Source organism: Streptomyces sp. NPDC043738 (assembly GCF_056436545.1).
Map to the genome: position 1 here is coordinate 1 of NZ_JBWKCJ010000036.1, position 57,671 is coordinate 57,671.

Annotated in this window: 44 protein-coding genes (1 of these 44 running past the window's edge); 25 read left to right on the forward strand and 19 right to left on the reverse strand. The window is 71.8% G+C overall.

Annotated elements, in window-relative coordinates:
* Window positions 1–150: 150 nt before the first annotated feature.
* Window positions 151–762: a TetR/AcrR family transcriptional regulator gene (locus AC0680_RS32875; protein WP_478636159.1), complete on the reverse strand. Its 612-nt coding sequence runs from the start codon at window positions 760–762 to the stop codon at window positions 151–153.
* A 430-nt stretch (window positions 763–1,192) separates the two neighbouring features.
* Between AC0680_RS32875 and AC0680_RS32880 the strand changes: the two genes are divergently transcribed.
* The 9 genes from AC0680_RS32880 (at window position 1,193) to AC0680_RS32920 (ending at window position 12,954) form a co-directional block, all read left to right on the forward strand.
* Window positions 1,193–2,386 (forward strand): pyridoxal phosphate-dependent aminotransferase, encoded by a 1,194-nt coding sequence (locus AC0680_RS32880; protein WP_478636162.1) that lies wholly within the window; start codon window positions 1,193–1,195, stop codon window positions 2,384–2,386.
* Window positions 2,376–2,894 (forward strand): DUF6190 family protein, encoded by a 519-nt coding sequence (locus tag AC0680_RS32885; protein ID WP_478636165.1) that lies wholly within the window; start codon window positions 2,376–2,378, stop codon window positions 2,892–2,894. The genes AC0680_RS32880 and AC0680_RS32885 overlap by 11 nt, the downstream gene beginning before the upstream one ends.
* A 40-nt stretch (window positions 2,895–2,934) precedes the next feature.
* Window positions 2,935–3,750 carry a dihydrodipicolinate synthase family protein gene (locus tag AC0680_RS32890; RefSeq protein ID WP_478636168.1) on the forward strand — a complete coding sequence of 272 codons (816 nt, stop codon included), beginning with the start codon at window positions 2,935–2,937 and terminating at the stop codon, window positions 3,748–3,750.
* An 83-nt stretch (window positions 3,751–3,833) separates the two neighbouring features.
* A complete protein-coding gene (locus tag AC0680_RS32895; protein WP_478636171.1) occupies window positions 3,834–4,604 on the forward strand; it encodes an iron-containing redox enzyme family protein in 771 nt (256 codons plus the stop codon).
* On the forward strand, window positions 4,601–5,914 hold the full coding sequence (locus tag AC0680_RS32900) for a methyltransferase domain-containing protein (RefSeq protein ID WP_478636174.1): 1,314 nt from the start codon (window positions 4,601–4,603) through the stop codon (window positions 5,912–5,914). Before AC0680_RS32895 ends, AC0680_RS32900 begins: the two co-directional genes overlap by 4 nt.
* 46 nt (window positions 5,915–5,960) lie before the next feature.
* Entirely contained in the window at window positions 5,961–9,836 is a 3,876-nt protein-coding gene (locus tag AC0680_RS32905) for a multicopper oxidase domain-containing protein (RefSeq protein ID WP_478636176.1), read from the forward strand.
* Window positions 9,833–10,579, forward strand: coding sequence for a DsbA family oxidoreductase (locus tag AC0680_RS32910; protein WP_478636179.1), 747 nt, complete (start codon window positions 9,833–9,835; stop codon window positions 10,577–10,579). The genes AC0680_RS32905 and AC0680_RS32910 overlap by 4 nt, the downstream gene beginning before the upstream one ends.
* 327 nt (window positions 10,580–10,906) lie before the next feature.
* The gene (gene argJ, locus AC0680_RS32915; RefSeq protein ID WP_478636182.1) at window positions 10,907–12,103 is read left to right on the forward strand and encodes a bifunctional glutamate N-acetyltransferase/amino-acid acetyltransferase ArgJ; all 1,197 of its coding nucleotides are present in this window, start codon (window positions 10,907–10,909) and stop codon (window positions 12,101–12,103) included.
* Entirely contained in the window at window positions 12,100–12,954 is an 855-nt protein-coding gene (locus AC0680_RS32920; protein ID WP_478636184.1) for an arginase family protein, read from the forward strand. Before argJ ends, AC0680_RS32920 begins: the two co-directional genes overlap by 4 nt.
* Here AC0680_RS32920 and AC0680_RS32925 read toward each other — a convergent pair.
* The 5 genes from AC0680_RS32925 to AC0680_RS32945 form a co-directional block, all read right to left on the reverse strand.
* Window positions 12,951–14,309, reverse strand: coding sequence for a (2,3-dihydroxybenzoyl)adenylate synthase (locus tag AC0680_RS32925; protein WP_478636187.1), 1,359 nt, complete (start codon window positions 14,307–14,309; stop codon window positions 12,951–12,953). The genes AC0680_RS32920 and AC0680_RS32925 overlap by 4 nt on opposite strands.
* A gap of 212 nt (window positions 14,310–14,521) precedes the next feature.
* The gene (locus AC0680_RS32930; RefSeq protein WP_478636190.1) at window positions 14,522–15,070 is read right to left on the reverse strand and encodes a cutinase family protein; all 549 of its coding nucleotides are present in this window, start codon (window positions 15,068–15,070) and stop codon (window positions 14,522–14,524) included.
* Window positions 15,049–17,352, reverse strand: coding sequence for a serine/threonine-protein kinase (locus tag AC0680_RS32935; RefSeq protein WP_478636193.1), 2,304 nt, complete (start codon window positions 17,350–17,352; stop codon window positions 15,049–15,051). The genes AC0680_RS32930 and AC0680_RS32935 overlap by 22 nt, the downstream gene beginning before the upstream one ends.
* Before the next feature lie 510 nt (window positions 17,353–17,862).
* A complete protein-coding gene (locus tag AC0680_RS32940) occupies window positions 17,863–18,348 on the reverse strand; it encodes a hypothetical protein (RefSeq protein ID WP_478636195.1) in 486 nt (161 codons plus the stop codon).
* A 223-nt stretch (window positions 18,349–18,571) separates the two neighbouring features.
* Window positions 18,572–20,086 carry a flavin-containing monooxygenase gene (locus tag AC0680_RS32945; protein ID WP_478636197.1) on the reverse strand — a complete coding sequence of 505 codons (1,515 nt, stop codon included), beginning with the start codon at window positions 20,084–20,086 and terminating at the stop codon, window positions 18,572–18,574.
* A gap of 604 nt (window positions 20,087–20,690) precedes the next feature.
* On the opposite strand from AC0680_RS32945, the gene AC0680_RS32950 reads away from it, so the two are divergent.
* Window positions 20,691–28,406: an SDR family NAD(P)-dependent oxidoreductase gene (locus tag AC0680_RS32950; protein WP_478636200.1), complete on the forward strand. Its 7,716-nt coding sequence runs from the start codon at window positions 20,691–20,693 to the stop codon at window positions 28,404–28,406.
* Between the two features lie 19 nt (window positions 28,407–28,425).
* Here the strand turns inward: AC0680_RS32950 and AC0680_RS32955 are convergent, their stop codons facing one another.
* Window positions 28,426–29,217 carry an SDR family NAD(P)-dependent oxidoreductase gene (locus AC0680_RS32955; protein WP_478636203.1) on the reverse strand — a complete coding sequence of 264 codons (792 nt, stop codon included), beginning with the start codon at window positions 29,215–29,217 and terminating at the stop codon, window positions 28,426–28,428.
* 160 nt (window positions 29,218–29,377) lie between these two features.
* On the opposite strand from AC0680_RS32955, the gene AC0680_RS32960 reads away from it, so the two are divergent.
* On the forward strand, window positions 29,378–29,944 hold the full coding sequence (locus tag AC0680_RS32960) for a TetR/AcrR family transcriptional regulator (RefSeq protein WP_478636206.1): 567 nt from the start codon (window positions 29,378–29,380) through the stop codon (window positions 29,942–29,944).
* 57 nt (window positions 29,945–30,001) lie between these two features.
* Here AC0680_RS32960 and AC0680_RS32965 read toward each other — a convergent pair whose 3' ends face one another.
* Together AC0680_RS32965 and AC0680_RS32970 are read right to left on the reverse strand one after the other, a co-directional pair.
* The gene (locus AC0680_RS32965; RefSeq protein WP_478636208.1) at window positions 30,002–30,862 is read right to left on the reverse strand and encodes a haloalkane dehalogenase; all 861 of its coding nucleotides are present in this window, start codon (window positions 30,860–30,862) and stop codon (window positions 30,002–30,004) included.
* 125 nt (window positions 30,863–30,987) lie between these two features.
* Window positions 30,988–31,809, reverse strand: a complete 822-nt coding sequence (locus AC0680_RS32970; RefSeq protein ID WP_478636211.1) for an SDR family NAD(P)-dependent oxidoreductase — start codon at window positions 31,807–31,809, stop codon at window positions 30,988–30,990.
* Between the two features lie 96 nt (window positions 31,810–31,905).
* On the opposite strand from AC0680_RS32970, the gene AC0680_RS32975 reads away from it, so the two are divergent.
* Complete coding sequence (locus AC0680_RS32975; RefSeq protein WP_478636214.1) at window positions 31,906–32,325, forward strand: MarR family winged helix-turn-helix transcriptional regulator; 420 nt, start codon at window positions 31,906–31,908, stop codon at window positions 32,323–32,325.
* A 115-nt stretch (window positions 32,326–32,440) separates the two neighbouring features.
* Here AC0680_RS32975 and AC0680_RS32980 read toward each other — a convergent pair whose 3' ends face one another.
* Window positions 32,441–33,172 (reverse strand): glycosyltransferase family 2 protein, encoded by a 732-nt coding sequence (locus AC0680_RS32980; RefSeq protein ID WP_478636217.1) that lies wholly within the window; start codon window positions 33,170–33,172, stop codon window positions 32,441–32,443.
* A gap of 340 nt (window positions 33,173–33,512) precedes the next feature.
* Here AC0680_RS32980 and AC0680_RS32985 point away from each other — a divergent pair, with 340 nt between their 5' ends.
* The 5 genes from AC0680_RS32985 to AC0680_RS33005 all read left to right on the forward strand — a co-directional run bounded on the left by AC0680_RS32985 (window position 33,513) and on the right by AC0680_RS33005 (window position 40,809).
* Window positions 33,513–34,226 carry a hypothetical protein gene (locus AC0680_RS32985; RefSeq protein ID WP_478636220.1) on the forward strand — a complete coding sequence of 238 codons (714 nt, stop codon included), beginning with the start codon at window positions 33,513–33,515 and terminating at the stop codon, window positions 34,224–34,226.
* Entirely contained in the window at window positions 34,223–35,512 is a 1,290-nt protein-coding gene (locus AC0680_RS32990) for a sensor histidine kinase (protein ID WP_478636223.1), read from the forward strand. The genes AC0680_RS32985 and AC0680_RS32990 overlap by 4 nt, the downstream gene beginning before the upstream one ends.
* Window positions 35,513–36,244: 732 nt before the next feature.
* Window positions 36,245–37,465 carry an acyltransferase family protein gene (locus AC0680_RS32995; protein ID WP_478636226.1) on the forward strand — a complete coding sequence of 407 codons (1,221 nt, stop codon included), beginning with the start codon at window positions 36,245–36,247 and terminating at the stop codon, window positions 37,463–37,465.
* 516 nt (window positions 37,466–37,981) lie between these two features.
* Window positions 37,982–40,129 (forward strand): prolyl oligopeptidase family serine peptidase, encoded by a 2,148-nt coding sequence (locus AC0680_RS33000; RefSeq protein ID WP_478636315.1) that lies wholly within the window; start codon window positions 37,982–37,984, stop codon window positions 40,127–40,129.
* A 155-nt stretch (window positions 40,130–40,284) separates the two neighbouring features.
* Complete coding sequence (locus tag AC0680_RS33005; protein WP_478636318.1) at window positions 40,285–40,809, forward strand: Rieske (2Fe-2S) protein; 525 nt, start codon at window positions 40,285–40,287, stop codon at window positions 40,807–40,809.
* 57 nt (window positions 40,810–40,866) lie between these two features.
* Here the strand turns inward: AC0680_RS33005 and AC0680_RS33010 are convergent, their stop codons facing one another.
* From AC0680_RS33010 to AC0680_RS33020, 3 genes are all read right to left on the reverse strand, one after another.
* Window positions 40,867–41,607: a class I SAM-dependent DNA methyltransferase gene (locus AC0680_RS33010; RefSeq protein WP_478636229.1), complete on the reverse strand. Its 741-nt coding sequence runs from the start codon at window positions 41,605–41,607 to the stop codon at window positions 40,867–40,869.
* A 182-nt stretch (window positions 41,608–41,789) separates the two neighbouring features.
* On the reverse strand, window positions 41,790–42,290 hold the full coding sequence (locus AC0680_RS33015) for an RICIN domain-containing protein (protein ID WP_478636232.1): 501 nt from the start codon (window positions 42,288–42,290) through the stop codon (window positions 41,790–41,792).
* A gap of 886 nt (window positions 42,291–43,176) precedes the next feature.
* Window positions 43,177–43,824 carry a cysteine hydrolase family protein gene (locus AC0680_RS33020; protein ID WP_478636235.1) on the reverse strand — a complete coding sequence of 216 codons (648 nt, stop codon included), beginning with the start codon at window positions 43,822–43,824 and terminating at the stop codon, window positions 43,177–43,179.
* Between the two features lie 208 nt (window positions 43,825–44,032).
* Here AC0680_RS33020 and AC0680_RS33025 point away from each other — a divergent pair, with 208 nt between their 5' ends.
* From AC0680_RS33025 to AC0680_RS33035, 3 genes are all read left to right on the forward strand, one after another.
* Window positions 44,033–44,497 carry a pyridoxamine 5'-phosphate oxidase family protein gene (locus AC0680_RS33025; protein ID WP_478636238.1) on the forward strand — a complete coding sequence of 155 codons (465 nt, stop codon included), beginning with the start codon at window positions 44,033–44,035 and terminating at the stop codon, window positions 44,495–44,497.
* Between the two features lie 169 nt (window positions 44,498–44,666).
* A complete protein-coding gene (locus AC0680_RS33030; RefSeq protein WP_478636241.1) occupies window positions 44,667–46,127 on the forward strand; it encodes an acyl-CoA synthetase in 1,461 nt (486 codons plus the stop codon).
* Window positions 46,128–46,275: 148 nt separating this feature from the next.
* On the forward strand, window positions 46,276–47,556 hold the full coding sequence (locus AC0680_RS33035; RefSeq protein ID WP_478636244.1) for a carboxyl transferase domain-containing protein: 1,281 nt from the start codon (window positions 46,276–46,278) through the stop codon (window positions 47,554–47,556).
* 36 nt (window positions 47,557–47,592) lie between these two features.
* On the opposite strand, the gene AC0680_RS33040 is transcribed toward AC0680_RS33035, so the two are convergent.
* Window positions 47,593–48,501, reverse strand: coding sequence for a LysR family transcriptional regulator (locus AC0680_RS33040; protein WP_478636247.1), 909 nt, complete (start codon window positions 48,499–48,501; stop codon window positions 47,593–47,595).
* 74 nt (window positions 48,502–48,575) lie between these two features.
* Between AC0680_RS33040 and AC0680_RS33045 the strand changes: the two genes are divergently transcribed.
* The gene (locus AC0680_RS33045) at window positions 48,576–49,688 is read left to right on the forward strand and encodes a DMT family transporter (protein WP_478636250.1); all 1,113 of its coding nucleotides are present in this window, start codon (window positions 48,576–48,578) and stop codon (window positions 49,686–49,688) included.
* Window positions 49,689–49,868: 180 nt separating this feature from the next.
* On the opposite strand, the gene AC0680_RS33050 is transcribed toward AC0680_RS33045, so the two are convergent.
* Complete coding sequence (locus AC0680_RS33050; RefSeq protein WP_478636252.1) at window positions 49,869–51,200, reverse strand: aminotransferase class I/II-fold pyridoxal phosphate-dependent enzyme; 1,332 nt, start codon at window positions 51,198–51,200, stop codon at window positions 49,869–49,871.
* Between the two features lie 35 nt (window positions 51,201–51,235).
* On the opposite strand from AC0680_RS33050, the gene AC0680_RS33055 reads away from it, so the two are divergent.
* Complete coding sequence (locus AC0680_RS33055; protein ID WP_478636255.1) at window positions 51,236–51,901, forward strand: pyridoxamine 5'-phosphate oxidase family protein; 666 nt, start codon at window positions 51,236–51,238, stop codon at window positions 51,899–51,901.
* A 9-nt stretch (window positions 51,902–51,910) separates the two neighbouring features.
* Window positions 51,911–52,573: an FMN-binding negative transcriptional regulator gene (locus AC0680_RS33060; RefSeq protein WP_478636258.1), complete on the forward strand. Its 663-nt coding sequence runs from the start codon at window positions 51,911–51,913 to the stop codon at window positions 52,571–52,573.
* Window positions 52,574–52,645: 72 nt separating this feature from the next.
* Here AC0680_RS33060 and AC0680_RS33065 read toward each other — a convergent pair whose 3' ends face one another.
* The 3 genes from AC0680_RS33065 to AC0680_RS33075 form a co-directional block, all read right to left on the reverse strand.
* Window positions 52,646–53,623: a DMT family transporter gene (locus AC0680_RS33065; protein ID WP_478636261.1), complete on the reverse strand. Its 978-nt coding sequence runs from the start codon at window positions 53,621–53,623 to the stop codon at window positions 52,646–52,648.
* A 178-nt stretch (window positions 53,624–53,801) separates the two neighbouring features.
* Window positions 53,802–54,962: an EamA family transporter gene (locus AC0680_RS33070; protein ID WP_478636264.1), complete on the reverse strand. Its 1,161-nt coding sequence runs from the start codon at window positions 54,960–54,962 to the stop codon at window positions 53,802–53,804.
* Window positions 54,963–55,011: 49 nt separating this feature from the next.
* On the reverse strand, window positions 55,012–55,542 hold the full coding sequence (locus tag AC0680_RS33075; RefSeq protein WP_478636266.1) for a peptidase: 531 nt from the start codon (window positions 55,540–55,542) through the stop codon (window positions 55,012–55,014).
* Window positions 55,543–55,876: 334 nt separating this feature from the next.
* Here AC0680_RS33075 and AC0680_RS33080 point away from each other — a divergent pair, with 334 nt between their 5' ends.
* Window positions 55,877–56,305 carry a type II toxin-antitoxin system Rv0910 family toxin gene (locus tag AC0680_RS33080; protein WP_478636269.1) on the forward strand — a complete coding sequence of 143 codons (429 nt, stop codon included), beginning with the start codon at window positions 55,877–55,879 and terminating at the stop codon, window positions 56,303–56,305.
* Window positions 56,306–56,374: 69 nt separating this feature from the next.
* On the opposite strand, the gene AC0680_RS33085 is transcribed toward AC0680_RS33080, so the two are convergent.
* The gene (locus tag AC0680_RS33085) at window positions 56,375–57,001 is read right to left on the reverse strand and encodes a PadR family transcriptional regulator (RefSeq protein ID WP_478636272.1); all 627 of its coding nucleotides are present in this window, start codon (window positions 56,999–57,001) and stop codon (window positions 56,375–56,377) included.
* 186 nt (window positions 57,002–57,187) lie between these two features.
* Between AC0680_RS33085 and AC0680_RS33090 the strand changes: the two genes are divergently transcribed.
* On the forward strand, window positions 57,188–57,671 hold the 5' portion of the coding sequence (locus AC0680_RS33090) for a PhzF family phenazine biosynthesis protein (RefSeq protein ID WP_478636275.1). The gene runs 338 nt beyond the window's last position; 484 of the gene's 822 nt are visible here — the first part of the coding sequence; its start codon is at window positions 57,188–57,190; its stop codon lies beyond the right edge, outside the window.

Below are 57,671 nucleotides of genomic sequence, written 5' to 3' on the forward strand. Positions count from 1 at the left end.
AAGGGGAAGGGAAAACCGGTGGGAGTTGGGTGGCGAGGGAGGTAGAGTGGGCGGGGGGGTGGGGGGGGGTCGGGGGGGGCGGACCGGCTCGAGGGGGAGGGGGGCGGGTCCAGGCATGGCGCCATGCCTGGACCCGTTCATGTCACGACGTCATACGCCCAGCACCTGGCGCACCAGGCCGCCGACCGCCGCCCGGGTCCGTCCGCCCGCGAGCCCCCGCTCCCGCAAGGAGTGTTGTAGGTCGGCATCGAGGGGCGCCAGCAGCAGATGGGCGACGCAGTCCGCGTCCAGCTCGGGCCGGGCCTCGGTCAGCAGGATCGACAGATGGTGCTGCCAGAAGCGGTACGAGCCGACCCGGTAGCGGGCGCCCGGCGCCGCGGTCTCGGAGAGCCGGACGAGTTCGAGGTTCACTTCCAGCAGGTCGAGGTAGGCGTCGAAGAAGGCCTCGATACGGGTGGCGGGTGCGGCGCCCGGGCCGAGCGGGGGCGGGCCGAAGAGGATGCGCTCCTGGAGGTCCCGGTCCTCGCCGTCCAGCAGGGCGGCGGCCAGCCCGGCCTTGTTGCCGAATCTGCGGAAGAGCGTGCCCTTGCCGACCTGGGCCCGCGCCGCGATGGCGTCCAGGGAGACCCCGTCCACCCCGTGCTCGGCGAAGAGCTGGGCGGCGGCGGTGAGGATGCGGTTGCGGTTGCGGGCGGCGTCCGCGCGTTCTTGAGGCGGACGGGTGGACAAATCGGCCAGTTCGCCGGTCGACCGTTTGTGCACGTGGGGCCTCCGTTCGCCACGGTCACCGGCGGAAACCCGCCGGTCGTACGCAAAGGATGCGGAAAGTCTACCCACTCCCCCACGGCCGGAAATCGATTGTCGTCCGGTGTCCGGTATGACTAGAGTCGCCAATCGGACTGCAGTCCGCTTACGGGGGGAATCGTGACTGGATTGACCGACCGCGCCCGCATCGCGCATCCGGCGGCCCTATGCCGCATCTGTCTGTTGCCCGGGCCCCTTCACGGTCGAAGCGTCGGCTGACGACGTACGCCGGCAGATCCGGGCCCGCACCACGCCATGCCACCAGCCGGCGCACGCCGGCCGACGGCGCGGGCCGCACCGATGAACCTCCCACGTCCGACGGGGCGCTGACGCACCTGCATGCGTCGCGCCGCCGCGCCCAAGAGCACCGTGTGTGACTGGAGGAAGCATGAACCCGCACGGCACCATGCGCACCACCACCGAGCCCCAGCAGGAACTGCTCGACCTGACACAGCACGAGATCCAGGCGCTGCGCGCCAAGTTCAACCTCGGCGACGCCCACACCCACCAGCGGCAGTCCGCGAGCCAGCACCGGATCGTCGGCCGGCTGCCCGAGCTGTGGTACGAGGCCGAGGAGGGCCTGCAGGCCACCTTCGAGCAGAAGTTCACCGAGGCGTTCTTCCGGTTGCACCGGCAACCCACCGCCCTGGCCAAGAACAAGACCCTGCTCTCCTACGCCGCGTCGATCTCGACCATGGTCGTGGGGATGTACCTCAAGCGGCGGCGGATGGCCGTCACGCTCGTCGAGCCCTGCTTCGACAACCTCTACGACGTCCTCGCCAACATGGACGTACCGCTCTACCCCCTCGACGAGGCGGCGCTGCACGACCCGGACCGGATCTACTCCGAGCTCAAGCGCCGGGTCCGAACCGACGCGCTCTTCCTCGTCGACCCCAACAACCCGACCGGCTTCAGCCTGCTCCAGCACGGCCGCAAGGGCTTCGAGGAGGTCGTCCGCTTCTGCAAGGACCACAACAAGCTGCTGGTCATCGACTTCTGCTTCGCGTCCTTCACCCTCTTCGACCCCGAGCTGGCGCGGTTCGACATCTACGAGCTGCTGGAGTCCTCCGGGGTGTCGTACCTGGCCATCGAGGACACCGGCAAGACCTGGCCCGTCCAGGACGCCAAGGCCGCGATGGTCACCGCCAGCGACGACATCCGCGAGGACATCTACAACCTCCACACCAGCGTCCTGCTCAACGTCTCGCCGTTCGTACTGAACATGCTCACCCAGTACGTCGAGGACTCCGCCGCCGACCAGCTCGCCTCGGTCCGCGAGGTGCTGACCGCCAACCGCGACGCGGTGCGCAAGACGCTGGACGGCTCGATCCTCGAATACCAGGAACCGGTCGCCAAGGTCAGCGTCGCCTGGGCCCGGATCGACCACCCGGAGCTGACCGCCACCGAACTGCAGCGGCTGCTGAGCGCCGAGCAGGTGTACGTCCTGCCGGGCCGGTACTTCTTCTGGAGCCAGCCGGGCAAGGGCGAGTCCCATGTGCGCCTGGCGCTGGCCCGGGAGCCCGAACTGTTCGCCGACGCCATGGTGCGGATGCGTGAGGTGCTGGACCGCTATGGCCGCTGACGCCACGTCGGACACGTACGCCGACGCCGCGCTGTTCCTCGGGATGAACAGCGCGGACGACCGGCTCCGGCGCGCCTGCAAGGCGTTCTTCACCACCCGGCTGAACGGTCGGGTGGTGATGAGCCAGGAACAGGTCGGCCGCTGCGACGACGTCATCTGGCGGTTCGGCCGCGAACTCCAGGACGCCTACTACCCGTTCATGGACAACCTGCACACCGTCATGGACATCGCCCGCCCGCCGTACGACGAGGCCGACGTACGCCGCGGACTCGACGGGGAGCCCCCCAGCACGCTGCCCGTGCACGAGCGGCTGCTGCTGGGCATGGTCCTCAACCGGCACGGACGGCTGCACTCGGCCAGCGCCCGGCTGCTGGACCACGGCGCACGCGGCGGGCTGCCCGTCGAGGGTCCGGCCTCGGTCACCGGCCCCGAGCCGTCCTTCCCCGAGCCGCTGGAGAAGCTGTACCAGCAGTCCCTGGCCCTGCGCATACCGGTGGAAGGCCCGTGACGGCCATCCGGAAACCCGTACGGAAGGAGGCGAGCGCGGCGTGTTCCCAGGAGTGACCGTCGCACTGGTGACGCCGCTCACGGCCGCCGGAGAGGTATCCGAGCCCGCCGTCGCGCGCCTGGTCGCCGCGGTACGCCCGCATGTCAGCGCCCTGCTGCCGACCCTCAGCACCGGCGAGGGCGGCAGTTTGACGGAGCATCAGTGGGAAGGGATGGTGTCCGCCACCCACCGGCATGCCGACGGGCTGCCGGTGGTGGCGGGCGTCCTGCGGCCCACCACGGCCGAGGTCGCCGCCCGGGCGCGGACCGCCGAGCAGCTGGGCGCCCGCGCCGTGGCGGTGACCACCCCGTACGGGTCCGGGGTCACCCAGGAGGTGATGTACCGGCACTACGAGCAGCTGGCACGGGCGACCCGGCTGCCCCTGGTCGTCTACCACGAGTCCGCGGTCTCCGGAAACGCCCTCGAACTCGGCACTCTGCTGAGGATCTGCGCGCTGCCCGCCGTGGCCGGCGTGAAGGACTCGGCAGGCAGCGCCCGGTTCACCCGGCAACTGGTCGCCGCCCGTCCCGGCGTGCCCGTCCTCCAGGGCCTGGAGCATCTGCTGCTGGAGTCCGGGCCGGTCGACGGGTACGTCCTGGCGCTGGCCAATGTCGAACCCGCCCTGTGTGCGGCCCTGCTCGCCGATCCGACGGCGGACCGGGCCGCCGAACTCACCGCGGCCTGCGCGCGGTTCGGTCTCGAGCGCGACGACTGGTACCGCGCGCTCAAGACCGAGCTGTGCCGGCGCGGCGTACTGGAGACCGACCGTACGGCCGATGCCGACCCGGCCGTCGATACCGGAGAGATCCCGTCATGAGCATCACGACACCGACACCAACACGGACACCGCGGAAGACAGGCAGCGCACACCGGCGCCTGTTCGTCCTCAACCGCTCGCGCGTGACCTCCGAGGTCCTCGCGGAGATCGAGGATCTGGAGGCGGGCTGGATCGAGCCCCGGATCGCCGAGCTCACCGCCCGTTCGGAGCCGCTCTCCTCCCGCGCCCAGTGGGTCGCGCACCTGGACGCACTGCTCGCCGAGGAGCGCGCCGGCAGCCCCGCCGGAAAGTATCTCGCCGAGGAGGCCACTCGAGAGGAATTCGCTTACGTCGTGAGGGAGTTCGCCCTCGACGGTCTGACCGAGGCGCAGAACTTCTTCCCCGCGATACCCCGCCTGCCCATCAAGGCGCAGATGGCCGTGATGCGGGTGCTCATCGACGAGTTCGGCTGCGGCAACCTCCAGCAGGCGCACTCACAGCTCTACCGCAACCTCCTCGCCGAGCTGGGACTCCCGCAGGAGCTGGAGTGCTTCCTCGACACCACCGGCGACGAGACCTTCCAGTTCCTCAACGTCTTCTACTGGCTCACCCAACGCGCCCCGGATGTCGAGTACTTCCTCGGCGGACTGGCCTACCTGGAGGCCAGCATCCCCGACGCCTTCCAGGTCCAGGCCCGCGCCTGCGCCCGCCTCGGCATCGCCAACGGCGTCTACTACACCGAGCACTTGCACATCGACACCTTCCACATGAAGGAGATGCAGCAGGCCATCAAGGAGTACGGGGCCGTGCACGGCCTCGACCCCACCAAGGTGTGGATCGGCGCCCAGCTGCTCTCCGGCCTGATCGGGGACGCCTTCGACGCCGCCGTACAGCGGGCGAGGGAGGCGGTATGACGGACGCGGTCCTCGAAGAGCTGCCGGGCGACCGGGTCCGCGTACGGGTCGCCGGGCGGGAGTTCGTCATCGACGGGTCCTGCCCGCACCGCAAGGGCCGGCTCGTGCACGGCTTCGTCAATCCGCGCACGCTGCGGATCACCTGCCCGCTGCACCGCACCGGCTTCGACCTGACCACCGGCTGCCCGGTGGCCGGGCCCGCCACCGATGCGCTCACCGTCCACCGGACCGGTGTCCTCGGGCAGGACTATCGGCCCGAGCAGATCTGGCTCCCGGCGTCCGAGCAACTGCTGGAGTGGGACGACGGATTCCACGACCTGATGCTGGGCGACCACGTACGGATGGCGGCGTTCCGGGCCGCCGTCTTCGAGGCCGTACGCCCCGGGGACACGGTCCTCGACCTCGGCACCGGCACCGGCATCCTGGCCCGCTGGGCCCTGGAGGCCGGCGCCGCCCGGGTCTACGGCATCGACCTCAACGAGCAGATCCTCGACACGGCCGCCGACCGGCTCACCGCCGCCGGATTCGGCGACCGCTTCCACCCCCTCGCCGGCCTCTCCTTCGGCCTGGAGCTGCCCGAGCGGGTGGACCTGGTCATCTCCGAGATCATGGGCAACCTCGCCGACAACGAGAACTTCGCCGCGATCCTCGCCGATGCCCGGCGCCGCTTCCTCAAGCCCGGCGGCACCATGCTGCCGCGCCGGGTGGAGAGCTACCTCGTCCCGGTGGCCGCCGAGCGGGCCCATGCCCAGGTGGCCAGAGGGGTGCCCGAGGACGCGGGAAGCGCCGCCGACTTCGCCGCGCTGTTGCGCCGACGCGGGGCCCGGAGCCCGTTCGACCTCTACTACGACGCGGTCCTCCCGGTGGGCGCATACCTCGCAGCGCCCCGGCTGGCCAGGGAGTACGACCTTCAGGAAGACGGAGCGGCGGACACCGACTACCGGCTGCCGCTGGTCTACACCGTCCGCCGGGACGGCCTGTTCACCGGATTCAAGGGCTACTTCGTGGCGACCCTGTCGGACTCCGTCGCACTGGACATCTCCGGTGACGACACCGGCGGCCCGGACCGGGCCCGTACGACCTCCGACAGCTGGAAGCACTGCTATCTGCCGGTCGCCGAGGCGGTACCCGTACGGCGCGGCGACCGGATCGCGCTGACCTTCAGCCGGGAGGCCGGACCCGACGACTCCTTCGGGCAGCGCTACCGCTGGGAAGGGCGGGTGCTCTCCGGCGACACCGCCCTCGCCCGCTTCTCGCACAGCACCCGCCCGCACGGAACACCGCCGACGGGAGAACACCCACAACCCTGAGCACAACGGGACACAGAGCACGATCAGCACAACGGGGGAGCAGATCATGAGCACCGCATTCACACCAGGCGAGCAGACCCGCGACGGCCGTCCCATCAGGACGTACGACGTGGTCGCGCTCCAAGTTCCGATCGCCTACAACGAGTACGGCGATCACGACCGCGACGGCGCGCTGTACACTCTGGCCCGCGACGCCCACGAGCTGCGTGAGGTGGCGGCCACCTGGCCCGAGCCCTTCCCCAGCTACCTGGAGGAGCCCGAGCTGGTACCGCGCCCGCATCCGCTCGCCCGGCCGCTGGTGCTGCGCGTACGCAAGGGCGAGCGGCTGCGGGTACGGCTGAGCAACGAGCTGTCCCGCCCGGCCGGCATCACCATGCAGGGTGTGCGCTACGACGCCCGCACCATGGACGGGGCGGCGATCGGCGCCAACCCTGACAGCAGGGTGCCGCCGGGCGAGGCACGGGTCTACGAGTGGGTGTGCGAGCACGAAGGCGTCTTCCACTTCGGCGACATGTCCGACGCCCGGGGCGAGGGGACCCAGAGCCACGGGATGGTCGGCGCGCTGGTCGTCGAGGCCCCGGGAGCCACCTGGACCGACCCGGAGTCCGGCAGCCCGCTGGCGACCGGGCTCTATGCGGATGTACACCTGCCCGGGCGGAGCTTCCGCGAGTTCGTGGTCTTCATGATGGAGTATCCGAGCAATGCCAACCCCGCCACCCCGCCGCCCATGCCGGGGCACGGGCACGGCGGCGGACACGATGGTGGACACGACGGCGGACACGACGGCGGGCACGACGATGGACAGCCCGGCGGGCACGACGGCGGGCACGATCACGGTGGTGTGGGCGATACGGCCACCCCGGCGGCCGACCTGACGCGGACGCTGCGCATCCCCCGTGCCGACCAGCTCGCCGAGCCCGGGAAGCCCGCGCCGGCCGAGCACTCCGAGGAGTCCGACAGCCTGGCCGACCTCACCCCGCCCAACGTCGCGATGCTCCCGGTCAACCTCCGCATCGAGCCGATGGAATGGCGGATGTACCGCTACCAGAAGATGGTGAAGGACGGGGTGCTCGATGCGGAGCGTGATGCCACCTACGGCGAGGAGATGCACCACAGCTCCTGGATGTTCGGCGACCCCTCCACCCCGGTCCTCCGGGGCTACGCGGGCGACCCCGCCGTCATCCGGCTCGTCCACGGCGGTATGCGCGACACCCACGTCTTCCACACCCACCTCCACCAGTGGCGGCGCGACCCCGACGACGAGCACTCCCCGATCGTGGACTCGGTCAGCATCAGCCCGCAGGAGGGCATGACCCTGGAGCTGATCGGCGGCCTGGGCTCCACCCAGCACGCCGCCGGCGACTCCCTGTGGCACTGCCATATGTACGTGCACTTCCACATGGGCATGTGGGGCATGTTCCGGATCTTCGACACCCTCCAGAACGGCACCGGACGCTACCCGGACGGCAGCCGGATCCAGCCGCTGGTCCCGCTGCCGCACCGCGACGCCCCGCCGCTGCCCACCACCGGACGCCCCGGCTTCCCCGGGTTCCTCGCCCAGTCGGCGACCTACCCGCAGAAGAACCCCCGGCCGCCGCGGACGCCGCTGCAGCCGCCGGGCATGGGGCGCGAGCCCACCGCGCTGGAGGCGCTGGCGTACTGCCAGAACCCGCAGCCCGGCGAGGCGTTCACCAAGATCGGCCCGCCGGACGCACCGGTGCGCCGCTACCACCTCGTGGTCACCAACGGCATGGTCGTCTACCACGGCGACCCGACGAAGCCGCATGCCGAGACCTGGCACGACCACAACGGCATCTTCTACCTCCTCGCCGAGGAGGTGGAGGAGGCCGGCGGCCTCGAGGCCTTCAAGAGCCAACTCGCCAAGGGCGAAAGGAGGCTGGAGCCGCTGGTGATCCGCGCCAACAAGGGCGAGATCCTGGAGATGACCCTCACCAACGCCCTGCCGCCCGGCCCGCAGAAGGCATCCGTCTTCGACCCGCCGCTGCCGTTCCAGCCCGAGGTCGGTCTCCACACCCACCTGGTGAAGTACGACCCGCTGGTCTCCGACGGCTCCGCCATCGGCTGGAACTACCTCTCCGCGACGACCACCGCCGACCAGGGCCGGGAGGCGTACGGACAGTACAACTCGTGGACGTACCGCTGGTACCTCGACGAGGAGTTCGGCACTGTCTTCTTCCACGACCACCTGCTCGCCAACTACCGCCAGCGGCACGGACTGTTCGGCGCGCTGATGGCCGAGCCGGAGGGTGCCACGTGGGTCTCCCCCACCGACCACTCCACCGAACTGCGCCGCGGCAGCCAGGCCGTCATCCAGCTGCCCAACGGCCACGCGTACCGCGAAATGGTCCTGGCCCTCGGCGACTTCGTCCCCCTGGAACGGCACACCGGGCAGCCGCACGGCGAACCCGTCAACCCGCCGCCGTTCCCCGGCTCCCCCGACGACCAGGGCGGCATGGGCGTCAACTACCGCTGCGAACCGCTCGGAAGCCGGCAGGGCGACCCGGCCCACTGGTTCTCCAGCGGCGTCCACGGCGATCCCGGCACCCCGCTGCTGCGCGCCTACCCCGGTGAGGACCTGCGCCTCCATGTCCTGCAGGGCTCGCACGACCTGCAGCACAGCTTCACCCTCAGCGGCGCCCGCTGGCGCGAATGGCCCCGCCGCCCCGACACCGCCTGGCGCAACCAGCAGACCCTCGGCATCTCCCAAGTGGCCCAGCTCGCCCTGGCTCCCGCCCTGGGCCCCGGGGACCACCTGTGGTCCTTCACCTCCGGCAGCGAGCTGTGGCTCGGCTGCTGGGGCCTGCTGCGGATGCACGGGCGCAGGCAGCGGGACCTGCCGGCACTGCCCGGCGCGCACACCCCGCCCGCCCCGCCCGGACCCGGCCCCACCCGCCGCTACACGGTCCGCGCCCGCTCCCGCACGCTCGACTACAACGACCGGCGCACCGACCCGTACGGCCTGGTCTACGCGGTCGACGGCGAGGACGGCGAAGGGCCCCTGGTCCTGCGTGCCCGGGCCGGCGAACGGATCGAGGTCACCCTGATCAACGAGCTCGGCGGGCCGCCCCCGGCCAGCCCGTTCGACCCCCGGCTGATGGGCGACGAGGAACCCGGCGCCCGCACCGTCTCCGGCCGGGTCTCCCTGCACCCCACCCTCCTGTCGTACGACGTACGCACCGACGACGGTGCCCACGTCGGCCACAACGAGGACAGCACGGTCAAACCCGGCGGCTCGCGCACCTACCACTGGTACGCCGACGAGCCGGGCGTCGTCCTGCTGCGCTCGCACGCCGACGTGGTCTCCCATATGCGCCGCGGCCTGGTCGGCGCACTGGTCGTCGAGGAGGCGGATGCCACCCCGTACGACCCGGCCACCGGCCGTGAACGCTGGACCGGGGAGCAGGCCGTGGTCCGTCGCCCCGACGCCGAATCGGTACGCGAACTGGTCCTGATCACCCAGGACGGCCTGCGGCTCTACCACGGCGGCGACCTCACCCAGCCGGTCACCGACCTCTTCTCCGACAGCCCCGACGACTCCGGCCAGAAGGCGTACAACTACCGCACCGCCGCCCTGCACCCCCTGGCTCCGGACCTGGCCGACCCCGAGCCGCCGACCCCGCTGCTGCACTGCCGCCCCGGCGACCAGGTGGCCATCCATCTCGCCATCGGCGCCGCGCGGATGCGCAACCAATGCTTCACCGTGCACGGCCAGGTCTGGGACGCTTCCGAGACCGGCCGTGGCGCCTTCGTCTCCACGATCGGCGCCCTGGCTTCCGCCAGCACCCGCACCGTCCGTTTCCGTGCCAACCATCCCGGCGACTACGCCTACCGCACCGGCAACCTGCACTGGGGGGTCAGCGAGGGATGGTGGGGCCTGATCCGAGTACAGGAGAAGCCGTGACCCAAAAGGACGCAGTCGACGCGACGCCCGCCACGCCCGGCGCCAAGGACCCCCGGCTCCCGGCCACCCCGGACACCGTCGCCGTCTTCACCGACCTGAACTGCTCCTTCGCCCACGTCGCCGTGCACCGCCTGCACGAGACCCGCAAGCGGCTGGGCCTGGAAGGGCAGCTGTGGTTCGACTTCCGCGCCTTCCCGCTGGAGCTGTTCAACCGCGAGGTCAACGCCCGGCCCGGCGTCGACTCCGAGATCTCGGTGCTCGGCGCCGTCGAACCCGAAGCGGGCTGGCGGCTCTGGCAGGGCCCGGACTGGACCTACCCCGTCACCACCCTCCCGGCCCTCGAAGCCGTCCACGCGGCCAAGGCACAGGGCTGGCACGCCAGCGAACAGCTCGACCGGGCGCTGCGCCGGGCCTTCTGGGCGCAGGGGCGCTGTATCTCGCTACGGCACGTCATCCTCGAAGTCGCGGGGCAGACGGGTGTGGTGGACGTGACCGCGCTGGCCGACGCGCTCGACACCGGGTCGGCCCGCGCGGCCGTGATGGACCAGTACCGCGCGGCGAGCGACGGGCGGGTCAACTGCAGTCCGCACGTCTTCCTCCACGACGGGACCAACAGCGCCAACCCCGGTGTCCAGGCCCACTGGGTCAATGGTGACTTCGGCGTCGGCTCGCCGGTCATCGACAAGGACCGCGGCCCGGAGGTCTGCGAAGAACTCCTCATCCATGCCGCAGGTCTGAGGTAGGACGGCGTTCCCCCAGGCGGGTCGACCATGTGCTGCCGCACTGGCCGGCCCGCCTGCTCACCGTGGTGGGGCACACCAGCGGCCCGAACCGCCCCGGGGTGATGCATGCCTTCGCCAGTATCTCCCACCAGATGTTGGAGAACCCAAGTCCTCCGGCATCAGAGGACGAGGAGCGGGCGAACGTCGTCCGACGCGGCACCGTCGGGTCCCGGGCGTGACGGATCCGCTCCGCGGGCACGGTTGGCGGGCGGTCGAGGCGGGCACCACGGGCTCGGCAGCAGGGAAAGCGGATGGACAGCTCGCACCCGAGGTGCAAATATATGCCTCATGACGCATGATCATGCATCGACCCACGTTCCTTCCCCCGTGGCGTGGCCGACAGGCTTCTCGGCCTACACAGGGCACGGCGGACTGCGCGAGCACGGCGACGACATCTCCATCGTCGCGTCGGACCGGCCGGCCATCAGCGCCGCGATGTTCACCCAGAGCCTCTTCGCAGGTCCGGCCGTAGTCCTCAGCCGTGCCCACGCCGCGGCACGGAACCTGCGTGCCGTGACGACGCTCGCGCAGAACGCGAACGTCGCCACCGGGCGCCAGGGCGCCGAGAACGCCGCCGAGGTCGTCCGCCGCGTCGCCGGGATTGTGGGCATCCCGGAGGACGAGATACTCATCGGCTCCACGGGCGTCATCGGACGCCCGCTGCCGATGGGCACCATCCGTACGCACTTCGACGAGGCTGCCGAGCGCGGACTCGCGGCGTTCACGGCCGCCCCCTTGGAGGTGGCCCGCGCGATGATGACCACCGACACCCGCCCGAAGACCGCTGTACGGACCGTCGGGCAGGCCCGCGTCGTGGGCATCGCCAAGGGTGTCGGCATGCTGGAACCCAATATGGCCACGATGCTGGCCTACGTGTTCACCGACGCGGACGTCTCCCCGGCCGACCTCGACAGCGCACTGCGCACAGCGGTGGATCGCACGTTCAACTGCCTGAGTGTCGACACCGACACCTCCACCTCCGACACGGTGGCGGTGATCGCCAACGGTGCGGCAGGACCTGTCGATCCGGCGGAGTTCTCCGACGCCCTCGCCGACCTGTGCCTGGATCTCACCCTGCAGATGGCCAGTGACGGTGAAGGTGCCACCAAGCTCTTGCGCGTCACGGTCGCCCAGGCCGGCGACCACGGACAGGCCAAACGCATCGCCAAGAGCGTGGTGAACTCTCCTCTGGTCAAAACCGCCGTCCACGGCGCCGACCCCAACTGGGGTCGGGTGCTGATGGCCATCGGCAAGAACACCGACGACACCGACATCACGCCGAGCAACGTCACCGTGAGATTCGGCGGCATCGAGGTGTACCCCGAAGAACCCGAGGCCGACACCCTCGACACCCTCGTCGACATCATGCGCCGGGACGAGGTCGACATCGTCATCACGCTCGGCCTCGGGCAGGGCGAAGCCACGGTCTACGGCTGCGACCTGACCGCCGACTACATCCGTGTCAACGCGGACTACACGACATGACCGGGCTCGACCGTGGCAACGGATCCCACACCGTTCTGGTGATCCCCCAGTGGCAAGGGTCGGCCGCCCGCGATCCTCAACGGCTGGCCGAGGGGGCGCACCGGCTGAGCGCGCTGCTCCCCGCGGCGCGACGCACGGTCGTCGACGTCGACCCCCGCCCCGGACAGGACCGCGATGGCGTACGCCACCTCGATGTGCTGACCCGCTCGCTGGAAGCGATCAGGGCCGCACTGGGCCCGATCGGCGATGACACACCGCTCGCTGTGGGCGGGGACTGCGGCATCGAACTCGCGCCCGTCGCCCGCGCCGTGGCGCGCCATGGCGACAGTCTGGCGGTCGTCTGGTTCGATGCCCACGCCGACCTCAACACCCCCGACACCTCTCCCTCCGGGGGCTTTCACGGAATGGTGCTGCGCACCCTGCTCGGCCAGGGGCCGTCACCACTGTCACCCGGGCCGACGGAGCGCCTCTCCCCCCGGCAGATCGTGCTCGCGGGCGCGCGTGCCCTCGATCCCGCCGAGCGGGACTTCATCGAGTCCGAAGGAATCCGGTCCCTGTCCGTTCAGGCTCTTCGGGAACCGGACCAACTGGTTTCCGCGGTGGCAGGGACAGGGGCCACGCACGTCTACCTCCACCTGGACCTGGACGTGCTGGACCCCGAGCACTTCACCAGTCTGTCCTGCCCCGAGCCCGGGGGTCTGCACCCCGACCAGCTGCGCGCCGCCTTGCGTGCGCTGACCAGGCGCTTCAACGTCGCCGGCATGGGGATCACGGAGCATGCCCCGGCCGTCGACCCGGCCGGCAGTGACCACGTCCTCCAAAGGATCCTCGACGACATGGCCTGGCTCTAGGGACGGCCCTCCTTGAGGCGGCCGGTCACCACCAGGTTGCCGTCCGAGGTGCGCCGCACGAGGTCGCCGGTGCGGAAGTAGCCGCCGGCGGTGAAGGAGCGTGCGTTGTCGTCGGGCGCCCGGTAGTAGCCTCGCGGGGTGTACGGACCGCGGGCGAGGAGTTCGCCGGGCTCCCCGTCGGGCACGTCCTTGCCGTCGACGTCGACGATGCGGATCTCGTCGTCCGGCGACAGCGGGCGGCCCTGCGTGGTGAGCACGGTCTCGTCGGGATCGTCGGGCCGGGTGAGAGTGAGCAGCCCCTCGGCCAGGCCGAAGACCCGCTGCAGACGGCAGCACCATTCGGGGCCTATCCGTTCGGCGATCGCCCGGTGCAAGGGCGCGCCGCCGACCTGCACGAGACGCAGACTGCTCACATCAGCCTGGACCGTGGGAAGTACATCGAGCCAGAGCTGGGCGGCGGCGGGCTCCAGCGAGGTGATGGTGACCCGCTCCCGTCCGATGACCGGAAGGCATTCGGCGGGTTCCGGGGTCGCGGCCAGGACGACGGTGCCGCCGACGGAGAGCGTGCCGACGATGCCGGGGCAGCCCAAGGCGAAGTTGGACTCGGCGGGCAGCGCGGCGAGATAGACGTCGTTCTCGGTGAGCGACACCAGCTCGGCGGCGGCCCGCGCCTGGTAGGCGTAGTCGTTGTGGGTGCGAGGAATGAGTTGGGGCGCCGCGGTGGTGCCGCCGGAGGGCAGGAAGAACGCCACCTGGCCGGCGCCGTGCCCGAGCGCCGCCTCGGGCGGGGCGTCGGTGGAGCCCAGCGGGTAGTACTGGCAGCCTGCCGGGTCGGTCGTCAGGCCGCCGTACCGGGACGAGGAACCTGGCGCCTCGTAGGTGAACACCCGCCGCAGGAAGGGCCATCGGGCCGCGATGTCCTCGGCCATCGCCGTGTGGTCGAGGCCCTCGTGCGTCGAGGGACCGACGTAACCGACCGCCTCGGTGACCCGTACGAGGTGGGAGACCTCGGACGCGCCGTACGACATCGGGCAGAGCACGGGGGGCGTGCCCGCGCGCATCAGCGCGAACGCGGTGATGACGAACTCGGGAACGTTCGGCAGCTGGACGACGACCCGTTGCCCGGGCCTCAGGCCGCGCAACCGGAATCCGGCGGCCATGCGGTCCACGCGCCGGTTCAGGTTCGCGTACGTGATGCGGGTGCCGTCGTGCACGAGCGCGATCCGCGGTCCGTACTGCAGGGCCCAGCCGCGCAGCAGGTTGTCCAGCGTGTTGCCACGCCAGTGCCCGGCCGCCCAGTAGCGGTCGACGAACTCCTCGGGCCAGGGCGTGCAGCCGTCCAGCATGGATGTCATGAACTTCCTTCTGTACCAGTTTCCGACCCGGAAGCCGTGCGGGTCGTGTACGCGGTGACGGGAGTGGGACGGCGGTGATCCCGGCGAGCGCGGCCCCCGGCCTCCAACCCGGGCACCGGGGCCACCACCAGGGTGTGGTCGTTGGGGCCCGCCCCCGTTCTCAACACCGGGGGCAGGCAACCCCGCCGGCTTGATCTTGACGATCCAAACCGTCAACACCCCCGTACGCAATGCGCTTTCCCCACCATGGGTGGGGAACTCCATCGGCGGAATGTCCAAGGAGCGCTCTTGGTGAAGCAGCCGAGGACGGAGTCGACCGATGTCGCGTCGCACACCCCGTCGCCGCGGATGCAGAACCGTTCGACCGGAACGCCCGGGAACTCCTCAGGCCCGGCGCCGGGGGAGGTGAATCCGAGCGCGCTCCAGCCCTTCGGCACACGGGCCGCGATACCGGTGCCCGGCTGCATCGGGTCGGCGTAGAGCACGCCGTTGACCTGCGAACGCGGGATGTCGGTCGCGTTGTCGGCGATCTTCTGGAGCACCACGTCCGCGACCTGTGCGCCTTGGGAGTAGCCGACGATCGCCAGGCGTGCGCTCGGGTCGCGACGGTGCGTCTCCTCGGCTGCCTCCAGCAGATTCGTGCCTGCGCCGAACGGCGCCGACGCTGACCACAGCGGTTGAAATCGCGCTGAAACGGCGATGACCGTGCCGGCGGCAGGGGCGGCCGAGGGCCGGGCGCTCAGTCGTACGCCTTCAGGCACAGCAGCGTCGCGCCGTCGTCCACCTTCGTGGACCAGTACGTGTTGGGGTCGTACTGCCCGTGGCGGCAGACCTCGGTGCCGGTACCCGCCGTCGCCCGGTAGACGTCCGTGACGACGAGGATCTCGTTGTACGCGGCGGGAACCCTGCGGTCCGTGCAGTTCGGGGACGACAGCATCGCGATGCTGCTGACGTAGTTGCCGTCGTGCTTGGCGAGCAGGCAGTCGCCCTGGCGGTACTGGCCGGTGAGGCAGAGCGCCGTCCGCTCGCCGCTGCTGGTGGAATAGTACGACCAGGTCGCCTTGCCCACCCCGGACGCGCAGTCGTCGGTGGTGCCGGTGACTTTCACGCGCGTCCCGTAGCCGCAGGACGTCGTGTTCGGCTCCTTCTCGCTCCAGTCGTACCTGCTGAGACCGCCGTACCCGGTGTCGACGACGTCCAGACAGTCCCCGGCCGAGACGGCCTTGAAGGCGTCCTCGGTGGGGTCGGGCTCGGGGGAACTGGTCTCCGGCTCGGGTTCGGGTTCGGTCGCGGTGTCGTCGGAGCCGCCGCCGGACGAACTGGAGGAACTGGAGGAGCCGCCGGAACTGGAGGAGCTGTCGGTGTCGCTGTCACCGAGTGTGTCGCTGCCACCGAGGCCGCTGGTGCTTCCGCCGCTGCTGGACAGGGTGAACCGCGGGGTGGGGCTGCTTGTCGGGGTGTCGTCGCTCTTGTTGTCCCAGGGCTGCCAGATCAGGACCCCGATGATGAGGAACACCAGGAGCAGGCCGCCGCCCCAGCCTTCCGAGGAGCTCGACGTCGTGGTGGGTTTCTTGGTCGCTGCGGACTTCGGCGGGGCCGTGGGGGTCGGTCTCGTGCCGGTGCTCTTGTTCTTGGTGGAGGTCGCGGTCTTCTCGCGCGCCATGCGCTCGCGTTCCTTGCGCTGCCTCTCCTTACGCTCGCGCTCCCTCTGCTCCCTTTCCCTCTGCTCCCTTTCCTTCCGCTCCCTTTCCTTCCGCTCCCTCTCCTTCCGCTCGCGCTCCTTCTGTTCCTCTTCCTTCTGCTCCCTCTTCTTCCTCTCTTGTTCCTTGCGCTCCCGCTCCCTGCGTTCTGCCTCTTCCCTCCGTGCTTGTTCCCTGCGCCTGTGCTCCTCCTCTTCCCGGCGCGCCTGCTCCCGCGCCTCCGCCTCCGCCTGTTCCTCGGCCTGCGCCCGAACCAAGGCGTCCCGCTGCTTGCGCAGCGCCTCCAGTTGCTCGCGCATCTCGCTGATCGCCTCGTCCGAACCCTCCGGGACGCCGTCGGGCTTCAGCTCCGTCGGCGCTTCGGACGCGTCGAAGTCCACGGTTCCGTCGCGCAGTTGGCGCCCCTGTTCGGCGTACTCCTCGATCAGCGCGGTCCATGCTGCCGGAAGCCACCGCTCGGCGCCCCCGTCCGCGGCCACCTGGTCGAGGTCGGCGAGGAGGTCCCGCAGCACGTCGGACGGCTCGGGACGCCTCCCGGGGTCGACCTCCAGCAGGGGCAGGATCAGCGGTTCCAGTTCCGGCGGCAGCCCGCTGGTGTCGAGTTCGCCGCGCTGGACGAGGGCGAGTACCCCGATGGAGCGGTCGGTCTGCTCGTACGGCGGGCGGCCGACCGCGAGGAAGAAGAGCGTGGCACCCAGCGAGTACATGTCGGACGCGGCGGTGGACCTCTTGCCGCACGCCTGCTCCGGCGACGTGAACGCGAAGGTGCCGATGGTCGTCGTCGAGCTGGTGTGGTCGTGGGCGTGCGAGATGCCGAAGTCGATGAGTCGGGGACCGTCGTGGGGCAGCAGGATGTTCAGGGGTTTGACGTCCCGGTGGACGACCCCCAGGCCGTGCAGCTCGACCAGCGCCCGGGCGGCCCCGGCCGCGACCCGGCGTACCGCGTCGACGGGCAACGTGCCGGCGCTGACGACGAGTTCGGCCAGGTTGGGGGCCGGTATGAACTCGATGGCGAGCCATGGGCGGTCCGCCTTCGCGTTTGCGTCGAGCACCGTGGCGGTGTACGCACTGTCGACCCTCCCCGCCAGCTCCACCTCGCGGGCGAACCGCGCCCGGTCCGGCCTGCTCACGATCCCCTCGGCGAGGAGCGTCTTGACCGCGACGAGCCCGTGGTCCACGACGGTTCCGGTGGGCCCGGCGGCGCTGGCGGGTGTGCCCGGCGCCTCCTGACGGGCGAGGTAGATGCGGCCCATGCCGCCCGTGGCGATCCTCCGCAGCAGCCGGTAGGGGCCGAGCCGCCGCGGGTCGTTGGATTCGAGTGAGTAGAGCTTCATTCCGGCCATGCGGCGTCACTCCCCATGCGCGTCCCCCGTCTGTGCTGTTGTCCGCATGCGCCACGTGCGATCTACGCGGCCGTGCCATTCTGCGGTCAAACCGTGGCATGGCGAAGGGAGTTGGGGAAGTCCGCCGCGGCCGGCGGCACCTTGGGAACCGCTCGTCATGCCGGCTGTCGACTGTCGGCTGTCGGCTTCAGGGGATGGGGGCGAGGGTCCGGCGGCGGGGCAGTTCGCGCATGGTGGGCTCCGGAGTACAGGCGGCGGTGTCGCCCGCGTCGGGCTGCTGTGCGCCGTCAATCCTGGTCACCGGACGGCATTGCGTGATCGCCCGCGGGAGCGGTCTCTCCTCTCCCCCACGCGACGGAGCTGCCGGGCGCGGCTCACCTTCGCGAGGCAGCTCCGCCCAGCTCCCCAGGTCTGCGGTGCACCGAAGGCGTTCGGTCGTCGCCCCCGCCCGGCCGGACCACCCCCGCCGACTGCGGCGCGCTCATCGCTCGCGCGCGCCTGCGCCCCCGTTCACAGCGCAGCGGCCTGCCCGCGTACCAAGAGGTTCTGCGTGCCCAGGCCGATCGCCAGATACGCGTACAGGGACACGGTCCCCAGCACCCCGGCCCCGGCCTCGTGGTCGATCCACAGTCCCAGGCCGGTGTGCGCGCACACCGACGCCAGCCACAGCCCGGTGGTGGCCGACGTTCCCTTGCGCAGCACCACGCCCTGAGGGTCACGCCAGACCCGGACGGTCCGCGCCCTGGCCGCACCGAACCCCGCCGCGACGGCGAGGCTTGCCGCGAGGAGGATGACGGGCAGCACGGTCAGCGGGTGGTCCTCGGCGACGGAGAAGATTCCGAAGGCGATACCCGCGACGCCCAGGCACCCCAGGAGCACGGGGGCGATCAGCGAGCCGATGCGCCGCACCGGACGGGTGCGCAGCTGCCGTCGCACCACCAGACCCACGACCACCACGACCAGCACGAGGGCGGCCTCGCTGTGCGTACTTGCCATGTCGACTCCCCGTTGGTGCGCTGCACTCGGGTGACAGCGCCGTACCGCCCTATTGTGCGCGGGCGTCGATGGGGGCGATGACCGGGGCGGCCCGGCCCGAGGGCCGCCACACCCCGCCGGACCTGCTCGAAGTCTGGTCCTGCGCCGCCGACGCGGTCACGCGGCCCGCACCACGGTCGCCGGCCCGTCAGCCGACACCCGGCAGGAGTGCCGGCCCTGCTCGTCATGAGCCGGGCGGTGCCGGGATGCGCAGGACCTCGTACTCGGCCGGGTTCACCCGCCGGGTGGCCTTGCGGAACTCGCAGGTGGTGCCGGGCCAGACCGTGGTGTTGCGGCCCGCCCCGTCCAGGTACCAGCTGTCGCAGCCTCCGGTGTTCCACACGGTGCGCCGCATGCGTTCCTGGAGCCGGTCGTTGTAGGCGCGCACCGCGGCAGGACGGGCGTCCAGCGCGGCCTTTCCTCGCCCATCGCCTGACGCGTCGTTGTGCAGATCGAGCTGCCGGACGTAGTCGGCCAGGTAGTTGAGCTGGGACTCGATCATGAGGATCATCGAGCTGTTGCCCAGGTTGGTGTTGGGGCCGATGATCGTCATGAAGTTCGGGAAGCCCGCCGCGCTGGCACCGCGCAGCGCGGCCATGCCGCCCCGCCACTCCTCCGCGAGCGTGGTGCCCCTGGCTCCGGTGGTGCGCCGAGCGATCGGTGTGTCGGTGACGTGAAATCCGGTGGCGAAGATGATCGCGTCGACCTCGGCCCGCTGGCCGTCGGCCGCGGTGAGCGTGGAGCCGTGCACCGCGCGCAGCCCTGAGGCGACGATGTCGACGTTGGGACGGGCGAGCGCCGGATAGTAGGTGTTGGACAACAGGATGCGCTTGCAGCCGATGCGGTAACCGGGCCTCAGCACGGCCCGCAGCGCCGGGTCCTTGACGGCCCGGTGCAGGTGCCACAGGGCGACCTTCTCCATCATGCCCAGTTCACGCGGCCGCTTGGTGAACGCGCCGACCTGGAGCTCCCGTACGCCCCACAGCACGGCCCGCCGCAGCGCTCCCGCCACCGGCACCTTCTCGTGCAGCCACTGCTCCACACCGCCGATCCTGCGCTCCAGGCGCGGCAGCACCCACGGCGAAGTGCGCTGGAAGAGCGTGAGCCGCTGTACCTGGGGGCGGATGGACGGCACGATCTGAACGGCGGAGGCACCGGTGCCGATCACCGCCACGCGCTTGCCGCGCAGGTCGTAGTCGTGGTCCCAGCGGGCGGAGTGAAAGACCTTGCCGGGGAACGTCTCCAGCCCCGGAGTGTCCGGAACCTTGGGGGTGGACAGCGGGCCGGTGGCACAGACGGCCAGGTCGGCGGTCAGCCTCCCCCGAGCGGTGTCGATCTCCCAGTGCAGTGCACCGGGGTCCCAGCGCAGGGCGTGGACCTCGCAGTCGAAACGGATGTGCGGGCGCAACCCGAAGGTGTCGGTGACGTGCTCCAGGTACGCGCGGATGTGCCGCTGCCCGGAGAAGGTGCGCGGCCACCGGGGGTTGGGGGCGAAGGAGAACGCGTACAGGTGAGAGGGCACATCGCAGGCGCAGCCGGGATAGGCGTTGTCCCGCCAGGTGCCGCCGACGGAGTCGGACCGCTCCAGTACCACGAAGTCGGTGACGCCCTCGCGGCGGAGCCGTACGGCCGCGCCCAGGCCGCCGAATCCGGATCCGATCACCGCCACTCGTACGTGCTCGCCCGTCAGCTCCGCCATGGCGCGCCCCTCTCCGGTCCCTTGAAGCCGCTGGAATGCTCACCACGCCAGAAAGCACCGGGACGAATACGAGCGTAGGGCAGTCGACTTACCAGCGGTATACGACCAATGGCGGGAGTTGCCGGTTCTCCTATGTCCCTGCGGATTCCCTCAACGGATTTGGTGAGAGTTTCTCAGCGGTGCGGATGGGGCTCGTAGTAGTGGGCGGGCGGTCGTGGTGCATGAGTTGTCCGGGGAAGTCGTGCGAGCCATTCGGTCAGCCGGAGCGCACGAGAATCCGCGGGGCGACGAGGTTTCGAATGAATTGGCGCAGCGCATTTGTTCAATTCGATGGCGGCGCGCGCGAAAAGGGCGCCCGCGCCCGGCCTTCGAGCCGTTCACGTCGAAATGGGCACGAGCCGTTGACGGAATGCCGGAGGTGTGACTTCATGAGGTGACGGGTCTCCTCGGCGCCTCTTCCATGCCGGGATCAGCGCACCGGCTCATGTGACGAGTGCCCGAAAGCATGGACGCGCAATACGCGATCTCTCCGAATTCCTACACCAAGTTCCTCAGCCATGGTGACCGCAGGCCGCTGGTCTCCCTGGAGGAAAGTGGGTAGTTCATGCCTGACGACAAGAGAGTGCCACCGGACCGGGCGATCGCGGTCGTCGGGGCGGCTTGCCGCCTGCCGGGCGGCATCAATGATCTCGACGAATTGTGGGTCGCTCTTCAGGAGGGCCGTGAGGTGGTCGGCAAAGTGCCGGCGGACCGCTTCGAGGCCCGTCGGTTCGTCGACACGTCGATGCCACGTGCCGGCAAGAGCTACACGGCCGCGGGCGGATTCCTTGCCGACATCGCCGGTTTCGACGCGGCCTACTTCGGCATTTCGCCGAAGGAGGCCGCTCACATGGATCCCCAGCACCGGCTGCTGCTGGAACTGGCCGTCGAGGCACTGGACGACGCCGGTATCGCCGCCGAACGACTGGCGGGTTCTGATGCGGCTGTGTACGTGGGGGTGTCCGACACCTCTTACGGTGCCCTGCAGATGGGGATGCCGGAGGCCGTCAACGCGTACACGATGTCCGGTGGCGCGTCCTCGATCGCCGCGAACCGGCTGTCCCACTTCTTCGACCTGCACGGTCCCAGCATGGCGGTGGACACCGCCTGTTCCTCGTCCCTGGTGGCTCTGGACCGGGCCTGTCGCACCCTGCTCGACGGCAGCAGCCGGGTGGCGCTCTCGGCCGGTGTCAACGCGCTGCTCAGCCCGTACCACTACGTGGGGTTCTCGCAGGCGGCCATGCTGTCGCCGACCGGCCGATGTGCCGCGTTCTCGGCGCATGCCGACGGGTTCGTACGCGCCGAGGGCGGTGGCCTCGTCGTCCTGAAGAAGCTGGCGGACGCCGTGGCCGACGGCGACCGGATCCACGGGGTCATCCTGGGCACCGCGTCCAACAGCGACGGCAGGACCATGGGACTCGCGCTGCCCAACGCGGACGCGCAGGAGGACCTGCTGCGCTCGGTGTACGCGCGGGCGGGCGTGGCGCCGGACGAATTGGTCTACCTGGAGGCCCACGGCACCGGCACCCTGGTGGGCGACCCGCTGGAATGCCGGGCCGTCGGCCGTGCGCTGGGCATGCGGCGAGCCGGCGGGGCACTGGCGATCGGCTCGGTCAAGAGCAACGTCGGGCACCTGGAGCCCGCTTCCGGGATGGCGGGGCTGCTCAAGGCGCTGCTCGTGCTCCGGCACGGGATGATCCCGCCTTCCCTCCACACCTGTCCGCCCAACCCCGACATCGACTTCGCGGGGCTCAACCTCGCCCCCGTCACCCGCTGCCGGCCCGTGGACGCTGTCGACCGGCCGGTCGTCGGAGTCAACTCCTTCGGCTTCGGCGGCTCCAACGCCCATGCCGTGCTGACCTCTTCGCCGGCACCGCCGCCCGCCGCACCGGAGAGCTCCGGTGCCGAGGGGGCGGCGGGGCACGCGGAGGCGGCGTACCCGGTGATCGTCTCCGCACGCACGCCGAAGGCCCTGGTCGAGGCCGCGTCGCTGCTCGCCGACCGGCTGCGGACCGCCACCCCGCGGGAGTTCTACGACATCGCCTACACCACCTGCCGGCGCCGCGGTACGCACCCGCACCGCGCGGCCGTAGTGGCCTCTCGCCGCGTCGCCGCCGAGCGGCTGCACGCTCTCGCCGGGCCGCGGCCCGGCCCCGGCGAAGCGGCGGACGCCCCGCCCACGACGGGCGAGCCGGGGCGGCGCGGGCTCGCCGCTGCCCCGCGCGAGCGCGACTGCTCGATCGGTACCACCGTCCGGGCCGTCCGCCATGGGCGGATCGCCTTCGTCTTCTCCGGCAACGGCTCACAGTGGGCGGGCATGGCGGCCGATCTCCTCGCGGGCAGTGCGACCTTCCGCGAGGCCCTGGCGGCGGTCGACGCCGCCCTGGCCCCGCTGCTGGGCTGGTCGGTCACCGAGGAGGTCACCGTGCCGGCGGACCGAACGCGTCTCGGGCGCACGGAGATCGCCCAGCCGCTGCTGTTCGCCGTACAGGTCGGCGTGGTGCGGATGCTGGAGGAACGGGGCGTCCGCCCGCACAGTGTGCTGGGGCACAGTGTCGGGGAGGTCGCCGCCGCGCATGTCGCCGGGGCGCTCGACCTGCGGCAGGCCGCCCAGGTGATCGCCGAGCGCAGCCACTGCCAGGCGGCCACCGCGGGCAGCGGCCGGATGGCCGCCGTCGCGCTGCCGCCGGCGGAGGCCGAGGAGGCGGTGGCCGCCTTCCCCGGGGTGGAGGTGGCGGCGGTGAACAGCGGCCGCGATGTGACGGTCGCCGGACCGGCGGCCGCCGTGCGGGAACTCGCCGAGAAGCTGACGCGGCGCGGTGTGGGCTGCAAGGAACTCGACCTGGACTACGCCTTCCACAGCGCGGCGATGGACGGGGTCGAGGAGCCGCTGCGCCGCGGGCTGGCCGGCCTGCGGCCCGCGGCCACGAGGGTGGCGATGGTCTCGACCGTGACCGGTGGCCGGATCGAGGGCCGCGGCCTCGACGCGGACTACTGGTGGCGCAACGTCCGTGAGCCGGTCCGGTTCGCCTCGGCGGTGGAACGGGCGCTCGACGACGGCGTGGACGTCCTCGTGGAGATCGGGCCGCACCCCGTCCTGAGCTCGTATCTGCGCCGGATCGCCAACTCCCGCCCCCGGACGGTGATCGCGGTGGCGGCGACACTGCGGCGCGGTCTCGACGGGCAGGACGCGATCCACCATGCCGTGACCACGCTCATGGCCGAAGGCGCCCGGCTGGACTGGAGCGGGTACTTCCCGAGGCGGGGCCGGGTGGCGCAACTGCCGGCGTACCCGTGGCAGCGCGAGCGGCACTGGAGTGGCACCCCGCAGACCTGGTTGCGCACCAGTGGCTCGGGCGAACTGGATCATCCGCTGCTGGGCGAGCGGCTGCCGTCCCCGATACCGACCTGGCAGGGGGCCGTCGAACCCGCGCTGGCGCCGTGGCTGGCCGACCACCGGCTGGCGGGCTCGGTCGTGTTCCCCGCGACGGCCTACCTGGAGATGGCGATGGCCGCCGGCCGCCTCACCCTCGACACGGCGGCGGAAGTGGACTGTCTGGAGATCACCCGCCCCCTGGTCGTGCCCTGGGCGGAGGCCTGCAGTGTCCGCGTCCAGCTGGCCGTCACCCCGGACGACGGTCTGGTGAGCATCACCAGCACCGACGCGCAGGCCCGACGGCCGCGCCAGCACGTACGCGCACGGGTCCGGGCCCTGGTCGGCCGGCCGCCGGCGGACCTCGACGTCCCCGGCGTACGAGCACGCTGCCCGCACCCGGTGAGCGGGGCGGAACACTACGAGACGGTGGAGCGCGCCGGTCTCCACTACGGACCCGCGTTCCAGGTGCTGCGCGAACTGCACGTGGGCGACGGCGAGGTACTGGCGGCCTACCGGCACCAGGCGCCCGGCGAGGAGTACGTGGCGCACCCCGCCCTGCTGGACGGGGCACTGCAGGCGGGCGCGCCGCTGATCGGAGCGGACGTGGCGGCCGGCACGGTGTATCTGCCGGCCGCCGTCGGAGCCGTCCGCGTGTGGCGCACGCCGGCTGCGACCGGGTGGATCCATGTCCGGCAGCGCGCGTTCTCGGCGGGTGAGGCGTGCTGGGACATCGTCGTCACCGACCAGGACGGAACGGTCAGCGTCGAACTGCTGCGCTGCCGGCAGCGCAGGCTCGCTGCCGCCGGCCGCACGATGCTGACCACGCATCACACGGAGATGCGCGCCCTGCCCGGCGGCTGCGAACCGGCCGTGGGCGAGCCGCCCGCGGCCCCTTCGGACATCGCGGCGGCGGCCGCCGGCCGTATCGCCGCGCTCCGCGCGGACTGGCACGAGATCCACCGGTCCCCCCGCGAGCAAGGGCACGAGAGCGGCTATGCGCGGTTCGTGGCCTTGTTCAAACGGGCCGCCGCCCATCGCCACGCGGCCGTCGTCGCGGACCTGCTCACGGACGTCACCGCCCCCTTCGAGGTGGCCGACCTCATCGCCGCGGGCATGGCCCCCCGGCGCAGGCCCTACCTCATGTGCATGATCCCCGAACTCGTCCGGCACGGACTGCTGGAACAGGACGGCGAACGGCTCAGGCTCACGCGGCCGGCCTTCGACGACCGGGAGCTGCTGCGCCGGCTGACCCTGGACTTCCCGCAGGCGTCCGTCGAGAGCCGGCTGGCCATCAGCGGCCTGCGGGAAGTGCTCACCGGCGACGGCCGGGACCCCCTCGAAACCCTGGTGTCCGACGGCATCCTCACCGACGTGGAGCAGCTCTACGACACGGCCGTCACCCTTCGTTTCCACAACCGGGTCGCACAAGCCCTCCTGCGGGAGACGGTACGCAGATGGCCCGCCGACCGGCCCCTGCGCGTCCTGGAGGTGGGGGCGGGCACCGGCGGCATGACCGCGGCCCTGCTTCCGCTGTTGCCGGCGGAGCGTACCCAGTACGTGTACACCGATGTCTCACCGGGCTTCCTGGCGCGCGCCGAACGCCGCTTCGCCGCATACGACTTCGTCGCCTACCGGCCCTTCGACCTCGATGCCGATCCGGCCGGCCAGGGGCTGTCCGAGGCGGGCTTCGACCTCGTGATCGCCGCCAACGCCCTGCACACCGCGAAGCACCTCGCCTCAGCGGTGCGCCGCGTCGCGACCCTGCTGGCGTCCGGCGGACTGCTGCTGGGGATCGAGAGCCACGATCCGTACCTGCTGGCGCCCTACTTCGGCACCCTGGACGGTTTCTGGGACCGCGCCGACGTCGAAGAGCGCCCGGATTCCCCGCTGTTGCCCGCGGACCGGTGGCCCGCTCTGCTGGAGCGGTGCGGCTTCACGGACATCGTCCGCACCGGCGACGACACGGACCCCTGCCGCGGGGACTTCTCCGTGCTCCTCGCCGCCGCCCCCAGGCGCACGGTCGTGGCGCCGCCGCTCCCGGCGGGCCGGCCGGGCCGCCGGTGGGTCGTCGCCGCCGAGACGGCCGCGGAGCTCGGCTTCGCACGGAGCGTCGCGGCGCTTGTGCCACCGCCGGACGGCGGCGGCGCAACACCGGTGCGCCTGCTGGCGGAAGGCCCCGTCGACTGGGCGGCGGAGTTCGGGGCGGACGGGGCGGACGTCTGCGTCATCCTGGGCGAGGACGCCCGGCCGGACCCCGCGCGGGCGGTGGTACGGGCGACCCGGCGCGCCGCCCTCATGCGTGCGGTCACCGCTGCCTGCGCCCACCTCCCGGACGGCGGACATGCCTCCCTGACCATGGTGACCCGCCCCAGCGGGGCACTGCCCCCGCCCGAGCGTGCCCTGTCGCCCCAGGACGCCGCCGTGTGGGGCATCGCGCGGGCCCTGGCCAACGAGGAACCACGGCTGTCCGTCCGCGCCGTCTCACTGGACCGCGGCGGCGAGACCCTCACCGCCAACGCCCGCCGTGTCGCCCGCGAGCTCCTCTCGGACCATGCCGAGACCGAAGTCGTGATCACCGCGAGTGGCGGCAGATTCGTGCCCCGTGAGCTGGCGGTGCCCGCCGCCGGCCCGACGAAGGCGGCCGCACCGGTCGCGGACGCGTTCGCGCTGGACGTGCGCTCCCCAGGGCTCTCCTACCGGCTGGCATGGGTGGAGAACACGCCCGTCACGCCGGGCCCCGGGCAGGTGGCCGTCGCCGTACGGGCGGCCGCCCTGAACTACCGGGACATGATGCAGGCGGTGGGACTGCTGCCGACCGAGGCGATCGAAGGGACGTACAGCGAAACGGGCCTCGGCCTGGAGTGTGCCGGCATCGTCACCGCCGTCGGCCCGGACGTCACCGGCTTCCGGCCCGGCGACCGCGTGTACGGACTGGCGCCCGCCACCCTCGCTTCGCACACCGTCACCGCCCACCAGGCCCTCGGACACATCCCCGAAGGGACGGGCTTCACCGAGGCCGCCACCCTGCCCGTCGCCTTCGCCACGGTGCACTACAGCCTCGACCGACTGGCCCGGCTCCGCGCCGGGGAGACGGTACTGCTGCACGGTGGCGCGGGCGGAGTCGGGCTCGCCGCCCTCCAGTACGCGCACAGGTGCGGGGCCCGCGTGATCGCCACCGCGGGCACTCCCGCGAAGCGGGAACTGCTGAGGCACCTGGGCGTCGAGCACGTCCTGGACTCCCGCAGCCTGGAGTTCGTCCCCGGAGTCATGGCGGCCACCGGCGGGCAGGGGGTCGATGTCGTCGTCAACTCCCTGGCGGGCGAGGCGATCACGCGCAGCCTGGAACTGCTGCGCCCCGGCGGCCGGTTCGTCGAGCTGGGCAAGCGCGACATCTACGAGAACAAACCGCTGCTCCTGCGCCCCTTCCGCAACAACATCGCCTTCTTCGGCGTCGACCTCAGCACCCTTGCCTTCGACCCCGTCCACGGTGCCGCGCTGTTCGCGGCCGTCACCGAACGCGTACGCGACGGCTCGTACCGCCCGCTTCCGCACAGTGTGTATCCCGCCGCACGCGTGGCCGAGGCGTTCCAGCTCCTGCAGCACTCCCGCCACGTGGGCAAGGTCGTCGTCGCATTCGACCCGCTGGACGAACCCGTCCCCGTCGAACGGCGCGTGCCGACGCCGCGCCCGGACCCTGAGGGTACGTATCTGGTCACCGGAGGCCTCGGAGGCTTCGGCGCCGCGAGCGCGGGCTGGCTCGCCGAGCGGGGCGTGCGCCACCTCGCGCTGGTCGGCCGCCGCGGCGATCAGGCGCCCGAGGCCCCGGCCGTGCTGGCCGAACTCGCGGCGCGCGGCGTACGGGCCACCGCGTACGCCGCCGATGTGACCGACCTCCCGGCCATGCGGCGCGTCGTCGAGGACATCGACGCGGGCGGCCACCCGCTGCGCGGCGTCGCCCACTGCGCGATGCGGCTGGAGGACGATCTGCTGACCGAACTCACCGACGAACGGTTCGCGGCCGCGCTGTCCCCGAAGGCGGCGGGTGCCATGGTGCTGGACCACCTCCTCGACGGACGTGAGCTGGAGATGTTCCTGACGTATTCGTCGGGCACGACCGTCCTCGGCAACATCCGCCAGGCCAACTACGCCGCGGCCAACCTCTGGATGGAAGCCCTGGTCCGTCACCGCCGCGGCCGCGGGGCCACTGGGCAGGCGATCGCCTGGGGCGCCATCGGCGAAGCCGGCTATGTCGCCCGCAACGAGCTGACACAGACACTCGCCGTCGCCGGGATCGAACCCGTATCGCTCCACGAGGCCTTCACCGCCGCCGATCTGCTGACGGGCAGTGGCCTGGGAGTGGCGGGTGTGGGCCGTTACAACTGGGGGCGCATGCGCCGTCTGCTGCCCGGTCTCGCGGCGCCCCGGCTCTCCCTGCTGTGCCCCGAACACATGAAGGAAGCCGACTACACCCGGGAGGAGATCCTGCGGGCACTCGCGGCGATGTCCGTCCAGGACGCGTCGCGCGCCGTGGCCGATGCGCTCGCGCATCTCATGGCCGAGGTCCTGCACATGGAGGCCGAGGAACTCGATCACCATCGGCGGCTGGACGAGTACGGCCTGGACTCACTGATGATCGCCGAGCTGCTGGTCTCCGTCCGCAGGCGCTTCGACATCGACATCCCGCCCATGGAACTCCTGCGCAGCGGCGGCACCATCACCGACATCGCGCATCTGGTCCTGCTGCGCCTCGGCCTCTCGGGGGATTCCGGGGCGGCTGCCGGCGACGGCACGACCGCGCCCGCCTCCTCCGCCGCCCCTGACGACACGGCATCCGCACCGTCGTCCGCCACGCGGACCGTCCCGGTGAATCCGCCGAACCCGCCACCACGCCAGGATCGATCCTGAGCAACGTGCCGCCCGGCGGCTACCGCCTGTCCCGCTGGGCCGCCACCACCTCGCGGATGGTGCGTTCGGCACTGGAGCCGCGCTGCACCTTCTCCGCGAAGCCGGGGAACTGGCCGGCGATGGCGCTGAGCGCCTTCAACTCCACCGGCGCGACATTGACTTCGCACAGATCACGCTCGACGGCCCGGACCACCCCCGTCACCACCTGGTCCGGGGAGACCGTGCGCACACCGGCCGGCGGGGTCGCGCCCGTGGCGGCGAACATCCCCGCGTCGCGTACGGCGCCGGGCTGGACGAGGGAGACCCCCACCCCCGTACCGTGCAGGTCCTGTCGGAAGGCGAGCGCGAAGCCGCGCAGCCCGAACTTGGTCGCGTTGTAGAGCGAGGAGTGCTTGGTGGCCGCCTTCCCGGAGATCGATCCGACGAGCACGATCTGGCCCCGCCCCGCCTCGACCATCCGGGGCGCGAGCGTGCGGGCCAGCATGACGGGGGCACGCAGGTTCACGGCCAGTGCGCGGTCGATCTGCTCCGGCGTGTAGTCGAGCAGGTCGCCGCTGGAGGGCAGAGCGGCGTTAGCGATCAGGATGTCCGGGTCGGGGCATTCCGCGGTGAGGTGGTCGACCTGGGCCGGGTCGGCGAGATCGGCGGCGACCACTCGGGCGCCGAGCTCGTCGGCGAGCGCCTCCAGGGCATCGGCGCGGCGCCCGGAGAGGACCAACTTGGCCCCCTTGGCAGCCAGACCGCGGGCTATGGCCTGACCGATGCCGCCCGCGGCCCCGGTCAGGAGAACGGTTGATCCTGCGATGCGCATGCGGCGACCCTTCCCGAGAACTGTTCGTTCGAACGAACAGTATGGAGGGCGGACAGCCCTGTCAACGGGCGGAATCTCCACTTGAGGGCGGTGCGCACCGATACGAGCGGCCCTGGCCCTTCCTCCTTGCCGGCCGGGCGCCGCTGGCACAATGACTGCTATGTCCAAGCACCCCGGAACCCGGCAGAGCATCATCGACGCCGTCCTGCGCGTCATCGGTGAGGACGGCGTCGCCGGGGTCACCAACCGGCGGATCGCCAAGGAGGCCAAGGTCTCCCTGGGTTCGGTCACCTACCACTTCGCGACCCAGCACGAGATGCTGCGGGAAAGCCTGCTGCACTTCGTCGCGGAGGAGACCCGGCGCCTCACCGAGCTCGCCGCCCAGTGCCAGACCGACGGAATGGACGCCGATCGGGCCGCCGCCACGGTGGGCCAGGTCGCCGGGGGGACGCCGTTCGACAGCAGGCACATCGCGCCCTTCGAGCTCTACATCCAGGCCGGCCGCGACGAACGTCTGCGCACCGCGGCCGACCAGTCCTTCGCGGCGTACGACCGGCTGGCCGCCCGGGTCCTCACCGGGCTCGGCGTGCCCGACGCCGAGCGGCTGGCGAGCAGCGCCGTCGCGCTGATCTTCGGACTGCAACTGCGCAGCCTGGCCACCGGCCTGCCCGCCGAGGAACTCCTCGACGCGCTCATGCTGCTGGCACGCGGGGCGCAGCACTCCTGACCGATCGGGCCGCGGAAGACCGTCATCCGGCTCCGAACATGATCGGCCGGGCAGGTCCTAGAGGAATCGCTCGGTGATGGCTCCGGCGATCACGCCGGGCTCGTGTTCGGGGATGTAGTGCCTGGCGTCGGGCAGCTGGACGACCTTGTGGTCGGCGAAGGTGTCGCGCATCCGCGGCAGGCACACCGCGGGACGGAAGGCCATGTCCTTCATTCCCCAGACCAGCAGGGTCGGCTTGGTGCCGAGTCGCGCGGGCACGTCCGCAGCCAGCCGCTCGAGCAAGGGGCGGGCAGCCAGGATCTGTTGGGGCATGACGGCGATGCCGCGCCTGGCTTCGGGTGACGGCTGCACCTCGCGGTAGTGATCGGCCTCGGCGGCGCTGAGCTTGTTCCGCAGCTCACCGAGCAGGAAACGCTCGACTATGAGGTTGTTGCGCAGGATCCGCCGCTGCATCGGCGGGCTTCCCATGACCCGGCCGAAGGCCTTCATGGTCCAGGCTTCCGCCGGCCAGAACAGGGTGTTGCCGAGCGCCAGCCCACGAACCCGGTCGGCTCGCTCGGTGGCTACGGCGGTGCCGACCGGTCCGCCCCAGTCCTGGCCCATGACCACGAACTGGTCGAGCCCGAGGTGATCGACGAGTTCGCCGACGACGGTGGCGTGTTCGGCGATGGTGTAGCCGTAGCCCGGCGGCCGTTCCGACAGGCCGAAGCCCGGATAGTCGACCGCCACGCAGCGGAACCGGTCGCGCAGCTCGCGGATGATCTTGCGATAGAGGAAACTCCACGTGGGGCTGCCGTGACAGAACAGGATGGGGATCCCGGATCCCTCGTCCACGTAGTGGATCCGGCCGGCTGATGAATCGAACCAGCGGGATTCGAAGGGGTAGAGGGCTTGATCCGGGGTGAAATCGATCAGCATCGCGCCGTCCTGTCCGAAGGCTTCGGGCCAACCCTACGGCCGAATCGAGCACGGTTCGGCGCCTTCGGCGGATGTACCGGTGAGCTGCTCACGACGGGCTGACGGCGGGGGGAAGCCGACAGCTCCTAGGCGACCCACGCGCCGGTCGCGGTCTGCACGGCCGCACCGTCGAGGTCCTTGAGCTTCGCCCCGACGAAGTCGCGCGCGACGTCCGAGGTGAGCACGCGGAAGGCGGGCCGCTCGGCCGCCAGCAGTTCGACCATCCGCGCCGCCACGTCCTGCGGCGTCTGCGCGTTGGCGAAGGCGCCGCGGGTGCGGTCCAGGTAGGCGGACAGTGCGGGGGCGTACGGCCCGGCCTGCTCCAGCACGTCCTCGCCGACGCCCACATTGCTGACGAGCTCGCTGGCCACCGCCCCCGGTTCGACCACGCTGACGGACACGCCGGCCGTCGCCGCGACCGGCGCGAGGGACTCCATGAAGCCCTCGACCGCGAACTTGGCGGCACAGTAGGCCTCGTTGAAGGGCTGGCCGATCACGCCACCCACACTGGTCACGGTCACCACGCGACCCTCGCTTGCCCGCAGCAGGGGCAGGGCCGCCTTGGTGACGTGCAGCACGCCGAAGAAGTTGACCTCCATGACGGCCCGCACGTCCTCGACGCTCTCCTGCTCCAGCGTGCCGAGGTGGCCCGCGCCGGCGTTGTTGACCAGCGCGTCCAGCCGGTCGAGGCCGGCCAGGCATGCCGCGACCGAGGCCGGGTCGGTCACCTCCAGCGTCCGGACGTCGAGGGTGACCCCGGCCTCCTCGGCCGCCGCCAGCAGCGCGCCCGACCTGGTGGTGTCGCGCATGGTGGCGATCACGCGCCAGCCGCTCCGCGCCGCGGCGACGGCGGTGGCCAGGCCGATACCGGAGGAGGTGCCGGTGATCAGGACGGTCTTGGTGCTCATCTTCAGCGACCCATCTACTTATGGTTCATAACTAAGGTTGCCCATAACTATGGGGTCGACTATTTCACTTGTCAAATACATCGGTAGACTGGCGCCATGTCCCACGCACCGGATGAGCTGACCAGGGAGATCGTCGGCCTGTTCGCGGCCATCAACCGCCGGTACGGCCAGGAGTCGGAGGCCGCCGCGACAGCCCACGGGCTGACCCCGCTCCAGGCCAAGGCGCTGCTCGCCGCCGAAGAGCCGGCCCCGATGCGCCACATCGCCGACCGGCTGCACGCGGAGCCCTCCAACGTGACGACGATCGTCGACCGGCTGGAGTCGCGGGGCCTGGCCGAGCGCAGCCCCGACCCGGGCGACCGCCGCGTCAAGCGCGTCGCCGCCACCGAGGCCGGCCGGGCCGTCGCCGTCGACCTCCGCACCCGCATGCCCTTCGCCGCCGCCCCGCTGGCCCGGCTCACCGCACAGCAGCGCGAGACCTTGCGCGAGTTGCTGCAACTGGTCCTGGACACCTGACGAGCGGTGGTTCACGGTCGGGTCGCCACCGAGGATCGAGCACCCGACGAACTACCGCCGCGGACGAGCCCTCACCCACGCGCCCCGCCGGGGACGCGCGCCGGTGACGGTGTCCCTACCGCCACTTCCAGCCCGACTCCCGCAGGGCACTGGCGCGTTGCAGGAGCGCCTCGATCCGAGTGGCCGCTTCGGTCGGTTCCCAGTAGCGATCGGATGCGGTCGTCTGGCGGGGATGCTTGCGGTAGAGGACGCTCGGCTCCGCTATGAACTCACCGGGTGCCACGGCCTCCGCGGCAAGGAGCAGAGCGACCGTCTCGGCTCCGGACAGCGCCTGCCAGCCGCCCAGCGCCAGCACCAGGCGACGGTGCGCGGCGAAGGTGGTCGCCTGAACGGACAGACGCCGCTCCAGCATCTCGCGATAGAGGCGGGCGGGCTCCAAGGGGCCGTCCGGAGGGTCGCACGGACCAGGCGCCGTGCTCCCGTCCTCGTGGAGGTCGATACAGGCCGATACGCACCAGGGAACACGTTGCAGGGTCTCGATGTCCCGCTCCAGCGCCCCCGGCAGCAGTACGTCGTCCGCGTCCAGCGTCCGAATGAGGTCCCCGGTCGCCCGCGTCAGGGCGTGTGTGCGGGTCACCGCTATGCGCGCGCGCAGTCCTGTCCCGAGTCTGATCCTGGGGTCGTCGGGCAGGCTGCGCGCGGGGATACCCGAGGTGCCGTCCTCCTGCACACACCACTCCCATTCCCAGTCATCGGGGAGCTTCTGTTCGCGCAGGGATTCGTAGGTGTCACCGATGAAGTGGTGGCCGCCTTCGTGTACGGCGGTGATGACGCTGATGGTTCGCATGGAACGGGTCCTGTCGGAGAGGGGTTATCCCGCCCGCGATCATGACATGGTCAATGGCCAAGGTTTCACTCTCGGTGCCGTGCGCATCCGCCCGGCCGTGAGCCCGAAGAGACTCCGCCCAACGCCCTCCACTCGACAGGGATGCCGATCGCCGGGCGGCTCCGGGCGAGCCGACGGGGCTCGCCTCCAGGGGTGCGCGACTCGAACGGGCGAACGAACCGGCAACGGCACTGTGTGCCCATCTACGGGCCACCGTTACGCAACCGCCGGATTGCCGTGATGCGGGGCAGGGAACATCATCGTCCCCGTGCACTGCCGCCCCGCGCTGTCTGGAAGTCCCGTGCCCCTGCTCCGTTCCCTGCCGCTCCCCCGCCGGGTACGGCCCGCCTGGTTCGCTCTTTCGGCGGCGGGCGCGGCGACGCTGCTGGTGGCGGGGTGTGCGGGGACCGGGCAACCGAAGGGCGCGGGGCGGACCCCGGTCGCCTCGGCTCCCGCACGGCTGTGGCCCGACCGGCCGCCCGCGCCCCCGCCGCCGCCCGACAAGAGCGGCCAGGACGGACCGTCACCCCTCCCCGGTCTGCCCCACGTCCCTTCCGGAAACATCCGTACCCTGGGCGCGATCGACGTCGTCGAGGCGCAGATCGCCGAGGACGCCCGCCGGCAGACGCCGGCCTTCGACAAGGCCACCGAGCGCAGGATCGCGCGGTGCGCTACCGAGCCGAAGCGCTGTCCCGTGCGGGACGCCGAGTACCAGGACCTGACGCACGACGGGAAGGACGAGCTGATCGTCGGCATCGAGGGGAGCGAGCACACGGTCGCGGTATGGGCCTACATGATCCGGGGCGGGGTGGTGAACCGGATCCTGGACACCGCCGGCACACCGCTGTCGGTGGAGGTGTCGGACGGCGACCTGATCATGCGGGAGCCGACCAGCTCGTCCGGGTACGAGATGCGCACCGTCCACTCCTGGGACGACAAGCAGCAGACCATGGAGATCCGGGCGATGGAGTTCGACCGGGCGGTCTCCTCCCCCGTGCCGAGGCGTAGGCCGTGAACACCGCCCGGCGGCGGGCCGCACTGCGGCTGCCTTCCTGGACGGCGACCCTCTACTGGAAGTTCGCCGTCTTCATCACCGTCATGTGCTGCACCCTCGCCGCGCTGCTCGGCATCCTGGTGCACGTCCTGGTCGGCCAGCAGACCGAGAGCCAGGCCCGCGGCGCCGCCCTGGACGAACTGGACGGCGCGGTGGCCACCTACGTCGCCGGGGAGCCCCTCGGCCGCAATGCCGCGGTCGATCCGCCGGACCTCCCCCACAGCCTCCGCGAGATGGCCGTACACCACAAGGAGCGCGGCACGCAGCTCGCGGACCACCAGGGCCGGCCGGCGATGTGGGCCGTCGCCCCCGTCGACGGCGGCCGGGCGCTGGCGGTACGCCTGGACTACGGCGACCGGGCCGCCGCCATCCGCGGACTGGACCGGGCCATCATCGGCTCCTCCGCCGCCGCGATCGGCGTCACCCTGCTCGTCGGGCTGTTCGGCGTCTCCCGCATCACCCGCCGGCTGCACCGCACCGCGCGGGTCGCCCGCCGGATCAGCACCGGCGACCTCGACGCACGGGTGGGCGACCCCCGCACCCTGCGGCCCGACCTCGCCCAGGACGAGGCCGCCGCGGTGGCGGCCGCGCTCGATGCGATGGCCGCCACCCTGCAGAACAAGCTGCACAGCGAACAGCGCTTCACCGCCGACGTGTCCCACGAGCTGCGCACCCCGCTCACCGGACTGCACGCGGCCGCCGAGCTGCTCCCTCCCGGCCGTCCCACGGAGATGGTGCAGGAGCGCATCCAGACCATGCGCCGACTCACCGAGGACCTGCTGGAGATCTCCCGGCTCGACGCCCAGGTCGAACGCGCCGACCTCGACATCCACCAGCTGGGTCCGCTGGTCGAGCGCGCGGTGCGGGCCACGAGGCTGGCGGCGGACGTCGACGTCATCCGGGACGCCCGCGTGGAGACCGACCAGCGCCGGCTCGAACGCGTCCTGGGCAATCTGATCACCAACGCCCACAAGCACGGCCGCCCGCCGGTGGTGCTGACCGTCGACGGCCCGGTCGTCACCGTGCGGGACCACGGCGACGGCTACCCGGACGACCTCCTCGACCACGGCCCCCAGCGGTTCAAGACCCGCGCGGGCGGCAGCCGCAAGTCCGGCCACGGCCTGGGCCTGACCATCGCCGGCGGCCAGGCCCGGGTCCTCGGCGCCACCCTCTGCTTCTCCAACGCGCCCGGCGGCGGCGCGGTCGCCACCCTCCGCCTGACGCCCGAGCGGCAAGCGCAGGAGTAGGGCGCCACGACGCGCTCCCCCGGCCCTGGGGGACGATGGCGGGAACGGCGCGCCGTGCATGCCGATGAGCGCGCGGCGCGCGGCCGGGAACCGAAAAGCCCTTTCCGGACTGAACCGAACGCCTGGGCTTCCCGTCTTCCCACGCGGCAACCGAAACCGATGAATCACCTGACCTGACGATGCGCATGTACGCCGCCGAACGCACCACAGGCGGTACCTCCGTCGGCGCTCCCTGACGCCCCCACAGCGAGGGAACTCCCCCACGTTCTGCGCCATATGACTCCGCGTTAACCCCCCACTAAAGGTAGCCCGATGCAACGAACGTTTCGACGTGTGAGCGTCGCCGCAGCCCTCACCACACTCGCGGCCGCGATGCCGATAGTCGTAGCCAGCCCGGCGGAAGCCTCCGCCAAACCCTGCGCCGCCTACCTGAAGTCGCAGGGATATGCCGTAGGGTCAAGAATTCACCATGCCTGTCAGCCTGGGAACGGCTGGTTGGCGAAGCCGGCCTGCGTCGTGCAACTCAGCCGGTTGGGCGTGACGATGCGGCAAGCCGTCAGCGCCTGTGACAGAGCGACACATTAGCGAATACCGAGCTGACCACCCCAGGGGATGCAGCGGGACTCGTGCGCGGGTTCCCGTCGCGCCGGCCGTGCCGTGACCCGCCATCACGGCATCAGCACGCGTCCCTTCTTGCTGAAGACTCTTTGAGAAAGAACAAGGAATCGCAGTATGCGCTTCGTCGCGCCACCCGTCTCTCCGACAACCCTGGAAAAGGGGCCGGGGCCGCCCAGGCTCTATGTTCTCGACGGGTTGCGCTTCGTGGCAGCGCTGATGGTTCTGTGCTACCACTACATAGCGCTGCGCGACGGTTGGGGCCGAGATCCCAAGGCCTTCTCACCGGAGCTCTACCATGTCGCGCAGTTCGGCTGGCTGGGCGTCGAGGTCTTCTTCCTGATCAGCGGATTCGTCATCTGCATGAGCGCATGGGGACGTCCGCTCGGCGATTTCGTCAAGTCGCGGGTCGCCCGCCTCTATCCCGCGTATTGGGTCGCCGTCATCATGACGGCGACCGTCCTGACGCTGTGGCCACGCGTGCGCAGCGCGGACAGCCTGGAGACCGTGCTGACCAACCTCACCATGCTGCAGCAGGGCGTGGGAGTGTCCGACGTGGATGACGTCTACTGGTCGCTTTTCGTGGAGCTGAAGTTCTATCTCCTCTTCGCGCTTGTCGTGTACAAGGGGGTCACCTACCGCAGATGCGTACTGTTCTGCGGCCTGTGGACCGTGGCCGGCGTCATCGCGTTCAAGGCCGAGAGCAACTTCTTGTCCGTGTGGGCGGTCGCCCCGTACTCCCCCTATTTCATTGCGGGAATCGCCTTCTACCTGATGCATCGCTTCCGGCCGACCCTGCTGCTGTGGGCGATCGTCGCGGTGGAGTTCCTCCTGGCCCAGCACTACGTGCGGGGACGCCTGGTGATGAACCTGGGCGACAAGGCCGCGGTGACGGACACCTGGCCGGCGCGCCTGGGAATCATCGTCGCTTTCGCGCTCATGGCGGCCATCGCTCTCGGCGCGTTCGACAAGGTGCGCTGGAGCTGGCTGAGCACGGCCGGATCCCTGACGTACCCGCTCTACCTTCTGCATATGTACATCGGATTCACGCTGATCGACCTCATGCGTGACCGGATGTCCGCTCCCGTTCTGCTCACGGCGATCGTCACCCTCATGCTGCTGCTCTCGTATGCCGTCAACCGACTGGTGGAACGACCCGTGGGCAACTGGTTGCGCGACGGGATCGAAAAGGGAATGCAGGAGATGCGCCGCGGCTCCCATAAGGAGCAGACCGACCTACGGTCCTGGCGGCGAGGGGACCGGCAGGTCGGCGCCGTGGAGAAGGGGGGCGCCGGCGTCGCGGAGAAGGAGGACGCCGGCGTCGGCACACGTACCTGACGGGACGGCCGAACAAGACCGAAGACAGCGGCAGAAAGCCGCAGGAAGCCGCATCGCTCCAGGCCGGAGGGGCGGGTCCGGTCGCTTTCCCCTGCTCCCGGCACTCGCTCACCAGCTGATTCGTGCTGCGTGATTCGTGCTGCGTGATATAAGTACCGAGGTCGTCGACCTCGAAGACGCCCCGGAGCGATCTCGACGATTCCCGGGGGCGGTCCGCCCGCACGCAAGGGCGTGACACAGCGGGTCGTCATGACGTCGGTCGACATCCCCGCAGGCCACGGCGGCTTTCCGCCGGTCGTCCCCCCTTTTCCGCCCCGGTCCGGTACCGGCCCGTTGCGCTGCGCGGATACGGGTCAGATCCCCCTTCTCCAGGGATCTTCTCCGTGCCTACGTTGTCTCGGGCGAGCGCGGGTGCGAGCGCCTGTCGGAGCGCAGTACCGGTACACCGCAGCACTGGATCCCACTCCCTTGGAGGACAGCATCTTGGACGCCAGCACCGTGAACTCCGCACCCCCCGTGAGCTCCGCGGGCTCTTCGAGGTCCCGGGACTCTGCCGCATTCCCACGGCAGTTCGCCCGCACTCGCCGCTTCTCCCTGGGGGTGCCCCGGCACTTCACCGTCTCCCCCGACGGCCGCCGCGTCCTGTTCGTCCGTACGGGTTCGGGCACCGACCCGGTGGGCCGGCTGTGGCAGTACGAGGACGGCACGGAAAGGCTGTTGGCCGATCCGGGGCTCCTGACAGGGGCGGCGGCCGATGCCGTGCCGGAAGAGGAGCGGCTGCGCCGGGAGCGGGCCAGGGAGCGCTCGGCGGGGGTAGTGTCGTACGCGGCCGACGACGCCGTCCGTCTCGTGGCGTTCGCGCTGTCCGGCGCCCTGTGGGCGGTGCGCACGGACGGCGGTGCACCGTTCCCGGTCCCCGCGGCCGGCCCGGTGGTCGATCCCCGGCCCTCCCCCGACGGCCGGCACATCGCGTATGTGAGCGGTCGCTGCCTCCACGTCGTCGGCCTCGCCGGCGGCGACCGCCGACTGGCCCGCGCGGAAGGACCGGACATCTCCTACGGGCTGGCCGAGTACGTCGCGGCCGAATCCATGCATCGGATGCGCGGCTACTGGTGGTCGCCGGACAGCGCCCACCTCCTGGTGGCCAGGGTCGACACCGGTCCCGTGGCACGGCGCTACCTCGGCGACCCCGCCGATCCGGCGAAGCCGCCGCGGGTGGTCGCCTATCCCGCGGCGGGCACCCCCAATGCGGAGGTCACCGTGCGGCTGCTCTCCCTGACGGGTGAGCGGGTGGACGTGGCATGGGACCGCGAGGAGTACGAGTACCTCGTCGACGCGGGCTGGGACGCACACGGCCCGTTCCTCGCCGTCCAGAGCCGCGACCAGCGCACCCTGCGGACACTCGCGGTCGACCCGGCGACCGGGGCCACCGAGGTGCGGCACGAACGGACCGATGCCGCATGGGTGGAGCTGGTGCCCGGCACTCCCGCCCGTACCGCCTCCGGTGCACCGGTGCTCCCCGAGGACGACGGCGGCACCCGGTTCCTGACCGTCGGCGGTCGGCGGGTCACCCCGGACGGGCTGCAGCTGCGCGCGGTCCTGGGGGTCGAGGGCGAACAGGTGCTGTTCACCGCGAGCGAGGACCCGTTGGAGACCCATGTGTGGCGCTACGGTCCCGGCCACGGCATCCGGCGGCTGAGCCGGGGCCCCGGCAGGTACGCGGGCGTGGCGCGGGGCGGCACGGTCGTCCTGGCGGGAGTGACGCCGCAGGGCGACGAGGTGCGGGTGGTCCGGGAAGCGGAACCGGCGGCGGGTGCGGGGACGGGCGACGGCGCGCCGGACGGGGTGATCACCTCGCTCGCCGAGGAACCGGCCCTCACCCCGCGGCCGCTCCATCTCACGCTGGGCGACCGGCAGTTGCGCGGTGCGCTGTTCCTGCCGTCCTGGCACCAGGAGGGCACCGGCCGGCTGCCGGTGCTGCTCGATCCGTACGGCGGGCCCGGTATGCAGCTGGTGGGGCGGGCCCGCGGGTGGTTCACCTGTGTGTCGCAGTGGTTCGCCGAGCAGGGCTTCGCGGTGCTGGTGGTGGACGGACGTGGGACGCCCGGACGGGGTCCGGTCTGGGAGAAGGCCGTGCACGGCGACCAGCTCACGCCGGCGCTGGAGGATCAGGTGGACGCCCTTCAGGCGGCCGGGGCGCGGTGCGCCGACCTGGATCTGACGCGGGTGGCGATCCGCGGCTGGTCCTTCGGCGGGTTCCTGGCGGCGGCCGCTGTGCTGCACCGCCCGGACGTCTTCCATGCCGCGGTCGCCGGCGCCCCGCCCACCGATCAGCGGCTGTACGACACCCACTGGAAGGAGCGGTTCCTGGGCCACCCACAGGAGCGGCCGGAGAACTACGCGCGCTCCTCTCTGGCCGGCCATGGCCACCTGCTGAGCCGTCCGCTGCTGCTCGTCCACGGGCTCGCGGACGACAACGTGGCGGCCGCACACACCCTGCGCTTCTCGGCGGAGCTGCTCGCGGCGGGCAAGCCGCACAGCGTACTGCCGCTGCCCGGCGCCACCCACGCACCGGCCGACGACACGGTCAATGAGCAGCTGCTCCACTTCCAGCGGGACTTCCTGCTCGACGCGTTGCGCGGGCGCGCGGGAGAGCCCGCCTAGGCAGGGAACGCGTACGGCGTTGAACGCCCGCGGCCGCCCCTCCGTATGGATCTGTGCAACGTCCTTGGAGCACATCGCGCACCGAAGGCCCCACCAGGAACCGGAGGCACACCATGGCCGGACACGCGGCATCACGACAGATCCAGACCGAAGCGATGACGGCGGAGGAGGCGGGCGCGGCGCCGGCCGGCCAGAAGACGGCGGGACGCGGGGCGACCCGGCGGAACGTCGTCGCGGCGGTCGGGGCGGCCGGGCTGACGGCGGCGCTCGCGGCCTGCGGCAACGGCATGGCGGGCGGCGGCAGCTCGGCGGACCCGGGCGCCGGCGGCGACCCCGCGGACCCGGGCGCCGGCGGCAGCGGCAGCGGTACGGCGGGCGCGGGTGCGGGCACGGGCGGCGCGCTCGCCAAGACCTCGGAGATCCCCAAGGGGGGCGGCAAGATCTTCAAGGCCGAGAAGGTCGTCGTCACCCAGCCGCAGGACGGCGAGATCAAGGCCTTCTCCGCGGTCTGCACCCACGCGGGCTGCCTCGTCGGCGAGGTCACCGGCGGCACCATCAACTGCCTGTGCCACGGCAGCAAGTTCGACATCACCGACGGCAGCGTGAAGGACGGTCCGGCCACCAAGCCGCTGGCGCCCGCCAAGGTGAACGTCAAGGGCGGCTCGGTCACCCTCGGATGAGGGCGCGGCCGCCCGGCCGCCTGGGCTCCAGTGGTCGCCGCGCGACGAGGGGCCGCCTCAGGCGGGCTTGCGCCACACGGAGATGTGCTTCGCGGAGTCCTGGGTGAACGGCGACCCGTCCCAGTCCGCGACCCGTCGTTCCGGTTCGAGCCCCGCGATCCGTGCCATCAGGTCGAGCTCCGCAGGCCAGGCGTACCGGTGCCGGGAGGCAGCTCGGCGGTAGCGCCCGTCGTCGCCGTCGCGCGTGAGGTGGTGCGAGACGAGAACCTGCTCGACCAGGTCGAAGGTGTCGAAGCCGAGATGCCGTTCGGAGACGTCGAACGGCACGGCGACCTGTCCGGGCGGCAGGAACCGCAGCGGCGGCACGCCCAGCTCGATGACGAATCGGCCGCCGGGCGCCAGGTGACGTGCGGCGTTGTGGAAGCAGGCGACCTGCTCGTCCTGCGTGAGCAGGTTCGTGATCGTGTTGTAGACGAGATAGACCAAGGTGAACTCGCCGGGAACGGTGGTCGTGGCCATGTCTCCGATGACGACCGGGACCGTGTCCTCGTCGATCTTGCGGCGCAGGACCGCTGCCATGTGTGCGGACAGTTCGATGCCCACTACTGGCACGCCGTGTTCCCGGAGCGGGATGCCCACGCGTCCGGTTCCGATGGCGAACTCCAGCGCCGGGCCGTCTCCGGCGAGTTCGGCGAGGAAGGCGATGGTCGGGAGGAGAACGGCGGCCGAGGACATCTCGGTCTCTTCGGCGTCGTAGCGGTCGGCGGTCGCACGGGTCCACAGTTCACTGCTCGTCACGGCCCGCCACCTTGCCGGGCACGGCGGGTCGCTGTCGACTCAATTACGAGGCGGGCCCCGAGCCGAATCCGGCCCGGGGCCCGCCCCTGTTCACTGCCCGCTGCCCGCTGCCCGCTGCCCATTCATGCGTTCACCACCGGCGGATCCGGCCGGTTTCCGCTGTGCCGCCCGGGCTCTGCCGCCTATCCGATCAGCGGAATCCACCGCTGAGCGTCGGCACCGGTGCACGGCGCGAGCGCCACGCTGTTGCGCTCGCCTTCGTCGGCAATGCAGCCCCGGGCGAACTTACGGCTGACGAACGTGGAACCCTCGTCCCTGTTGGCGTAGTCCCAGTACTGCGCCTGTACGGCAGTGTTGCAGTTCTCCAGCGCCACCTGCTGCCCTATGCCCTTGGCCGTCACACACCGGCCGGCGTGATGCGCGCTCTCCAGCTGGTAACCCTGGAATCTTCCGACTCGCAGGTAGAAGTCCTGAGTTCCGGAGGCGTCCGCCGACCAGGCCTTGATGGTGTCATTTCCAAACGCGTCGAGATTTCGGTCGCTCCCGACGTCCTGGAACGTGTACCGGACGTCCGGACGGAATGTCGCGGGGGACGCCGCTTGGGCACTTCCGCTGGTCAGCAGCCCTGTGCCCAGCAGAGCCGATACGGACAGAACGGCAGCGATGGCCTTGCGAGTTGCCACGATCTCCTCCTGGCTTCATGACGTCTGCACGTCACACGAGAAGTTGACTGTGCACCGTGTTTGCACTTCCCCGAGGCATGTGCCTCGCAAAGCAACCTACGGCCGGGCATATCCCTCCGGAAGGTGGAATCCGGACGCTGCGCAGACCCGGACGTTTTGGGTTTTCAAGGGATTTGCATTCCCGCAGGATCGAGCCGAAGTCAAGCAAGCCATGAGACCACTTGTGCAGTGTCCGTAAGCGGTGCAGAGGGTCAGGCCATAGTCCCGGGAATTCCCGCCACTACCCGGATGTCAGTAGACGGATACGCCGGGACGTCGATAGGGAGCCGACAGGGCCGGTGGCGAATACAGGGCAGCGGAAGGGCCTGGCCGTAAAGCCGGAGCACGGCCGCTCATCCCCCGTTCTCCACATCAGGCCAGGCCTCCTCTCCCGCTCCCCCGGCACTTCGGCGCGATTCGGCGAGCCGCCCCATGGCCGAATCCCCCAGGATCCCCACGGTCACGATCACACCCCGCGGGGGCGGGGGCGCACACTCGGGCCGCGGAGGGGCCAGGACGGACAGCGGCGAAGTGTGTCGACACGGGGGCACCGAGGGAAGCTGCGGACGTCGCCCAGATCCCGGAAGGGTTACCGGGACCCCGCCGTGGAGTTCGTGATGGGTGACGAGGGGGCGGCTCGTGCGGTGCTTCATCGTGGCGGCCACGCCGGCCGGGCTGCGGCCGGTGCGCAGCGTGGCGCGGTGGGAGCGCGGCCGGACCGACCTCGGCGGGGACGTACCGCTGCCGCCTTCCGGGCCGACCGAAAAGGAGCGGGGACAGGCGCGTTGGCGGGAGATCGACCCGGCCGCGGTCAGCGGCCCCGGCGCGGTCAGCGGCCCCGGCGCGGTCAGCGGCCCCGGCGCGGTCGCTTCCAGTCGGCCAGGACGTCCTGGGTCGTGGTCACGGTGGCGACCAGGGCGAGGGTGTTGCGGACCATCGCGGGGGTGTAGTCGGCCGGCACCCCGGCGATGGCGTCCGCCGGCACCACGGCCGCATAGCCGAGGTTGACGGCGTCGAACACCGCGTTGGGGATCGCGACGTTCGCCGACACCCCGGTGATGACGAGCGTCCGGCACCCGAGGTTGCGCAGCAGCGCGTCGACGTCGGTGCCGGCTATCGGTGAGAGGCCGTGCAGTCTGCGCACCACCAGGTCGGCTTCCGAGACCGGGATCGGGTCCGCGACGCGCACCGCCGTGGACCCGATGATCTGCTGGACGGGCAGCCGCTCGGCCGCCTTGAACAGGCGGGCGTTGCGGCTGGCACCACGGCCGTCGGGGCGGCGTTCGGCGACCGCGTGCAGCACCTGGATGCCGGCGTCGTGCGCGGCCGCCACCAGGCGGGCGATGTTGGTGAGCGCCCCTGAGGTGCGGGCCGCGTCGGCGAGTTCGGGCAGCGCGCTGTCCGGGCCGACCACACCGCGCTGGCACTCGACGGTGAGCAGCACCGTCGAGGCCGGGTCCGGTTGCTCGCTGAGCCGTGCGGTGTCCGGTGGCATCGCGTTCCCCTCTGCGGGGCCCTGGCGGGCCCGGTCTGCCGGCGGGCCGGTCCGAGGCGGGCGAGGGTATCGGGCATTGCGTCCACCAGGAAGAGCGCCCATGATTTCTGACATACCGTCAGGACGGTCGGCGCGGCCGACGCAGTCGGGTGTCACGGCACGTCGTGGGGTCAGGCAGGCAAGCGGTACGCAGCGGAGGCGATGACGGATGACCGACACACAGCGGCGCGGGCGCCGGATCATGATGACGCGGGGCGAACTGGACGCGTTCCTCACCGAGCAGCGCACCTGCCGGGTCGCGACGGTCGGCGGCGACGGGGCGCCGCACGTCGGGGCGTTGTGGTTCGTCTGGGACGGGTCGGTGCTGTGGCTGTACTCGATCACCCGCAGCAGGCGGTGGGCCCAGCTGCGCCGGGACCCGCGGATCGCGGTGGTCGTCGACGACGGGCAGGAGTACGGCGAACTGCGCGGCGCCGAACTGGCGGGCCGCGCGGAGTTCGTGGGCGAGGCGCCGCGCACCGGTGAGAGCTGCGCCGAACTGGACGTTCCGGAGCGGCTGTTCGCGCGGAAGTACTTCGGGGCGGCCCGGATGCCGCATGACGGCCGGCACGCCTGGCTGCGGCTGGCGCCGGAGTCCGTCGCCTCCTGGGACTTCCGCAAGATCCCCGGGTGAGGACGCGCGGGCAGCGCGGTGGACCGCGCGGTGACGGCCGCGCGGTGATCGCGTTGTCGGTGGTCTCTGCGAGAGTGGGGTAGGTCAGCCCGCCGCGTACCGCGCAGGTGCCGGAGCGGGACGGCCCGGCCGCTCGGTGCCGGGCGCCGACGAGGACGAAGGAGATCCGGTGAACGTGCTCTTCCCCGCACTGCGCGACGGCTCGCCCGCACCGGCGCTGCGCTTCGGCGACCGCGCCCTCAGTTATCGCCAGTTGGCGTCGGTCGCGGGCGCGCTCGCCGAGCGGATCGCCGGGGAGACCCGGATCGCGATCTGGGCCACGCCGACGTTGGAGACCTCGGTGGGCGTGGTGGCCGCGCTGCTCGCCGGGGTGGCCGCCGTCCCGGTGAATCCGAAGATCGGTGAGAGCGAACTGGCGCACATCGTCGCCGACAGCGCGCCGTCGCTCGTCCTGGCCGAGCCGGGTGCCGTCCTCCCGGATGCGCTCGCCGCGCTGCCCCGTATCGACATCGAGGCCGCCGAGCCCCCCGGGGAGAGCGGACCGGCCCCGCTTCCGCTCGAGCCGGGCGACGAGGCACCGGCCCTGATCGTCTACACCTCCGGGACGACGGGCCCGCCCAAGGGCGTGGTCCTCCCCCGCCGCGCCATCGCGCACACCCTCGACGCCCTCGAGGACGCCTGGCAGTGGACCGCCGACGACGTGCTCGTGCACGCCCTGCCGCTGTTCCACGTCCACGGCCTGATCCTCGGCGTCCTCGGGCCGCTGCGGCGCGGCGGCAGCGTCCACCACCTCGGGCGCTTCAGCACCGAAGCGGTGGCGCGGGAGCTGCTGGCCGACGGCACGATGCTCTTCGGCGTGCCGACGATGTACCACCGCCTGGCCGCCGAGGCGGGCCGTGATCTCGAGCTGGCCAAGGCGCTGTCCCGCGCCCGGCTGCTGGTCTCCGGTTCGGCGGCGCTGCCGCTGACCGATCACGAGCGGATCGCGGCGGCCTCGGGCCGGCGGGTGATCGAGCGCTACGGCATGACGGAGACCCTCATGAACACCAGCGTGCGGGCGGACGGCCCGGATGCCACGGGCACGGTCGGGGTGCCGTTGCCGGGTGTGTACGTCCGGCTGGTCGACGACGCGGGCCGGGTCGTCGAGGCCGGTGACGACGAGACGGTCGGCGAGATCCAGGTCCGCGGCCCGAACCTCTTCGTGGAGTACCTCAACCGCCCCGACGCCACCGCCGCCGCCTTCGACGGCGGATGGTTCCGTACGGGCGACATGGCCCTTCGCGACGCCTCCGGGAACTACCGCATCGTCGGCCGCAAGGCCACCGATCTGATCAAGAGCGGCGGCTACAAAATCGGCGCGGGCGAGATCGAGAACGCCCTGCTGGCCCATCCCTCGGTCGCCGAGGCGGCCGTCACCGGTGAGCCCGACGAGGACCTCGGCGAGCGGATCGTCGCCTGGATCGTGACGGAGAGCGGCCCGGACGCCGGTCCGACGCCGTCCGGCGAGGAGCTCGCCGACCATGTCGCCCGCCAGCTGGCGCCGCACAAACGCCCCCGGACCGTCCACTTCCTGGACGCACTGCCGCGCAACGACATGGGCAAGATCATGAAGCGAGAGCTCCGTGCGTGACGGCCCGCTGCCCTGCAGTCGACTGACGGCCCGTCAGGCCCTCGCGGCGGTCGCGGACACATATACCGAGCTCGCCGGGCCGGACGGCCCCCGAGGAGTGTCGCGCCCCGCGTCCGGAGCACGGGCCGAGGCGCCGTCCCGAGCGTCCGTGGCCCCGGACGGCCCGCTCGGCTGGCACGGCTACGACGACGCTCGCAGGCGCGCCCGCGAGCGCACCGGCGAGGACGAGTCGGTGGTCACGGCCCTGGCCACGATCGGCGGCGCACAAGCGGTCGTGCTCTCCTTCGAGTTCCGCTATCTGGGCGGCTCCCTCGGCGAGCGCACCGGCGACCGCCTGGAGGCCGCCTACACCGAGGCCCGGGAGCGGGGCCTGCCGGTCGTGTCGCTGATCGCCACGGGCGGCAGCCGGATGCAGGAGGGGATGCGTGCGCTGTCCCAACTCCAGCGGGTGTCCCGGCAGTCGGCGTACAACCGCGCCGCGGGGCTGGCGCAGATCGCCGTGCTCCGCGATCCGACGACCGGCGGCGGCTGGGCCACGCTCGGGGCGGCCGCCGATGTGATCCTCGCACTGCCGGGGGCGCAGATCGGCTTCGCGGGCTCGCGGGTACGTCCCCCGGACGCCGATCCCCGCGCCTACTGTGCCGAGGGGCAGCTGGCGTCCGGCCAGATCGATGCCGTCGTCCCGCCCGACCGGCTGCGCGGCACGCTCCAGCGGTGGCTGCGGCTGCTGAGCCCCTCGGCGGAGTCCGGTGGCCGCGCCACGGAAGCGGCGCTCCCGCCGGAGGCGCTGGGCGCGCCGGGGCTGCCGGATACCGGCTGGGGCGCGGTGGTGCGTGCCCGCGACGCCCGGCGGCCGCGCGCCGAGGCCTATCTGCGTGCGTACTTCGACGACTGGGAGGAGATCGGCGGCGACCGCTGCGGCGGCGTCGACCCCGGCATACGCTGCGGCTTCGGTCATCGCGACGGCCGCACGATCGCCTTCGCCGCGCAGTGCGGCACGGCCACCCGCCCGGCCGGATTCCGTACCGCCGCCCGCCTCGTCCGGCTGGCCGACCGGCTCGGCTTCCCGGTGCTCACCCTGGTGGACACCCCGGGCGCCGCCAATGACGCGGCCGCCGAGCGGGCCGGTGCCGGTGCGGCGATCGCCGACGCGTTCGCGGCGCTCGCCACCGCCCGGGTGCCGGTGACCTCCCTGCTCATCGGCGAGGGCGGTTCGGGCGGCGCGCTGGCGCTCGCCGCACCGGACCGGCTCTGGGCGACACCGGACAGCTACTTCTCCGTGATCGCCCCGGAGCTGGCCGCCGCGATCCTCAAGCGCGACGAAGGGCAGGTACGGGAGACCGCCGACCAACTCCGCATCCGCCCGCAGGACTTGCTGGAGCTGGGTGTCATCCGCGCCATCGTCCCGGCGGCGCCGGACCGGAGGTGAGCGGGGGCTGCCGGCGCGGCGGCCGCCGCCACCGTGTCAGCAGCCCTCCAGCTTCTTCCCCGCCGCGCGGAGCGCGGCCACCGCGGCCCGGATCGAGGGTCTGCGGTCCGCGTCCGCGCGCCAGATGGCGTACACATGGCGGCGCATCGTATGGCGTACGGGTACCACGCTCACCCCGTCCGGCACCGGCCCGCGGCCGAGGCGCGGAGCCACCGCGACACCCAGCCCGGCCGCGATCAGGGCGAGCTGGGTGCCGTGCTCCTCCGCCATGTGCGCGATGCGCGGCTCCACGCCCTTGCTGCGCAGGGTGAACATCAGCCATTCGTTGCAGAACTCGCCCTGCGGCCAGGAGATCCACTCATCGTCCGTGAAATCCTCCAGCTCCACCGACGTGCGCCCGGCCAACGGATGCGTCGAGGGCATCGCCACGTCCGCCGGATCGTCCAGGAGCGGGGCCTTCGCCAGCCCTTCGGGCAGGGACAGCGGCCGGTTGTACCAGTCCAGCACGACCGCCAGATCGATATCGCCGCGCACCACTTGGCGTACCGACGCATCCGGGTCCAGCTCCGTCAGCCCCGCGCGCAGCTGGGGGTGCTCGGCGCGCAGGGCGGCGAGCGCGGACGGGAAGAGTCCCCGGGCCGCGGTGGGGAACGCGCCCATCCGCAGCTCGCCCACCGCTTGGCCGCGATGCGCCTCCAGCTCCGCCTGCGCCAGCTCGACCTGGGAGAGGATGCGCACCGCATGGTCGGCCAGCAGCCGGCCGGCGTCGGTCAGCCGTACACCCCGCCCGTTCTTCGCCAGCAGCTGCTGACCGGTCTCCCGCTCCAGCTTGGCGATCTGCTGCGAGACGGCCGACGTCGTCACATGCAGTCCCTCGGCGGCCGCGCTCACCGACCCGTGACGGGCGACCGCGCTCAGCGTCCGTAGGCGATCAAGGTTCAACATGTAAGCAATGCTAATCGATACCCCCTACGGAATTTCGCTTGTGCTACGAATTTGTACGCCGCATCGTTGACCCCATGAGCACCGCCACCGGCGCACCCACCGCCTCCGCCCGCACCGCGAACTCCCCCTCGCTCCCTACCGACCCCGCGGCCCCGCAGTCCGTCGGCACCCCCTCCCCGGCCGCCTCCGCCGCCCCGGTCGCCCCCGACTCCGGCAACCGGCCCGCGCGCCGACTTCGCGCCGCCGGCTGGCAGGCCCGGTTCGCCGTCCTCGTCCTGATCTGGGGCTTCAGCTTCCTCTTCATCAAGGTGGGGACACAGAGCTTCGCGCCGCTGCAGGTCACGCTGGGCCGGGTGGCGTTCGGTGCGCTGGTGCTGCTGACCATCCTCGCGATCAGGCGCGAGCGGCTCCCTCGCTCCCTGCGCACCTGGGGCCATCTCGCCGTCGCCGCGTTCTTCCTCAACGCGCTGCCGTTCTCGCTCTTCGCCTACTCCGAGCTGACCATCCCCTCGACGCTCGCCGGCATCTGCAACGCCACCTCCCCGCTGTGGGGCATGGCGCTGTCGGTCGTCGCACTGTCCGAGGACCGCCCCACCCGGCGCCGGGTCGCGGGCCTGGGCATCGGCTTCCTGGGCGTACTGACCGTGCTCGGCGCCTGGCAGGGCTTCGCGGGCACGGATCTGACGGGCACCGCGATGGCGCTCGGCGCCTCGCTCAGCTACCCCATCGGCTGGATCTATGTCCGCCGCACCCTGGCCGGCGCCGGCCACTCCCACCTCTCCATGTCCAGCGCCCAGCTGCTGCTCGCCACCGTCCAACTGGCCGTGGTCACCCCCCTGTTCACGTCGGCGCCGACCGGTTATCCGATCGTCCCGCTGCTCGCAGTCTTCGCGCTCGGCGCCCTGGGCACCGGTTTCGCCTTCCTCCTCCAGTACGGCCTGGTCGCCGAGGTCGGCCCCACCACGGCGCAGATGGTCACCTACTTCGTCCCCGTGATCGCCACCGCCGCCGGAGTCGTCCTCCTGGGCGAGCAGCTGAGCTGGCACACGCCCATCGGCGCCCTGATCATCCTGTTCGGCGCCGCCCTCACCCAGAGCAAGCCCCGCCCCACCCGCCCCTCGACCCCGCTCACCACCTCCACCACGACCGCCACAACCACCACGGACCGGTCTGGCCGTCGACTCTGAACCCCCGGGCCTGGGCCGGACGGGCCGCCCTGCCGCCCGGCCCGTGAGACCGGCGCCCCGCACCCGCCCGGCCCATGAGACCGGCGCCCCGCACCCGACCGGCTCGGCCGACGGGCGACGTCGCCCACCGGCCAGGAGCCGCGCGGCCGCGCGCCGGTCGGCTCCGCGGCCGGGCGCCGCTCACTCGTACCGCCGGGCCTCCCCCACCCCTGTGGCCGCGGCGATCGCGTCGGCCACAGGGGCTATGTCGTGCTCGCCGAGGCCGGAGACGGTGATGCGGATGCCGGGCGGGGAGTGCAGACGGAAGCGTGCACCCGGGGCCACCGCCCAGCCGGAGTGCAGCAGCCGGGCCACCGCCCCGGTCTCGTCCGGGACGGGCACCCAGACGTTCATACCGCTGCGGCCCCGCGCGGGCACTCCGCGCTCCGCCAGGGCGCGTATCAGCGCGTCCCGACGCCGGCCGTACGCCGCGGCCACCGTCGTCGGGTCGACCGCGGACGTCCGCCACAGATGCAGGACCGTGTCCTGGAGCAGATGACTGACCCAGCCGGGACCCAGGCGCTGCCGGCCCCCCACCCGGTCCACCGTCAAGGCGTCGCCGGTGAGCACCGCCAGCCGCAGGTCGGGGCCGTAGGACTTGGCCGTCGAGCGGACCAGGGCCCAGTGGTCGGTGACGCCGGAGAGCGGGTGGAGCGGGAGGTCGACGATGCCATGGCCGTGGTCGTCCTCGATGAGCAGCACTCCGGGGTGGCCCGCCAGGAGCGTACGGAGCTCGTCGGCACGCGCGGGGCTGACGGCGGCCCCCGTCGGGTTCTGCGCCCGGTCGGTGATGACGACCGCACGGGCGCCGTCCTGGAGAGCGCCCGCCAACCGCTCGGGCAGCGGGCCGTCGTCGTCCACCCCGACCGGCGCGGGGCGCAGTCCGAGCGCCGGGATGAGATCCAGCAGGCTGCCCCACCCCGGATCCTCCACCGCCACGCTGTCACCGGGCCGCAGATGGGCGGCCAGCACCCGCTCGATGGCGTCCAATGAGCCGCTGGTGACGGCGATCGGGCCGTCGGTCACACCGTCCGCGGCGAAGGCCGCGTGGGCCATGGCCGCGAGATCCTCGTCGACGGCCGGAGTGCCGTAGAGCGCCGGGCGTCTCGCGCTGCGCGCCGCGGCCTCGGCCAGGGCCTGTTCGAGCGGAGGCAGCAGAGCCGGATCAGGGTTGCCGTCGGAGGCGTCGCGGACGCCCGGCGGCACCTCCACCCGCAGCGCCTCGCGTGAGGTGCTCGCGGGGCGGGGCCGCACCCGACTGCCACGACGGCCCGCCGTCTCGATCACGCCCCGGTCGCGGAGCGTGCGGTACGCGGCCGCGACCGTATTCGGATTGACCTCGAGATAGACGGCCAACTCCCTGAGCGGGGGCAGGACTTCACCCGGCTGGAGCTCGCCCGCACCGACGGCTCGCTCGACACTGGCGGCAATCTCCGATGCGCGCCGCCCTTCGATCCGATACTCTCCTAGCACAAACTTGATTATGCACTAGTGCAATGGAGTTCGCAATGTCCGCAGCAGAGTCGTACGAACCGACCGGCCGCACGACGCCCACCCGCGCCCGCGAGCGCGCCGCATACGACCACGAGACGGTGCACGACATCCTCGACGCCGGGTACGTCTGCCATCTGGGCTTCGTCCGCGACGGCTCCCCGGTCGTGCTGCCGACGCTCTACGGCCGGGTCGGCGACCGCCTCTATCTGCACGGCTCGACGGGCTCCCGCCCGCTGCGGATGGCCGGCGAGGCGCCCGACCCCGGCCTCGCGGTCTGCGTCACGGTCACCCATGTCGACGGCCTGGTCCTGGCCCGCTCCGCGTTCCACCACTCCATCAACTACCGCTGCGTCGTGGTCCACGGCACCGCGTATCAGGTGACCGAAGCGGAGGAGAAGACGGCCGCCCTCGACGCGCTCGTCGACCATGTGCTGCCCGGGCGCGCCGCGGACTCCCGCCCCGGCAACGCCAAGGAGCTGGCCGCCACCTCCGTGATCCGGCTCGACCTGCGCGAGGTCTCCGCCAAGATCCGCACCGGCGGCCCCAACGACGAGCCCGAAGATCTCGCCCTGCCGTACTGGAGCGGTGTCCTTCCCGTGGCACCGGTGTACGGCGCCCCCATAGCGTCCGACGACCTCGCGCCCGGCATCCCCGAGCCGGCGTACCTCCCCGCCCGCTGAGGAGCCACCGTGCTGATCCACCCCTGGGACGCGCCCGGCGCCGACGCCGAGTGGCAACACTGGCTCGCGGCACACGACTTCGGCCAGCTGGCCGCCAACGGACCGCCCGGCGAGCCGCCTCTGGTGCAGCCGCTGCACTTCGCCTACGACCCGGAGCGACGCGAGGCCGTCACACATCTGGCCCGCCCCAACCCCCTCTGGCGCGCGCTGGCCGACCACCCGACGGTCCTGTTGAGCGTGGTGGACGACTACACCTTCATCCCCGGCCCCTGGCAGGCGGCGGAGGACCAGCCGCCCGAACACGGCGTCCCCACCAGCTTCTACGCCGCGGTCCAGCTGACCTGCACCGCCCATGTCGTGGACGAGCCGGAGGCCAAGGCGGCGCTGCTGCGACGCCAGATGGGCCACTTCCAGCCGGACGGCGGCTCGGCTGCGGTCGTCGCGGGCGAGGAGCCGTACGGGCGGCTGCTGTCCGGAATCCGGGGTCTGCGCCTCGAAGTGCGGGAGGTGCGCGCCAAGTTCAAGTACGGCGGCAAGCGGAGCGAGGCCGTCCAGCGCCGTGTCTCGGAGCGCCTCGCCGAGCGCGGCGGCCCCGGGGATGCGGCTGCCCGCGGCCACCAGCAGCGCCGCCTGGCAGCGGCCTCGGCCGCCACGGGAACGCCCACGCCCTGAAGGGCCCGAGCGCCCCGTCCGCCCCTGGTGTGACGGGGTTGCCCGGCCGGGCAACCGGCCGGGCACCCGTCCTCAGCCCGCCACCGGAGCCGTGGACCGGGCTGCCGCCATCGCCCCGCGCGCCTCCGTCACCGCCAGCGCGGCGACCGCGGTCAGCAGCACGCCGGTCCCGACGGCCGTGGCCATGGTGAGCCGCTCCCCCAGGAAGAGCACCGCGATGGCCGCGGCCGACACCGGCTCGATCAGCGAGATCACGGAGGCGGTCGCGGCCCGTACGGCGGCCAGCCCCGCGAAGTACAGCCCATAGGCCAGCGCCGTCGGCACCGCCGCGATATAGCCCATCAGCCACAGGCTGCGCCCCAGATCGTGCGTCTGGGGCCACAGCCCCTCCACCACCGCGAGCGGCAGCAGGCACAGTGCGGCCACCGCGAACGCGCTGATCGTCGAGGCGTACGGATCGCTGCCGCCGCCCTTGCCCAGCCGCCGGGTGGCCAGCGTCATCGCGGCGCAGCCGGCCGCGGACAGCAGGGCGTAGCCGACGCCTGCGGGACGGACGGTCGCGGCGCCGTCCCCGCCGAGGACCAGGACCAGCAGCCCGGTCAGCGCACCGGCGACGGCCAGCACTCCGCCCGCACCGAGCCGTTCGCCCATCGTCACGCGCGCCCCGATGGCGATGAGGACGGGGCCCGCCCCCATGGTGACGACGGTGCCCACAGCCAGGCCCGTGGCCTCGACGGCCGCGAAGTAGGCGGCCTGGAAGACGGCGAGGGCGATGCCGGTCACGGCGATGCGCACGGCGCGCCGGCGGATCGGCTCGTACGGAGCAGGGGCGACGGGGGCGACGGACCGGCGGCGCCGCAGCGCGCGTATGGCGAGCAACAAAAGCAGCCCGCCGAAGGTGCGCCAGAAGGTGAGGGCGATCGGGCCCAGCCCGCTGCCCCGGTAGAGCAGGGCCGCGGCCGCACCCGCGGTACCCCAGGCGGTCGCGGCGAAGGTGACGTACAGCAGCCCCCGGCCCACGGGCAGGGTGGCGGCAGAAGTGGCATGCATGGGAGGTGTGCTCCGGGAAATCCAGTACGGCGCGATGCGCCGTGGAACGGTCGCGTGATCCCGTGTGCAGGCAGCGACGATCAGCCCGGGTATCTGCCCGGGCCTGGGTTTCCTCGGAGGCCGCCGCCCGCCTTAAGCGGCGGGCGGGGACAGCACGGTCGAATACATGATCGCCACTCTACGTGGCGCGCGATCCGGCGGACAAGTCACCCTCGGAGCCGACCGCAGGCACGGCGGCCACCGGCGCCGCGGTGCCCGCCGGAGCACCCGCTCCCGCGAGGTCCCCGCTCTCCGCACCCGCTCCCGCCACCACCACCGTCGGCGTCGACTTCGGCTTGGCCGACTGTGCGATGAAGGCGCCGCACAGCACCACCGCCCCACCCGCGATCTGCGGCGCGGAGAGGTGCTCACCGAGCAGCACCCAGGCCAGGACCGTCGCGATGACCGCCTCCAGGCAGGCGACCACGCCGGCCACCTGGGGCGAGAGCCGACGGATCGACACCACCCCGGTGAGGTAGGCGGCCACCGTCGCGACCAGCACGATCCAGGCGAGCAGCGCGGCTGCGGGCAGCTGGACGCCGTTCATCTCCGCGCCGCCGCCGAGCACCGACCAGTCCATGCCCCAGGGGCGGGCGATCGCCGTGAGGACGACGGCACCGATGAGCAGGCCGTAGGCGATCACGCCGAGCGGGTCGGCGGAGTCCTCGTCGTCGGCGCCGTGGTCGGAGAGCACGAAGTAGCCGACCTGGCAGCAGGCCGCGCCGAGCGCGAGGGCCAGACCGACGACGTCGAAACTCAGCCCGGACCAGACCTCGACGACGCAGGCCAGGCCGCCGACGGCGAGCACGACCCCGACCGCGGCGGCGCGGGTGACCGGCCGCTTCTGGACGAAGCGGACCCAGCCCAGGACGAGGGCGGGAGCGAGGTATTCGATGAGCAGCGCGACGCCGACGGGGATGCGGGAGAGCGCGGCGAAGTAGCAGGCCTGCACACCGGCCACGGCGAGCAGGCCGAAGCCGGCGAGCAGGGCGGGCCGGCGGCGCGGCAGGTCCCGATGGCGCCAGGCGATCGGCAGCATCACCAGCGCGGCGCCGGCCACCCGCAGCCAGGTCACATGCAGCGGTTCGAGACCGGCCTCGATCAGCGGCTTGGCGGCCACGCCCGAACCGCCGAAGGCGAGGGCGGACAGCAGGGCAAGGCCCAGGCCCGCGCCACGTCCCCGGGGCGCGTCGCGGCCCGGCCCGGAGCCGGATGACGGCTGCCCGGCAGCCAGGGACGCTGGAGTCGCCTGCCCCGGGCCGGTCGCTGGACCTGCCGGGCTTCCCGAAGACGCGTGCATCGGGTCATCATGACAGCCGTCGTCAGGAGCGTCACCCCCGATACCCCTGTCAGTCCTGGCCCGGGCGCTCCCCGTCCAGACGAGCGGCGAGCGCGGCGGTGTCGACGGAGGCCCGGCGCAAGACCTCCACGGCCCGGGATTCGGGGTCGTCCACCAGTGCGGCGAGCAGATCGAGACAGCCGGCACGGAGGGCGTAGCGGGCGTGCGCGCGGTCGAGAGCGCCGTCCATGGCGGCGGCCGCGGCCGGTGACCACCCGGGAACGCCGCCCTCGGTGACCATGGGGACCGCGCCGGAGTCCTCGATGGTGCCGTGCCATTGGAGTCCGTAGCCGATGCTGCGCTGGACCAGGTAGCCGAGCAGCCGCGCCACCTGCGGTCCGCCGTCGAAGGCCGCGCGTACGGCGGGGTCCGATTCCAGCAGCCCGTGCAGCAGATGTGCGGTGTCGACCTGCCGGTCACCGTCGCGGGTGGCCCGCCTGCGGGCAGCGGAGACCACCGACGCGAGCTCGACGGTGAGCTGACTGTCGAGGTCCTCCTGGGCGGAGCCGTCGCCGCCACTGTACGCAGTACGGTTTTGCACAGCTCCCACCCCACCAGCCCCCGAGGCCGGGAACATCCCCGGCGGGAAGCATTTGCGCATCCCACGCTGGTTGGGGATGCCCGTGCCGGATCTCCTCCCTAGGTAGGAGATATCTCGCGGAGAAAGTGCGGGGGAATCATGAAGAACGGACATACGGGGCGACAATCCCACCGCCGCCGGCCCCTGCCGCGCCCCCTCCCGCCTTGCCTCCGAAACAGGCCACTCCTCACACCTGACGAGCCATCAGCCAGAGCGCCCCTCGCTCTTGAACCTTCACCCCCGTACGGCTACGTTCCGCGGCACCAGCCAGGACCGTCACCGAAGGGGTGATCGCATGGCCGAAGTCACCGCCCAGACCCGCATCGAGGCACCGGCCGGGAAGATCTGGGACCGGCTCACCGACTTCGATGCGTACGGGGAGTGGAACGCCACCCACACCGCCTTCCCCAAGGGCGGACCGAAGACGCTTGCGGCGGGCGCTTCCTACGAGGAGAACATGAAGCTGATGGGCTTCCCCGCGGAGGTCACCTGGACCGTCCGGGAGCTGGAGCCGGGACGACTGCTCGACATCAAGGGCAAGGGCCCGATGGGCGTCAGCCTGGGCATGCGCTATGCGCTCACGCCGGACGGCGAGGCGACGGCCGTGCGGATCGACGGCACGTTCACCGGCGCCGCGGTCTCACTGATGGCCGGCAAGCTCAAGGACTCGGCGAGCGCCGCACTGAACGAGTCGCTGCGCAGGCTCGCCGGACTGGTCTCCTGACTCTCCGGGGGCCGCCCCTTCCGTCCGGCCCCCGGAGACCGCCGACCACTCCTCTCACCGCCCGCCCCCTCAGTCCTCTTCGGCGAGGATCAGATACAGCTCCTTGCGGGCCTTGTTGACCACCGCCATGGCCTTCTCCCGCTGCTCGGGGCTGCCGGTGGCCCACACCTGGCGGAACGCCTCGACCAGGCCGCCGCCCGCCTTGCGTATCTCGTTCATCGCCTCCCAGTCGACGCCGCGGCCGGCGTCCTCCCAGGGGGCGTCCGAGCCGCCGTCCGCCTCGGCGCGCCCGGCGTCGGTCAGCGAGAACAGCTTCTTGCCACCCTCGCTGGCGCTGGCGATCAGCCCCTCGTCCTCCAGGAGCTGCAGGGTCGGGTAGACCGAGCCGGGGCTCGGCTTCCACGCCCCGCCACTGCGCTCGGCGATCTCCTGGATCATTTCGTAGCCGTGCATCGGGCGGTCCTTGAGCAGCGCCAGTATCGAGGCGCGCACATCACCGCGGCGCGCCCGGCCGCGCGGTCCGCCGCGCCCTCGGCCGCCACCGAAAGGCGGACCCCCGAAGGGCGGACCGAAGGAGCCGAAAGCGGAGCGCCGCCGCTCCCAGCCGCCCCCGAACTCCCCGCGACCGCCGGAGCGGCCGGGTCCGCAGTAGTCATGGCGATGCTCGTGCCCGTGGTCGTGTCCTTGGGAACGCATGTCGTTCTCCCTCTCTATCGTTGAGCTGTCGCGAATCTGTCGCGATGCCTCAACGATATATCGGGACTGTTCGTCGAAGCAAGGCTTCGAGCTACATCCACCGGCGATCGACCGGCCACCATCCATAGCCAATTTTCTGGAATTGGCCTTGGCCTGCGGCTTTGTGGCACCTCTACGCTCGCGGCCATGAGGATTCGTATCGTCGACGCCTTCAGTGCGCGTCCGTTCACCGGCAACCCCGCGGGAGTCGTACTCCTCGACTCCGACGCGTTCCCCGATACCGCCTGGCTCCAGCAGGTCGCCACCGAGGTCAACCTCTCCGAGACCGCCTTCGCGCACCCGCTGCCCCAGGGCGGGGACGCCGACTGGGCGCTGCGCTGGCTCACCCCGGCCGCCGAGGTGAACATGTGCGGGCACGCCACTTTGGCCACCGCGCACGTTCTCCACACCACCGGAACGGCCACCGGCACGGTCCGCTTCCGCACCCGCAGCGGGGTGCTGACCACGACGGCCGGCGACGACGGCACGATCACCATGGACTTCCCGACCGCTCCGCTGACCCCCGTGGAGGTGCCGCCGGTCGTCGCGGACGCACTGGGCACCGAGATCCACTCGGCCCACGACACCGGGCCCGATGTCGGCGACCTCCTGGTCGAACTGGCCGACGAGA

What these genes read in the sequence shown, in the direction of transcription:
- AC0680_RS32880 (WP_478636162.1), top strand. Translation starts at nt 1,193, where the DNA reads ATGAACCCGCACGGCACCATGCGCACCACCACCGAGCCCCAGCAGGAA.
- AC0680_RS32885 (WP_478636165.1), top strand. Translation starts at nt 2,376, where the DNA reads ATGGCCGCTGACGCCACGTCGGACACGTACGCCGACGCCGCGCTGTTC.
- AC0680_RS32900 (WP_478636174.1), top strand. Translation starts at nt 4,601, where the DNA reads ATGACGGACGCGGTCCTCGAAGAGCTGCCGGGCGACCGGGTCCGCGTA.
- AC0680_RS32905 (WP_478636176.1), top strand. Translation starts at nt 5,961, where the DNA reads ATGAGCACCGCATTCACACCAGGCGAGCAGACCCGCGACGGCCGTCCC.
- argJ (WP_478636182.1), top strand. Translation starts at nt 10,907, where the DNA reads ATGACGCATGATCATGCATCGACCCACGTTCCTTCCCCCGTGGCGTGG.
- AC0680_RS32920 (WP_478636184.1), top strand. Translation starts at nt 12,100, where the DNA reads ATGACCGGGCTCGACCGTGGCAACGGATCCCACACCGTTCTGGTGATC.
- AC0680_RS32925 (WP_478636187.1), bottom strand. Translation starts at nt 14,309, where the DNA reads ATGACATCCATGCTGGACGGCTGCACGCCCTGGCCCGAGGAGTTCGTC.
- AC0680_RS32935 (WP_478636193.1), bottom strand. Translation starts at nt 17,352, where the DNA reads ATGGCCGGAATGAAGCTCTACTCACTCGAATCCAACGACCCGCGGCGG.
- AC0680_RS32940 (WP_478636195.1), bottom strand. Translation starts at nt 18,348, where the DNA reads ATGGCAAGTACGCACAGCGAGGCCGCCCTCGTGCTGGTCGTGGTGGTC.
- AC0680_RS32945 (WP_478636197.1), bottom strand. Translation starts at nt 20,086, where the DNA reads ATGGCGGAGCTGACGGGCGAGCACGTACGAGTGGCGGTGATCGGATCC.
- AC0680_RS32950 (WP_478636200.1), top strand. Translation starts at nt 20,691, where the DNA reads ATGCCTGACGACAAGAGAGTGCCACCGGACCGGGCGATCGCGGTCGTC.
- AC0680_RS32955 (WP_478636203.1), bottom strand. Translation starts at nt 29,217, where the DNA reads ATGCGCATCGCAGGATCAACCGTTCTCCTGACCGGGGCCGCGGGCGGC.
- AC0680_RS32960 (WP_478636206.1), top strand. Translation starts at nt 29,378, where the DNA reads ATGTCCAAGCACCCCGGAACCCGGCAGAGCATCATCGACGCCGTCCTG.
- AC0680_RS32965 (WP_478636208.1), bottom strand. Translation starts at nt 30,862, where the DNA reads ATGCTGATCGATTTCACCCCGGATCAAGCCCTCTACCCCTTCGAATCC.
- AC0680_RS32970 (WP_478636211.1), bottom strand. Translation starts at nt 31,809, where the DNA reads ATGAGCACCAAGACCGTCCTGATCACCGGCACCTCCTCCGGTATCGGC.
- AC0680_RS32975 (WP_478636214.1), top strand. Translation starts at nt 31,906, where the DNA reads ATGTCCCACGCACCGGATGAGCTGACCAGGGAGATCGTCGGCCTGTTC.
- AC0680_RS32980 (WP_478636217.1), bottom strand. Translation starts at nt 33,172, where the DNA reads ATGCGAACCATCAGCGTCATCACCGCCGTACACGAAGGCGGCCACCAC.
- AC0680_RS32995 (WP_478636226.1), top strand. Translation starts at nt 36,245, where the DNA reads ATGCGCTTCGTCGCGCCACCCGTCTCTCCGACAACCCTGGAAAAGGGG.
- AC0680_RS33005 (WP_478636318.1), top strand. Translation starts at nt 40,285, where the DNA reads ATGACGGCGGAGGAGGCGGGCGCGGCGCCGGCCGGCCAGAAGACGGCG.
- AC0680_RS33020 (WP_478636235.1), bottom strand. Translation starts at nt 43,824, where the DNA reads ATGCCACCGGACACCGCACGGCTCAGCGAGCAACCGGACCCGGCCTCG.
- AC0680_RS33025 (WP_478636238.1), top strand. Translation starts at nt 44,033, where the DNA reads ATGACCGACACACAGCGGCGCGGGCGCCGGATCATGATGACGCGGGGC.
- AC0680_RS33040 (WP_478636247.1), bottom strand. Translation starts at nt 48,501, where the DNA reads ATGTTGAACCTTGATCGCCTACGGACGCTGAGCGCGGTCGCCCGTCAC.
- AC0680_RS33045 (WP_478636250.1), top strand. Translation starts at nt 48,576, where the DNA reads ATGAGCACCGCCACCGGCGCACCCACCGCCTCCGCCCGCACCGCGAAC.
- AC0680_RS33055 (WP_478636255.1), top strand. Translation starts at nt 51,236, where the DNA reads ATGTCCGCAGCAGAGTCGTACGAACCGACCGGCCGCACGACGCCCACC.
- AC0680_RS33065 (WP_478636261.1), bottom strand. Translation starts at nt 53,623, where the DNA reads ATGCATGCCACTTCTGCCGCCACCCTGCCCGTGGGCCGGGGGCTGCTG.
- AC0680_RS33070 (WP_478636264.1), bottom strand. Translation starts at nt 54,962, where the DNA reads ATGCACGCGTCTTCGGGAAGCCCGGCAGGTCCAGCGACCGGCCCGGGG.
- AC0680_RS33080 (WP_478636269.1), top strand. Translation starts at nt 55,877, where the DNA reads ATGGCCGAAGTCACCGCCCAGACCCGCATCGAGGCACCGGCCGGGAAG.
- AC0680_RS33085 (WP_478636272.1), bottom strand. Translation starts at nt 57,001, where the DNA reads ATGCGTTCCCAAGGACACGACCACGGGCACGAGCATCGCCATGACTAC.